Genomic DNA, 45,737 nt, shown 5'->3' on the forward strand with positions numbered 1-45,737 from the left:
AAGCGCTGCCAGACGCGCCGGGTCAACCGCCGTGGCGTCGGCAGCGTGATACGCCCGGCGCAGGGCAAGGTCGAGCCGCGCCGCATCGGGCAGATAGCCGAGATGTTTCAGCTGCTCCATCCCGGCGAGAAACGCGGGAAACTCAGCGCCATAGTGCATCATCAGCGGCGAGGAGGGCGGATGGGCGCGCAGATATATGCCCGCCAGCCCGTCGAGGTTCTGCTTGCCCAGCAGCTTGCCGATCAGGGGAAAGGCGCTGTGCATCGCCTCGGTCAGGGAGACCGCGATATTATTGCGATAGACGCTGAACCGCCGCCCGGCCGGCTGGCCGGTCGCATCCAGCAGCCCCTCAGGCACCGGCTGGCCCGCATCCATCATGGCATGGGCGAATTCTGTCTGGCTTACAGTCATGCCGGCACCCGCTCCAGCGCGGTTGCGGCACGGGCGGCCTCGGCCTCCAGCACCGGCCAGGCGGGCACATCGGTGTCCCACTCGACCAGCACAGGCTTGGGGCCGGATTTTGCCAGCGTATAATCCAGCAGCGCCCAGACCGGATCCACCACCTCGGCGCCGTGGCTGTCGATCAGCAGCGGTTTGCCGTGGTCGTCCTGATCCTCATCATGGCCGCCAAGGTGGATTTCACCAACCTGATCCAGCGCAAAGGCGTCGATATAGCCCTGCGGCGAGAAATCGAGATTGGTGGCGGAGACAAAGACGTTGTTCACATCCAAGAGCAGCCCGCAGCCGGTGCGGCGGGTGATCTCGGCCAGAAACTCCGGCTCGGACCAGCTGCTTTCGGCAAAGGCGAGGTAGCTGGATGGGTTTTCCAGCAGCATCCGCCGCCCGATGGCGTCCTGCACCTGATTGATATGATCGCAGACCCGCGCCAGCGTGGCATCCGTATAGGGCAGCGGCAGCAGGTCGTTATAGAAATGGCTGTCATGGGTGGACCAGGCCAGATGTTCGGAGAAGCTGGCAGGATTGAGCCAGCCCACCAGATGCGTCAGCCGTGCCAGATGATCGGCGTCCAGCGGCCCTTCGCCGCCGATAGAGAGGCCGACGCCATGCACCGACAGGGCAAATTGTTCAGCCAGATGACGCAGCTGCGCGATCGGGCGGCCACCGTCGCCCATGTAGTTCTCGGCGTGGATTTCCAGCCATTTTACCGGGCTCGGCCGCTCAGCGCCGACCGTTGCAAGAATATCGGCGAAATGCTGCGGCTTGTAGCCAACACCGGCTGCGGCGGGCAGGGAAGGGGCGGCATCCAGCATGACAGGTCCTCTGATCCGGTTACAAAAAGGGCGGGAGAAATCCCCCGCCCTGCTGGTCTGGCCTGTGCTTACGCAGGCAGGTCACGTTCCAGCGGCTCCAGCGAGCCCTTGCGGTCGCTGCCATCGGCCATAGCGGGCAGTTCCATACCTTCGCAGCTGCCGGCATCGACCAGGGTCCAGGCGTTGCCCTGATAGTCGACGGTCGAGGTGCCGGCGCAGGTGGTGCCGGGACCGGCGGCGCAGTCGTTCTGACCGGCGAGGGAGACGCCATAGCATTTCTCTTTGGACTGGGCGGCAGCCGGGGTGACCATGGCAGAGGTCAGTGCGGCAGCAACGGCACCAGCGACGGCGAGGGATTTTGCGGTGTTGGACATCGGTGTCTTCCTTCTTTGGAATTTGGTTGCGAGGCGGTTGTTACAGGTCAGACATTAGCTCAGCCTGAGAAGTGTTTGAATTCACGAGCCTGTGTCTCACGCGGGCGTCAGCAGCCGTGACCGCTTATTACAGCGAAGTGGCTGCTGAACCCTTAAAACCATGCGCAAAAAGAAACCGGCCCCGCAAGTGGGGGCCGGTAAAAAGGCAAAGATCAGCAAAAGACCGCAGGAATGTTACAGAAGATCCGGCGGAGTTGCCTCAACCGCCAGCGCTTTTGTTACAGCCTCCAGGGTTTCGACCTTGGTCTGTTTTTCGCCAAGACGGCGGACGGAAACGGTGCGCTCTTCGACCTCGCGGTGACCGACGGCGAGGATGACCGGCACCTTGCCCACCGAATGCTCGCGAACCTTGTAGTTGATCTTCTCGTTGCGGATGTCGGCCTCAGCGCGCACACCGGCGGCGCGCAGGGTCTCAACAACCTCGTTCACATAGTCATCGGCGTCGGAGGTGATCGAGGCGACAACCACCTGACGCGGCGCCAGCCAGAACGGCAGCTTGCCTGCGTGTTCCTCGATCAGGATACCGATGAAGCGCTCGAAGGAGCCCAGGGTGGCGCGGTGCAGCATGAAGGGGCGGTGCTTGTTGCCGTCCTGGCCGATGAAATTCGCATCCAGCCGTTCGGGCAGGTTGGGATCCACCTGCAGGGTGCCGCACTGCCAGTTCCGCCCGATGGCGTCGGTGAGGGTGAACTCCAGCTTCGGACCGTAAAAGGCACCTTCGCCCTCCAGCAGCTCGTAGTCATAGCCCGCCGCCTTGCAGGCATCGCCTAGCGCCTTTTCCACCAGATCCCAGCTCTCATCGCTGCCGATCCGTTTTTCCGGGCGGGTCGAGAGCTTGATGGTCCAGTCATGGAAGCCGAGATCGGCATAGACCTTGGACAGGAAGGCGATGAATTTTGCGGTTTCAGACTCGATCTGATCCTCGGCGCAGAAGATATGGCCGTCATCCTGGGTAAACCCGCGCACCCGCATGATGCCATGCAGCGCGCCCGAGGGCTCATAGCGCGCACAGGAGCCGAACTCAGCCATGCGCAGCGGCAGGTCGCGGTAGGATTTGAGGCCCTGATTGAACACCTGCACATGGCAGGGGCAGTTCATCGGCTTCAGTGCGTTGACCGCCTTTTCGCGGGCATGTTCCTCGTCCACTTCGACGATGAACATGTTCTCCTGGTATTTGTCCCAGTGGCCCGAGGCCTCCCACAGCTTGCGGTCCACCACCTGCGGGGTGTTCACCTCGACATAGCCGTCGCGGTCCTGCATGCGGCGCATGTAGTCCTGAAGGGTGGTGTAGATGCGCCAGCCGTTGGGGTGCCAGAAGATCTGGCCCGGCGCCTCTTCCTGCATGTGGAACAGGTTCATCTCGCGGCCCAGCTTGCGGTGGTCGCGTTTGGCGGCCTCTTCCAGCATGGTGAGATGCGCCTTCAGCTTTTCCTTGCCGGTGAAGGCAACGCCGTAGATCCGCTGTAGCATCTGGCGGGAGCTGTCGCCGCGCCAATAGGCGCCTGCGATGCTCATCAGTTTGAAAGCATCGCCCGGCAGCTGGCCGGTGTGCTGCAGGTGCGGGCCGCGGCAGAGGTCCTGCCAGTCGCCATGCCAGTACATGCGCAGCGGCTCGTCGCCGGGGATGCTCTCGATCAGCTCGACCTTATAGGGTTCGTTCAGGTCGGAGTAATGCTGGATCGCGCGGTCGCGGTCCCAGACCTCGGTGCGGACCTCATCACGTTTGTTGATGATCTCTTTCATCTTTTTCTCGATGGCGCCGAGATCTTCCGGGGTGAAGGGCTCTGCGCGGTCGAAGTCGTAATACCAGCCGTTTTCAATGACCGGGCCGATGGTGACCTTGGTGTCGGGCCAGATGTCCTGCACCGCGCGCGCCATCACATGCGCCAGATCGTGGCGGATCAGCTCGTTGGCCTGAACCTCATCCTTCATGGTGTGGATGGCAATGGCGGCGTCCGCGTCGATCGGCCACTGAAGATCCCAGTGCTGCCCGTTGACGGTGGCGGAGATGGCCTTTTTGGCCAGCGAGGTCGAGATGTCAGAGGCCACCTGCGCAGGTGTTACGCCTGCGTCATAGGATCGTGCATTGCCATCGGGGAAGGTGAGAGAGATTTGGGCCATATCGGCTCTCCTCGTCGGTTTGGCGCCCACAGAACGCCCGGTTGCGGGTTATGGTGTTCTGCCCGTTTGGCAGGGGGATGCGAGGCTGTCAAGCAGGCGAGGGGCCAGCCCCTCGCGCTCCCCGGGATATTTTTCGCCAGAAGATGCAGTAGCGGGATCAGGGGGGGGCTGGATCAGGGGGGGCTGGATCAGCGGGCGGGGGTCGGGACACCTTTGCGGATCAGGGCTGAGTAGTCTTGCGTGATGCCCCGGGCCTGCGCCCTGGCGGTGATGCTACCGCGTTCGCGCAGGTCTTCGGTGCTGTAGCCTGCGGCCAGAACGCCCTGTTCATGGGCATATTCCGGCAGGTAGCCATTGGCCAGCAGCCGCCAGTCCAGCGGCACATCCTGCAGGATGGTGCGGATCATCGTCATCACCACGGTGGTGCAATTCGAGGTGAGTGAATTATACCACTGCGGCTGTGCGGCCAGCCGGTTGGCGGCCTCGACATATTGCATCAGCAGCGCGCGGGCGGTGTCGGGGTCGGTATTGATGCGAAACAGCTGCACATCCTCGCCGCGGGCATTGGTGCGGGTGCCCACCACATCGCGTTCATCGGCGGCGATCAGCACCAGCGTATTGGTCTTGAACAGATCCGCGACGGGGGAGAAGCCGCCGCCGACCTGACGGCGCACCTCGACCGACCAGGCGATATGGGCGCCATCGGCAAAGCCGAAGCTGACCACCATATGGGCCATCTCCGGTCCGGCCCAATAGGACATGAAGAGATCGACGGTGGTCAGCTGGCTGAGATCATAGCTGCGGGTCTCCCAGCGCGGGGTGAAGTCGGTCGGTGTGGTCCAGTCGAAATTGCGCACATCTGTCAGCGTCAGTATATCGCCGTCGCGGGTGCCGGTGACCTGGCGGGCCACATCGGGGGACCAGTTCGCCTCGGCCGGCGGGGTCAGGCTTGCCCACCACCAGATCAGCGCGGCCAGCGCCAGGCAGAAGGTGGCCAGCCCGCGCAGCGCACGGCCGCGGATCACCGCCCAGAGCGTGGCCAGACCAAGGCCCGCAAAGCCGGATGCCGCAGCTGTACGCCAGAGGCCGTCCACGGGCAGCCGGTACCAGAGCGCCAGCGCGCCCCAGAGAGTGGCGAGCAGGATCAGCAGGCAGAGAAGCCCGAGGCAGAGAAGGCGGAGGGCACGGGTCAAGGGAGGCTCCTGATTTGCGGCGGTTCTGATGTCGCGCGGACCCTAGGCAGGGCTGCGGCTGGCTGCAAGGGCATCAGGCGGTCGGGGCGGCGGCATCCGGGCGCCCGCCATCTGCCGCCGGTGCCTCCTGCGGTGAAACCGGCCATTGCGGCGGCGCGGCTGCCGTGGCAGATCTGACATCAGCATAATGACCGGACTGCATCGCGGGGGAGACCATGGCAGCAACCCAATTTCTGGACTGTGACAGCGGCCGCCGTCTGGCCTATCACCTGAGCCCGGCCACCGGCGCGGCCAAGGATGCGCCGACGCTGGTGTTTCTGGGGGGGCTGAAATCCGATATGGAGGGCACCAAGGCGGTGCATCTGGAGGCCTGGGCCCGGGCGCGGGGCCTCGGGTTTCTGCGGTTTGACTATTCCGGCCACGGCGAAAGCTCCGGCACGTTTGAAGAGGGCTGCATCGGCGACTGGCATCAGGATACGCTGGCGGCGGTAAAGGCATTGACCACAGGGGCGATCCTGCCGGTTGGCTCCTCCATGGGGGGCTGGCAGGCGCTGCTCCTGGCGCGGGCGATGCCCGAGCGGGTGGCCGGGCTGGTCACCATCGCCGCCGCGCCGGATTTCACCGAGGATGGCTATTGGGCCAATTTCACCGATCCCCAGAAGGCGGAGCTGGAGGCGCGCGGGCAGGTTGAGCTGCCGAGCGACTACATGGAGCCTTATGTCATCACGAAACGGATGATCGAGGACGGGCGCAACCATCTGGTGCTGCGCGATCCGCTGGTGCTGGCGATGCCGGTGCGCTGCCTGCAGGGCACCGCCGACACCGCCGTCAGCACCGAGACCGCGCTGCGGCTGCTGGATCATGCCACCTGCGCCGATATGCGCCTGCATCTGGTGAAGGACGCCGACCATCGGTTCTCCGACCCGGCCTGTCTGGCGCTGATCGAAACCGCCGTGGCGGAGGTGCTGGGGCTATCTGGCGCGCCAGATATCGGCTAGGTTGAGTGGCGGGGCGGGGGCGCAGGTTCTGATGTAGTGACCTGCATCCACCACGCGACAGCTGACGCAGGCTATGGCAGAGTGTCGGGGATGATCTGCCACATAGCGCAGGGCGGCCCGAAAGGGGGCAACCCGACAGCAGCAGGACAGAGGCAGGAGAAGGGCAGGAGAGGATCCGATGGAGCAACGTATCAGCCTGATCACACTGGGCGTGCCGGATATGGAGCGGGCGGCGGCCTTTTATGAGGCGCTTGGCTGGCAGCGCGCAGACAGCCCCGACGGGGTCATTGCCTTTGATCTGATGTCGCAGACGCTGGGGCTTTATCCGCTGGCGTCGCTGGCCGAGGATATTGGCCTGCCGCTGGATGAGCTGGGCACCGGCGCGATGACGCTGAGCCATAACACCCGCACTGCGGCAGATGTCGCTGCGCTGATGGCCCGGGCGGAGGCGGCTGGCGCCACGGTGCTGCGCCCGGCGGGAGAGGTGTTCTGGGGCGGCACCATCGGCTATTTCCGCGCCCCGGACGGCCATATCTGGGAAATCGCGCATAACCCGTTCTCGCCGCTGTCCGATGACGGCGCGTTCCGCTGGAACGGCTATGGCGCCCAAACCGAGGGATAAGCACAGGTGACAGACCGGTCAGGCGACGCACCGCAGAACACGAGCCGCCCTTCGCAGGCCCCGGCAGAGCGCGCCGCTGGCGCCCCGCTGGTGATGCTGCCCGGTCTGATGGGCAATGCCGAGGTGTTCCTGCCGCAGCTGCGGGCACTGTCCGGGGTGGTGCCGACGATGATTGCGCCGCTGCTCGGTGGCGACCGGATCGAGCTGATCGCCGATCATCTGCTGGCCCGGCTGCCGGCGCGGTTTTCACTGGCCGGGCTGTCGATGGGCGGCATTGTTGCAATGGAAATCCTGCGCCGCGCGCCGCAGCGTGTCAGCCGACTCTGCCTGATCTCCACCAGCCCCTTGCCCGACACGCCTGCCCAGGCCGCCGAATGGGAGCCGCTGATCATCGCGGCCCGCAGCGGTCGTCTGGCGGATGTGCTGCGCAGCTGCCTGCCGGTGGAGTGCCTGGCCCCGTCGCCGCAGCGGCTGGATATTCTGAACTCGATCTATGAGCAGGCCCTTGCACTGGGGCCGGAGCTGTTCGTGGCGCAGGCGCGGGCGTTGCAGCGGCGCACCGATCAGCAGGCGGCACTGCGTCGTTTCAAAGGGCCCTCCCTGATCCTCTGTGGGGCGCAGGACCGGCTGACGCCGCTGAAACGCCATGAATTCATGGCCGCGCTGATGCCCAATGCGCGGCTTCATGTGGTGGAGGAGGCCGGACATCTGCCGACGCTGGAACAGCCGGATCAGGTGACCGGGGCGATTGCGGAATGGCTGGCGGAGGAGGACCGGCAGCTGGGCTGCCCGGCGGATCTGCCCGCAGACCGTCAGAGCGCTGCTGCCACAACCCAGCCGCAGCGGATATCGACGCCACCGGCGGAACCTGCGGCGGCATCGCCGTCAAAACCGTTGCCGCCCCTGACACTCACCAACCCACTAAAGCCATCAGATCCAATCGGTTAATCTGCAAAGCTTGTGCGGATCGCGGCCCGGTCGGCCGCAAAGAGCGCACGGCGCTACCTGCGCAGCAGTTCCGCGCGCGCCTCCTTGCTGATCACCTCCGGTTCGCTGATTGGCGCACCGCTGGCGATGTCGAAGAATGGCGTCTCTTTCCAGCGGCCCGAGAGGCGCGCCGATATCATCCGGCTGAGCAGCGAGATGACCATCCGTGCCGCGCCTTCGGTGCGGGGCTGTTTGCCTGCCTTCGGAACAAAGGCGCGGGCGCGCACCTTGCCAAGCGCGGATGGGTCGGCAAACCGGTCCGACCGCATCCCGGCAAAGGGCAGGGTGGGTTTGGCCAGCGTATTGGCCATCGGGGTGCCGCAGCAGCCCGCATACCAGCGCAGCAGCCCCTTCGGGCTGAGCCGCATCACCCGCAGCAGATCCTGCCCCTGATGAAAGGTCACCCCATCGGGATTGACCTGAAACAGATCAACCGGTCCGGGGGCGGGGTCCGGCTGATTGTGGTACAGCTCATTGGCGCGGCAATCGGCGCAGAAACAGACAACGCGGGTGCCGGCCTTGCGGGCCTCTGGCGACAGCGCGCCACGGATCTGGCCGCAGTCACAGGCGAAACTCAGGGGATCGGCCATTGCTGAAATGGTCCTTGGGCTGAAATGGGCTTTGGTCAGGGCTTGGCGCCCGTCTTATTTGGTCTGGCCTCAGCCTCGCCGGTCAGGCGGTCGCCTTGGTGCGTTTTGCTGCGGTTTTCTTCGGCGTGCGGGCATTCGCGTTCATGAATTCGATCACCAGCGGGCGGATATTATCGCGCCAGCTGCGGCCGGCAAAGATGCCATAATGTCCTGCACCCGGCTCCACATGGCTGGCCTTCTTTACCTCCGGCAGGCCGGTGCAGAGATCCAGCGCCGCGATACATTGTCCGGGGGCCGAGATATCATCATTGGCGCCTTCGACGGTCATGACCGCCACATCGGAGATCTTGCCCATATCGACCTTGTGACCGGCGACAACAAAGTTGTTGCCGGCAATCTCGCCGCCCTTGAACACGCGCTCCACCGTCGACAGGTAGAACTCCGCCGTCATGTCCATCACGGCAAGATATTCGTCATAGAACCGGTTGTGGGCATCATGATCCGAGGCTTCCCCCCGGCTGACCCGCTGGATCTGATCCATGAAAGCCTTGGAATGGCGCTCGCCGTTCATCGACATAAAGGAGCTGAGCTGCAACAGGCCCGGATAGACCTTGCGGCCGACGCCCTTGTATTTGAAGCCGACACGCTGGATCATCGTCTCTTCCAGCTGGCCCATGGTGACCCGGCGGCCAAAATCGGTCACATCCGTCGGGGTTGCATCGGGATCCACCGGCCCGCCAATCAGGGTGAGCGATGACGGCTGCGCGCCCGGATCCTGCTCTGCCAGATAGGCGGTGGCGGCCAGCGTCAGCGGGGCCGGCTGGCAGACCGCGATCACATGGGTATCGGGGCCCATTTCACGCATGAAATCAACCAGATATAGCGTGTAATCCTCAATGTCGAACTTGCCCGCTGAAACCGGAATATCGCGGGCATTATGCCAGTCGGTGACATAGACTTCGCAATTCTCGATCAGGCTTTTGACGGTGGAGCGCAGCAGGGTGGCGTAATGGCCCGACATCGGCGCGACCAGCAGAACCTTGCGCGGCTGCTCGGCGCGGCCTGCGACGCGGAAATGGATCAGATCGCCAAACGGGCGCTCTACCACCGTGTCGATTTCCACCACGTGATCGCGGCCATCGGCGCAGGTCTGGGTATAGATGCCCCAATCCGGTTTGGTCACCATGCGCTGAAAACTGCGCTCCGTCACCTCGCCCCAGGCGGCCATCCAGGCAATGGCAGGATTGGGGATTGCGGCCAGCGCCGGGTTCGATGCCATCGACAGGGCGGTGGCCCCCAACCACTGATTGGTGTTACGCATTGTTTCCATCAGATCGTACGACATCATGTAACGCATGTTATATCTCCATTGCGTTGGCCGCTTGGATCCGATCTGAATCCACGTGCGGTTGTGTCACAACCCATCGGACGTTTCATGGCTTTGTCGTATGATGGGCGGACAGTATTCTGCATAGCAGAAAGATTACGGGGGATTTGTTAAGATGACAACAAGCGACAGTACGGATCCGGCAGTCTCGCCGGAACATATTGAACGAATTAAAAAAAATATGGAGCAGGTTGAGCAACTTTCAAAACGCCTGATGGATGTTCTGGCTCAGAAAAAATCTCACCCCCCTTCTCTGGACGGTCCGAATCAAGAGCTTTTTGCACGCGCAGCAACCGCCTATTGGGCCGAAATGGCCAAAAACCCCGCCAAGCTGTTGGAAAAACAGGTGTCTTACTGGGGGCAGGCGGTAGTGAATTTCGCCGAAGCCCAGGCGCTTCTGGCCAAATCCATGGAGGGCGACAGCCCCGAGGACGCCGATGAGGGCGCGCCCGATGACCGCCGCTTTGCCAATCCGATGTGGCAGTCCAACCCCTATTTTCACTACATCAAGAAACAATATCTCACCAATGCCGAGGCAATTCGCAACGCCGTCGCCGAGGTCGATGATCTGGAAGATGTCGACAAACGCCGCCTTGGCTATTTCGCCGATCAGATCGTGCAGATGATGGCTCCCACCAATTTTCTGGCAACCAACCCCGATGCGCTGGAAAAAGCGGTGGAGACCGAAGGTCAGTCACTGATCAAGGGGCTGGAGAATCTGGTTGCCGATCTGGAGGCCAACGACGGCGAACTGGTGGTGCGGCTGGCGGATGAGACCGCCTTTGAGATCGGTCGCAATATTGCCACCACACCCGGTGAGGTTGTATTCCGCAACGAGATGATGGAGCTGATCCAGTACCGGCCGACCACCGAAACCGTGCATGAAACCCCCATCGTGCTGTTTCCGCCGTGGATCAACAAATTCTACATTCTCGACCTCAAGGCGCAGAACAGCCTGATCAAATGGGTGACCGAACAGGGCTATACGCTGTTTGTGGTGTCCTGGGTCAACCCCGGCGAGGATCAGGCGGACCTCGGTCTGGAGGATTATATCGAGAAGGGTTATCTGACCGCGATCGAAACCGCCAAGTCGATCTGCAAGGTGAAACAGATCAATGCCGTTGGCTACTGTATCGCGGGCACCACGCTGTGCCTGACGCTCTCGTTGCTGAAACAGCGCGGCGATACCTCGATCAAATCGGCGACCTTCTTTACCGCGCTGACGGATTTCTCCGATCAGGGGGAGTTCACGCCCTTCCTGCAAAATGATTTCATCGACGGCATCGAGGAGGAGATCACAAACAACGGCCTGCTGCGCTCGTATATCATGGCGCGGACCTTCTCCTTCCTGCGCTCCAACGATCTGGTCTACGGGCCTGCGATCCGCAGCTACATGATGGGGGAGACGCCGCCGGCCTTTGACCTTCTGTACTGGAATGGTGACGGCGCGAACCTGCCGGGGCGGATGGCGATGCAATATCTGCGTGGCCTGTGTCAGCGCAATGAGTTCGTGCGCGACGGGTTCGAGCTGATGGGCCATACCCTGCATGTGCGCGACGTCACCGTGCCGGTGATGGCAATCACCTGCGAGACCGACCATATTGCCCGCTGGAAAGACTGCTACCGCGGTGTTCAGCAGATGGGCTCGCGCTCCAAGAGCTTCGTTGTGGCGCAGTCGGGTCATATCGCGGGCATCGTCAACCCGCCGACCCGCAACAAATACGGCCATTACACCAATCCCGATATGAAAGGTGACGCCGAGACCTGGAAAGAGGCGGCGAGCTTTCACGAAGGCTCCTGGTGGCCACGCTGGGAAAGCTGGTTGAAGAAACGCTCCGGCAAGCAGGTCGAGGCCCGCGAACCGGGCGATTCGCAGCATCCCCCGCTGACACCGGCCCCCGGCGACTACGTGCGGGTAAAGGCAAAGCGGTCCGCAAAGCCCTGATTTTCCGGGCATTCGCAAATTATTCTGCATCGCAGCAAGAAAAACCTTGAAATGCTGCGATGCAGAAACAATATTGGGGTCATGCGAAGGCGGCAGAACGTTCTGGCCGCGTAACCAAGAGGAACCAGTACAATGGCTAAGACCCAAGATTTTACCGCGATGATGAAAGACATGATGGGTGCATTCCCGGTTGACACAACCGCGATGGAAGATGCGTTCAAATCGACCGCAGCCCTGAACGAAAAACTGTCCCAGGTTGCCCTGCAGGCTGCCGAGAAATCCGCCGAGATTTCCAACAGCTGGGCCAAGGAAACCCTGACCAAGCTGAGCGACGTCTCCAAGGCACAGGCCGAGCCTGCTGACTATGCCAAGGCAGCAACCGATTTCGCCTCCGCCTCCGCTGAAGTTGCCGCCGAGAACATGGCCGCCTTCGCCGAAGTTGCGAAAAAGGTTCAGATGGACACCGTTGAGCTGCTGATGTCGGCTGGCAAGGACATGTCCGAAGAAGCGTCCGCCGCCGTTAAGAAGGCCACCAACGACGTGACCTCCGCTGCGAAAAAAGCCGCAGCAAAGTAAGCGCTGAGCGCATCCGCAAAGGGGTTTTGCACTCCTCCCAATGAAATCTCTTTGCACCGAAGGGGGCAGGTCACCGGACCTGCCCCTTTTTCATTGGCGCCACAGACCGCCTGGGGCCGCCCGCGATGGCCAGCCCGCTGATATTGGATCCGACGATCATTTGTTGCGCGTTCCGGCGTAACGCTTCCCTTTTGTTCTGCGCTCGCATAGGCTTTGCTGCAATGCATCATGTCTGGGGAGAAATGACATGTCGGATCAGGATAAACCCTTGTTGATCAAACGATATGCCAGCCGACGGCTCTACAATACGGAGACCAGCGACTATGTCACGCTGGAGGATATCGCCGGTTTCATCCGCGAGGGGCGTGAGGTGCAGATCGTTGACCTCAAGACCGGGGACGACCTGACCCGCCAGTATCTCCTGCAGATCATCGCCGAACACGAAAGCCGGGGTGAGAACATTCTGCCGGTCAATGTGCTGAACGATCTGGTGCGCAGCTACATGGTGCCCGGTGGCGGGGTGATGCCGCAGTTCCTGCAAAGCTCCTTTGAGATGCTGCGTGAAAACCAGAGCAAGATGGTCGAGAATATGAACGCCATGAACCCGATTGCGCAGATGCCCGGGTTCGAGGCGATGAAGGCGCAGCAGCAGGCGTTTCTGAAGGCAATGACCGGCGGGTTCTCCGGCAACTGGCCCGGCGCTGCGAAATCATCCGGCGACAGTGACAGCGGCGAAGACGGCGACGGGCTGGACGATATCAAGCGGCAGCTGGCCGAGTTGCAGGACAAGCTCTCCAAGCTGAAGTAAGATCCGACAGCGGCACGGGTGTTGATCCTGCGACCAAAGTCGCAGGGCTGCGCGCGTGTTTTTGATCCCGCTTGCGGGGCGGCGGCGTTAGACTCGGCGCGTCCCGTCTGCGGCCGGAATGTCACCTGCCATGGACCACATACGGCAATCGCCGCAACCCCGAGGTTCCAGATGCCCATGTCCAGTATCGCGCCCAGCATCGCGTCCAGTATCGAGCGTTTTGATGCCATCCCCGAAACCGCCCTGGCGTGGTATCGCGCGGGCCGGGCAACCGGCGGCGGGGCGGCGCTGGCGACGGTGGTCGAAACCTGGGGATCCGCGCCGCGCCGCGCCGGCGCGCAGCTGGCGGTTGCCAGCGATGGCCGGATCGAAGGGTCCGTTTCGGGGGGCTGCGTCGAAGGCGCGGTGATCCTGGCCGCGCAGGAGGCGATCGCCTCGGGGCGGCATCAGCTTCTGGAATTCGGCGTCAGCGACGGTGATGCCTTTGCGGTCGGGCTGGCCTGTGGCGGCACCATCCGCATTCTGGTCGAACCGGTGGGCGGCTCCCTGTCAGAGGCGACGCTGGCCGATCTGGTCGCTGCCCGCGCGGCCCGCCGCGCCCTGGCCTATGTGGTTGATCTCGACAGCGGTGCCGGGCGGCTGGAGACCGACGCCCACGCCGAGCGAAAACGCATGGACCGCTCCGGCGTCGAAGAGGACGGCAAGACCTTTGTCGCCGTTCACAACCCGCCCCTGCGCCTGATCGCGGTGGGGGCGGTGCATATCACCCAGGCGCTGGTGCCGATGGCGCGGATTGCCGGCTACGATCCGGTCATCCTCGACCCGCGCGCGGCCTTTGCCTCGGCGGCCCGGTTCCCCAATGAACGGCTGATCGAGGACTGGCCCGACGAGGCGATCGCCGAGCTTGGTCTGGATGGGCGCAGCGCGGTGGTGCTGCTTACTCATGATCCGAAAATTGACGATCCCGCGCTGGAGGCCGCCCTGCGCTCGGACTGTTTCTACATCGGCGCGCTCGGTTCGACGCGCACCCATGCCAAACGGATTGCACGGATGCAGGAGGCTGGTTTTGACGAGGCGACGCTCGCCCGTATCCACGGTCCCATCGGGCTTGATATCGGTGCCGCAGGCCCGGCGGAAATCGCCGTGTCGATCATCGCCGAGATGACGGCGGTTCTGCGGGGGCGGCGCCCATGATCTTTGGCGAGGTGCCCCTCAATGAGGCGTCGGGATGCTATCTGGCCCATTCGCTGCAGGGGGCTGAGCACCGCATTGCCAAGGGCACCAGACTGGCAGCGCAGGATCTGGCTGACCTTGCCGCCGCCGGCCACCGCGCGCTGACCGTGGCGCAGCTGGAACCGGGGGATATCCACGAAGACCGCGCCGCAGAGCGGCTGGCCGAGGCGCTGTTGCCGGATCCTGCCGCATTGGGGCTGCGCATCTCCGGTGCCGGGGCAGGGCGGGTCAACCTTCATGCGCTTGGTCCCGGTCTGATCCGGGTCGATGCCGAACGGATCAACGCGCTGAATGCGGTCGATCCGATGATCACGCTGGCCACGGTGCCCGATTTCCACCGCGCCGATCCCGGCGGCATGGTCGCCACCGCCAAGATCATCTCCTACGCCGTGCCGGATGAGGCGCTGAAGGCCGCCACCCGCGATGTGGCCGGGGCGATCCGCCTGATCCCGCCACAGCTGCGCCGCGCCACCTTGATCGAGACGCGCACCAGCGCGCAGACGCCCCCGGACAAGGGGCGCGCCGCGATGATCGGACGGCTCGACCGGTTCGACATGGCGATGGCGCCCCGGCAGGTGGTGCCGCACCGCGAGGCGGAGCTGGCCGCCGCGCTTGCGAGCCTTGGCGATGACAGCGATCTGATCCTGATCCTCACCGCCTCGGCCACCTCGGATCCCCTGGATGTGGCGCCCTCGGCGCTGCGCCGGGCGGGCGGAGAGGTTCTGCGCTTTGGAATGCCGGTGGATCCCGGCAACCTGCTGTTTCTCGGCCAGCTGTCCGGGCGGCCGGTGCTGGGCCTGCCGGGCTGTGCGCGCTCGCCTGCGCTCAATGGGGCGGATTGGGTGCTGGAACGGCTGGTCTGCGGCATCGAGGTCAGCAGTGCCGATATCGCCGCCATGGGCGTCGGCGGCCTCTTGAAGGAAATCCCCACACGTCCCCGCCCAAGGCGCAGCGATCTCTGACCCCGACCTGCGGCTGCACCTGCGACTTTAGTCGTGGCGATGCGATTAGGGCTTCGCGCCGGCAAGCTCCCCGTGCTTAACTTCGGCCAGCGAGTTTTTGCGAGCCAAGGGAGGAGTTGATGGTGAAAGTCACAATGACCGTAAACGGTCGGACTGCCAGCGGAGAGGTCGAAGGGCGCACGCTGCTGTCCAGTTTCCTGCGAGAAGATCTGGGGCTGACCGGCACCCATGTCGGCTGCGACACCAGCCAATGCGGCGCCTGTGTCGTGCATGTGGATGGCAAGGCGGTGAAATCCTGTACCATGCTGGCGGCCGAAGCCGAGGGCGCAGATGTCGCCACCATCGAAGGGCAGGCCGCCCCCGATGGCACGCTCAACGTCATTCAACAGGCGTTTCAGGACCACCACGGGCTGCAATGCGGCTTCTGCACGCCGGGCATGGTGATGTCCGCAGCCGCGCTGTTGAAGGACAATCCAAAACCCAGCGAACAGGAAATCCGCGAATACCTTGAGGGCAACCTGTGCCGCTGCACCGGCTACCACAATATCGTGAAGGCGATCATGGCGGCCTCGGGTCAGGACATCTCTGCGCTGGCGGCTGAATAACGCCCGCCGCAGCTGCAAAAGGACCCACGACTGAACCACAGCATGACCAAGAGGTCTGCCTCTGCGCAGACCGTCCAGGGAGGAAATTTGGACAATGCCAAAGGATAGCGGCATCGGCGCCAGCCCGAAACGGCGCGAAGACATCAGGTTCCTGACCGGAACCGGCAATTACACGGACGACATTAATCTCAACGGCCAGGCTTATGTGCATTTCCTGCGCTCGGATGTGGCCCATGGTCGGCTGACCTCGGTCGACACCGCCGATGCAGCCGCCATGCCCGGCGTTGTGCGCATCTTCACCGGCGCGGACTTCGAAGGTGTCGGCGGGCTGCCCTGCGGCTGGCAGGTGACCGACCGCTTTGGCGAGGTGATGCAGGAACCGGCCCATCCGGTGCTGGCCCAGGGCAAGGTGCGCCATGTCGGCGATCCCATCGCCGCCGTTGTGGCCGAGACCCCGGAACAGGCGCGTGATGCCGCCGAGGCGATTGTGGTCGACATCGAAGAGCTGCCCGCCGTCATCAACATGAAAGAAGCGGTCAAGGATGGCGCCACAAAGGTGCATGATGATTTGACCTCAAACCTCTGTTATGACTGGGGATTTGTCGAGGATAACCGCGAGGCGGTGGATCAGGCGATCAAGGACGCCGCCCATGTCACCACGCTGGAGCTGGTCAACAACCGTCTGGTCGCGAACCCGATGGAGCCACGCGTGGCGGTCGGGGATTTCAACCGCGCCACCGGCGACAGCACGCTTTATACCACCTCGCAGAACCCGCATGTGATCCGTCTCCTGATGGGCGCCTTTGTGCTGGGCATCCCCGAGCATAAGCTGCGCGTGGTCGCCCCGGATGTGGGCGGGGGTTTTGGTTCCAAGATCTTCCACTACGCGGAAGAGGCCTTCTGCACCTTTGCTGCCAAGGCTCTGAACCGGGCGGTGAAATGGACCTCGTCCCGGTCCGAGGCGTTTATGTCCGATGCCCATGGCCGCGATCACGTGACCAAGATCGAACTGGCGCTGGACGCCGACAACAATTTCACCGCGCTGCGCACCGAGACCTACGCCAATATGGGCGCGTATCTGTCGACCTTTGCCCCCTCGGTCCCGACCTGGCTGCATGGCACGCTGATGGCTGGCAATTATAAGACGCCGCTGATCTATGTGAATGTGAAGGCGGTGTTCACCAATACCGTTGCCGTTGACGCCTATCGCGGGGCGGGTCGGCCGGAGGCGACCTATCAGCTGGAGCGCGTCATTGATAAGGCGGCGCGTGAGCTGGGGGTTGATCCGATCGCGCTGCGCCGCCAGAACTTCATCACCGAATTCCCCTATGCCACACCGGTTGCGGTGGAATATGACACCGGCGATTACCACGCCACGATGGACAAGCTGGAAGAGATCGCCGATCTCAGCGGCTTTGCCGTGCGCCGTGCCGCCAGCGAGGCCAAGGGCAAGCTGCGGGGCCTTGGGGTGAACTGCTATATCGAGGCCTGCGGCATCGCGCCCTCGAACCTTGTCGGGCAGCTTGGCGCCCGTGCAGGCCTCTATGAGAGCGCGACCGTGCGGGTCAATGCCACCGGGGGCATCGTTGTCATGACCGGTAGCCACAGCCACGGGCAGGGGCATGAGACGTCTTTCCCACAGGTGATCGCCGAGATGATCGGCATCCCCGAGGATATGGTCGAGATCGAACATGGCGATACCGACAAGGCACCGATGGGCATGGGCACCTATGGCTCGCGCTCGCTGGCGGTGGGGGGATCTGCGATGGTCCGTGCCACCGAGAAGATCATCGCCAAGGCGAAGAAGATCGCCGCGCATATCCTTGAGGCCTCGGACGCGGATATCGAACTGAAGGACGGCCAGTTCACCGTCGCAGGCACCGATAAGTCGCTGGCCTGGGGCGATGTGACCCTTGCGGCCTATGTGCCGCATAACTACCCGCTGGAGGATATCGAGCCGGGGCTGGAGGAAACCGCGTTCTATGATCCGGCGAATTTCACCTATCCCTCGGGCGCCTATGCCTGTGAGGTGGAGGTCGATCCCGACACCGGCAAGGTCACCATCGAAAGCTTTGCCGCGGCGGATGACTTTGGCAATATCGTCAATCCGATGATCGTCGATGGTCAGGTGCATGGCGGCATTGGTCAGGGCATCGGTCAGGCGCTGCTGGAGGCCTGTGTCTATGATGACGACGGGCAGCTGCTGTCCGCCTCCTTCATGGATTACGCCATGCCACGGGCCGATGATCTGCCGTTCTACAAGGTCGATCATTCCTGCCAGACGCCCTGTACCCACAATCCGCTGGGTGTGAAGGGCTGCGGCGAGGCCGGCGCCATCGGCACCCCGCCCTCGGTGGTCAATGCGGTGGTGGACGCGCTGCAATCCGCAGGCAAGGATGTCACCCATATCGACATGCCCCTGAGCCCTGCACGGGTCTGGGCGGCGATGAACGGCTAAGGGCTCATGGGGGCGCTGCCCCCATACCCCCGGGATATTTCTAGCCAGAAGAAGGGCCTCATGCGCTCTTTGGGAAGGAAGCGAAGATGTATGAATTTGAATTCGAGAAACCCGCAACCATCGCGGATGCGGTCAAGGCGCTGGGTGCGGAGGATGCCCAGGCTCTGGGCGGCGGGCAGACGCTGATTCCGACGCTGAAGCAGCGGCTGGCGATGCCCAGCACATTGGTGAGCCTGAGCGGGATTGCCGAGATGCGCGGTGTCTGCCCGGATGGCGATGCCATCGCCATCGGCGGCGCCACCACCCATGCCGAGGTCGAGGCGGCAACCGCCAAGAGCTATCCGGCGCTGTCGGCGCTGGCGGGCCATATCGGCGATCCGGCGGTGCGCAACCGTGGCACCATCGGTGGCTCGCTGGCCAATAACGACCCGTCCGCCTGTTATCCGGCGGCGGCGCTGGCCAGTGGGGCCACGATCGTGACCAACACCCGCGAGATTGCGGCGGATGATTATTTTCAGGGGCTGTTCACCACCGCGCTGGAGGAAGGTGAGATCATCACCAATATCCGCATGCCGGTGCCGCAGGCGGCGCATTACGAGAAATTCGTCCAGCCTGCCTCGCGCTTTGCCCTTGTGGGGGTGTTTGTGGCGCGGTTTTCTGACGGTGTGCGGGTGGCGGTCACCGGCGCCTCGGAGGAGGGCGTGTTCCGCTGGAGCGCGGCTGAGGCGGCGCTGTCGGCGAATTTCGCGCCCGCTGCGATAGAGGGGCTGAGCGTGGATGCAGAGGGCATGATCGGCGATCTGCACGGCAGCAAGGCCTATCGCGCGCATCTGGTCGGCGTGATCACCAAACGGGCGGTGGCGGCTGCGGCCTGAGCCATCAGCGCGAAACGGCAAGACGGCCCCGGCGATCTGCCGGGGCCGTTTGCTATCTGGTTGCTATCTGGGCCGGTATTGACTGCCGGCGGCGATGATTATCAGGCGCGCAGGTAGCCGGACATCGTGTCGAGCAGCGTCTGGGTGCGCCCAGAGAGGTTGCGGATTTCCGAAGCGATGACGGCAAAGCCCTTGCCCTGATCGCCGATGCGTGCGGCCTCGATCGAGGCGTTGAAGGCAATCAGCTGAATATGACGGCCGACGGTTTCGGCGTTTTCGATGGCTTCGCGCATCCCGTCATCCCGGGCGCTGTCGCGGGCTTTCTGCGCGTCGAACATGTCTTTGGTCATGTCGATCAGAAAGGCGGAGACCTCCGGTTCGACCTTGTACAGCGCCTGCGCCGTGAGGGAGGGCATGTCGCGTACCCGCTTCAGCACCTCGGCATCCGATTTCGTGTTCAGCACCTCGGCAAAAGGGGTCAGCGCGTCGATGGATTTCTTCCGTTGCAGGCAGAGATCCTCGGGCAGTTCGTATTCGCTTTCGGCCAGCAGCTTGTCCAGGCCCTTGGTCAGCATCTCATAGGCGGCTCTGATCCGGCTCACCGACTGGTCCAGCAGGTCTTTCATCGTGTCGGGCGCGTGCTGGGTGTCTTCATTGGCCAGCACCACCAGCGCGAGAGAGGCGGCGCGGCAGGGCGCGATGGCCATGAAGGCACTGTTTTGGACGTCGCTGAGAGGCTTCAAGGGAGGCTCCATATTTGGCGGTGATTTTATTGTCGGCGGCGACCGAACGTCCTCTATCAGGTAAGCTGCGGGCGTAAATAAAACGTGACCATAAAATACATCTAAGCCGTGTGGCGCGAAAAAATATCATCGGCGCCAATGGTGCAAGCCATTGCCGCGACGACGAAAAAACCCCGCTCCGATTGGGGCGGGGTTCGAACGGTCGCGCGTGTGATCGCGGTTATTTCTGCGGCAGGGGGCCGATCATCATGATCATCTGACGGCCTTCCATCTTGGGCATGTTTTCGACCTTGCCCAGTTCCTTGATGTCTTCTGCAACACGCAGCAGCAGGTCGCGGCCCAGGTTCTGGTGGGCCATCTCGCGGCCACGGAAGCGCAGGGTGATCTTTACCTTGTCGCCGTTTTCCAGGAACTTGTACACGTTGCGCATCTTCACTTCGTAGTCGTGGGTGTCCGTATTGGGACGGAACTTCACCTCTTTGACTTCGATGATCTTCTGCTTCTTGCGTGCTTCGCTTTCCCGCTTCTGCTGTTCATATTTGAACTTGCCGTAATCCATGATCTTGCACACGGGCGGGGTGGCATTGGGCGAAATCTCGACCAGATCGAGACCGGCCTCTTCTGCCATCTGCATCGCCTTGGCGGGGTGGACCACGCCAACGTTTTCCCCCTCAGCGCCGATCAGGCGAATCTCAGGAGCACGGATTTTTTCGTTGATGCGCGGGCCGGTGTCGCGTTGCGGCGGCGCATTATGGGGTCTGCGGGCTATGACGTCTATCCTTCTGTCACTTCGGAAAAGTGCCCGGAAAGTAACGGTCCCGGGCCTGCGATTCAAGTCAATTGCGGGTATGACTGCGCATACCGCTGTTTTCAAGGTTTGTTTGCACAGAACAGCGTCATCAAAGGGTTAATTCTGCCTTGCGCTGATGTCGGCAGGCCGGGGTGGGCCAGACTGGCGGTGTTTGGCCGATGGCGGCGCCTGCCATTTATTCCCCTTGTAGTTTCAGGCGCCTAGCCCCAAGTGCTAAGCCATAAGCCTTGCCATGCTGCGGGGCATATGGAGAGATAAGGAGATCCATCATGAAACCGATCGTCATTGGCCTGGGTGTGGGAGCCGTCGCATTGGGCGGATATTTCTACGTCTCCTCCATGGGGACCGATCCCGAAACCGGCGCGCCTGCGACTGAAACCGTTGTGGTGACACCGGAGGCAGAACCTGCCGGTGAGACTGCCGCAGAGGTCGCTGCCGAAATCGAGAATGATGTGGCCACCGCCGCCGAAGAGGTCGAAGGCGCTGTCGACAGCTCCGTCGATGCGGCGGCAAAGGCCGTGAGCGATGCGGCCGCAGCGGTTGCCGAGGCGACCGAGGAAACCGTGAACGAGATTGCCGAAGGTGTCACCGACACTGCCAATCAGTTGCAGGACAGCACTGCGGCTGCTGTGGATGCGGCGGGTGACGAGGCAGCGGCGGCAGGTGATGCAGTTGCCGATACGGCAGCTGCGGCAGGCCAGGCGGCAGAGGATGTTGCCAATGACGCCGCCGAAACCGCCGAGGCGGCAGGCGACAGCGTGGCGGATGGCGCCTCCGATGCAACGGCCGCGGCTGAAGAGAACGGCGAAGCCGCCAGAGACGCGCTGCTGACGCCTGCGGGCTTTGACTATGACAAGGTGATCGCGATGATCGAGGACTCCTCGATGGAGGCGACACAGAAGGCGCTGCTGGTCACCACCCTGGGTCAGGCGCGTGACAATCCGGCCCTGCTGGAAGCGACGCTGAAACGCATCAAGGACGCGCTGCCGCAGTAACGCGGGCAGATGTGCCAGACGACAAAGGCCCCCGCCAAACTCTGGCGGGGGCCTTTTTACATCAGTGCCGTCGCTGCGGATCAGTCGAGGAAGGCTTTTTCCACCACGAAATGCGCAGGCTTGGAATTGGCACCTTCTTCCAGACCATAGGTGTTTTCAAACAGGTCCTTCAATTCGAGGTTGAACGCCAGGTTGCCACAGATCATCGCGCGGTCGCTTTCGGGGTTCAGCGGCGGCACGCCAAGATCGGCAAAGGCCTCGCCCGAGCGCATCAGATCGGTGATCCGGCCCATCTTGGGGCTCTCCTCGCGGGTGGTGGTCGGGTAATATTTGATCTTCTTCCAGAAGCCTTCGCCAATCACCTCATTGAGCAGCTCATCGGTCTTCAGGCTTTCGATCAGCTCGGCGCCATAGGTCAGCTCCCCGACTTCGCGGCAGGTGTGGGTGATGATCACCTCATCGAATTTCTCATAGGTTTCCGGCTCCCGCAGCAGGCTGGCAAAGGGCGCAAAACCGGTGCCGGTGGCAAAGAACCAGATGCGTTTGCCGGGGACCAGCGCGTCATGCACCAGCGTGCCGACGGGTTTGGGGCGCAGGATAATCTCATCGCCCACCTTGATGTGCTGCAAACGCGAGGTCAGCGGGCCGTCCTGCACCTTGATCGAGTAGAATTCCATTTCCTCGTCCCAGCTGGGCGAGGCGATGGAATAGGCGCGCAGCAGCGGTTTCACCTTACCGGTCTTGGGGTCGGGATCGTTCATCAGACCGATCATCACAAACTCGCCCGAGCGGAACCGCAGGGAGGCAGGCCGGGTCACGCGGAAGGAAAACAGCCGATCCGTCCAGTGCTTGACCTCGGTCACGGTCTGGGCGTCGGGCAGGGCCGGTACGGCTTTGGCCGGTTTCGGATCGTTGGCAATGTCGGTCACAGCTTCAGTCACGGGGGTCATCTCGTTCATCGGTTGCTCTGCCGGAGGAGTAGCCGGCACCTCTGATTAGTCTTTGATACAGGTCAGGAAAACCCCCTGTTTTGCGAAACCGGCTCCGCGCAGGGCGCAAGGGAGCCGGGCCGACAGCGGGTCGTCCCATGAAGCGGAAGGGGGCTGGCTCAGCGCGCGGCGGTGCCGCGCAGGCGGGCCTGATAGTCATGCGCCTGCCAGTTGGCACGGTCGAGCCACTGGTCCTCGGGCTGGCGGGTGGCCAGATCGTCGCTGATCTCCACCTCGTCAAACCCGGAGCGCCGCGCCATCGCATATTGATCGGCCAGCACATGGCCATAGGCGCGCAGACGGCCGGTGTAGCCGGCCAGCCGCAGGCGCCGGGCAAGGGTAAAGCCCCGGCCATCGGCAAAGCTGGGGAAATGAATACGGATCATCTCCAGCCCCGGCAGCTGGTTGGACAGCGCCGAAGGGTCGGCATCAGGCTGCATCTCAATGGCGGTGTCGCTGTCAAAGCCCACTGTCCAGCTGTCGGGGCCAAAGCCCGTATCGGTCACAATCACGCTCATCTATCAGGCTCCTGTGCGAATGAATTTGCCATCCACCACGTGGATGCCGCATTCTTCCTTGTCTTGGTTGCGCCAGCGCCCGGCCCGCGGATCTTCGCCTTCCTTGACGGGCGAGGTGCAGGGGGCGCAGCCGATTGAGGGGTAGCCCTTGGCCACCAGCGGGTGACGGGGCAATCTGTTTTCATCCATATAGGCGCGCACATCCTGCGGCGCCCAATGGGCGAGGGGGTTGATCTTCAGCCGACCGGTGGGGCCGGTGGCGGCCTCTTCCACCTCGAAGAACTCCAGCGCCGCACGGGTGCCTGCCTGGAACCGCTTGCGCCCGGTGATCCAGCCGTCAAACCCCGCCAGCGCCTTTTGCAGCGGTGCCGTCTTGCGCAGGGCGCAGCAGGCGTCGGTATCCGAGAACCGCAGCGCGCCATAGGGGTCTTTTTCGGGGATATCAGCGGCGCGGATCACCTGCACATTGCGCAGGCCCAGCCGCTCGCTCACCTCCTGCTGGTAGACCAGCGTTTCGGTGAACAACAATTCGGTATCGACAAAGACCACCGGCGTCATCGGGTCGATCACCGCCGCCATATGCAGCAGCACGACCGATTCCGCGCCAAAGCTGGAGACCAGCGCGATATGGCCCGCATCCTTCAGCGCGCCTTCCATCACCGCGGTGGCAGAATGGTGGCGAAAGCGCGCATTGAGCGCATCCACCTTTGTTGCCAGTGCCAGTTGATGCGCACTGCTGGGGCCTTGGTGTGTGTCAGTCGGTAGTGCCGCTGCATTGACCATGGTGCTAAGCAACCTTTTTCTGGGCCTCGGGGTAAAGCGCGGCCTTGAACGGATCCATGCCGACGCGACGATAGGTCTGGAGGAAGGTTTCCTCGGCGCTGTCGCGCAGAGAGAGATAGGCGGTGATCAGCCGTTCCACCGCAGGCACGATTTCATCATAGGCAAAACCGGGGCCTGTGCGGGTGCCGATGGCGGCGGTTTCTGTCGCGTCGCCACCAAGGGTGATCTGGTAGTTCTCCACCCCGGCGCGGTCGAGGCCAAGAATGCCGATGTGGCCGACATGGTGGTGACCACAGGCGTTGATGCAGCCCGAAATCTTGATCTGGAGATGACCCACCTCATGTTCCAGCTTCAGTTCTTCAAACCGGGTGGCAATCTCCTGCGCCACCGGGATCGAGCGGGCAGTGGCCAGCGCGCAGTAATCCATGCCGGGGCAGGCGATGATATCGGAGATCAGCCCGACATTGGCGGTGGCCAGCCCGTGGTCCTTCAGCGCGGCGTGCAGGGCCGGCAGGTCCGATTTATGCACATGCGGCAGGATCACGTTCTGCTCATGGCTGATGCGCAGCTCGTTATAGCCGAACCGCTCTGCCAGATCCGCCATTGCCCGCATCTGCGCGGCGGTGGCGTCACCGGGGGTCTGGCCATGCGCCTTGATCGAGATGGTGACGATGGCGTGGTTGTCATCGCGGTGCTCGGCCAGATTGGTATCCGCCCAGGAGCGGAACACCGGATCGGCATCATAGGCGGCCAGATAGGTCTCCAGATTGCCGCCGCGCAGTTTGGGCGGGGTGAAATGCGCCTTGATCTCCTCCAGCAGCACTTGATCGGTGCCGTCAAAGGTCTTGCGACGCTCTTCAAACCGCTCCTCCACCATCTCGCGGATGGTGTCGATGCCGTTTTCCAGTACGGTGATCTTGATGCGGGCTTTGTATTTGTTATCGCGCCGACCCAGCAGGTTGTAGACCGCCAGCACGGATTCCAGATAGGGCAGCAGATCGGCCTGCGGCAGGTAATCGCGGATCACCTTGCCAATCAGCGGCGTACGGCCAAGGCCGCCGCCCACGATCACCTCAAACCCGGCAACGCCGTCGCGTTCGACCATGCGCAGACCGATGTCATGCGCGCGGGTCACGGCGCGGTCGTTGGAGCTGCCGGTGATGGCGATCTTGAACTTGCGGCCCAGGAACTGGAATTCCGGGTGATCGGTGGACCACTGGCGGATCAGCTCGGCATAGGGGCGCGGGTCGGTCAGCTCATCCTTGGCAGCAGCGGCGAAATGATCCGAGGTCACATTGCGGATGGTATTGCCGGAGGTCTGGATCGCGTGCAGGCCAACCTCGGCCAGCGCGTCCAGCATATCGGGCACATCGCGCAGCTTGGGCCAGTTGTACTGGATGTTCTGACGGGTGGTGAAATGGCCATAGCCCTTGTCCCACTTCTCCGCCAGCAGCGCGAGGGTGCGCATCTGGTCAGAGTTCAGCGTGCCATAGGGGATCGCCACCCGCAGCATATAGGCGTGCAATTGCAGATAGAGACCATTCATCAGGCGCAGCGGCTTGAACTCATCCTCGGTGAGAGAGCCGTCAATGCGGCGCTCCACCTGGGCGCGGAACTGGGCGTTGCGTTCGGCGAGGAACGCGGTGTCGAAATCGTTGTACTTATACATTTGCTGCGGCCTCCTGCTTGCCGTGGCGATAGTTGGATGGGCCGGTGCGGCGGAAATCTTCACGGAAATGGGTGGGTTCGGGGCCGTCAGCCCCCGCTTTTGCATCGGTCAGGTAGATGCCCACCACATGCTGCGCGTCTTTCTCCGCTTCGAGCAGGCGCAGCTGGGCTTCGGCCTCATCTTCGATCAGCTCGGCCTCTTTCAGCTCGCGGCTCCAGCCGTTGGTGTCGGTGAAATAGATCACGTCGCCCTCAAGCAGGTCGTTGGCGGTGATGATTTTCGGGGTAAAGGGGCGGGGCATCAGGCAAGCTCCATTTTTAAATCTGTCAGGGCCTGGGCGCTGGCGCGCGGGGCAAGGCCGAGGAATGTCAGCGCCGGGCCGGTCAGTTCGGCGGCGGCAAGATCGGTGGGCAGGCGGTCCAGCGTGGTTTCGATCACCCGCTGATTGGCGCGCGAGGCATTTTCGACAATGGTCATCGGCGTGGCGCGGTCGGCACCGTGCATGATCAGGCGGCCCTGCACGAAACGCGCGGATTTCTTGCCCATGTAGATGGCGGCAACCTCACCCGGACGGGCGAGAGCGGCCCAGTCGTGATCGGCAAAGCCCTTCATGTCGTGGCCGGTCAGAAACCGCACCGAGGCATTGCGCCCGCGCTGCGTCAGGCTCTGGCCGATGGAGGCCACGGCCGCGGAGGCGGCGGTAATACCCGGCAGGATCTGATAGGCGACACCGGCAGCTTCGCAGGCGGTGAGTTCCTCATCGAGACGACCATAGACGGTGGGATCGCCGGATTTCAGGCGCAGCACCTTCTTGCCCGCGCGGGCATGGGCCACCATGCGGGCGCAGATCTCCTCCTGGCTTACCTGCGGGCCGAACCCCTCCTTGCCGACGTCTTCCAGCTGGGCCTGCGGACCTGCAAGGGCCATGATCTCGGCGCTGACCAGACGGTCAAAGAGGATCACATCCGCCTGCAACAGCGCGCGCGCCACCTTCAGCGTCAGGAGGTCAGGATCGCCGGGGCCGGAGCCGGCAAAGGCGACCTCGCCTGCCACCAGCGACGTCGCGGCGACGGAGCCACAGGCCTGCGCGGGCATCGGCAGCGGCGCAGGGGGCGTTCTGGTGTCTGGACCGGTCATCTGGGGCCTCGTCTGGTTTGTTTGACTTACCCCTGAATATAGGAAATATTCCCCCTTATCCGCTATATGGCGCGGCAAATAAGGAAGATTGTTCCAGCTGGCGGCAGATGCAGGCGGGTTGATCCCCAAACAAGGAGAAAACAGGAATGACAGTGCGGATCGACGGCACGGACCGGAAAATTCTGGCGGAGCTGCAACGCGATGCGGGCCAGTCGCTGGATGAAATCGCCCGCCGTGTGGGCAGTTCCAAGACCCCGGTGTGGAATCGCATTCGCAAGCTGCGCGAGGCGGGCGTCATCGGGCGGCAGACCATGGTGCTGGATGCCGAGGCGCTGGGGTTTGAGGCCTGTTTCTTTGTGCTGATCCGCACCTCGGCCCATGAGGCGGAGTGGCAGGCGAAGTTCCTGAAGGCGCTGCAGGATCGCCCGGAGGTGCAGGAGGCGCACCGGCTGGCGGGGGATATCGACTATATCCTGAAGGTGCGGGTGAAGAACGCCCGTGCCTATGACAACTTCTATCAGGCGCTGATTTCCGAGGTACGGGTGCATAATGTCACGGCCCTGCTGTCGATGGAGGAGATCAAATCCACCACCCTGCTGCCGCTCGAAGCCATCGCAGAAGAATAAGCGCGGTCGTCAGATGGTGGCAAAGGAAAGGGGGCGCTGCCCCCTTTTTTGTGACCCACGCCTGCGGCGCAGGTCACATCCCCCGGAGTATTTCTGGAAAGATGACGGGGCGGCGGGGCAGCCAGTCTGGACGCTGGGCTTGCGCAGCGGGGGCGCTCCGGCAATGGTGAGGCATTTGCAGTTGAGTTGACTTGATCATGGCCATTTCCCCATCCTCCGCGGCACCTGTGGGTGCGGTGACGGCACGCCTGCTGTTTCTGCTGCTGTTGTTCTGCGGCACGATCTGCACCGCCATGATTGTGCCCTTCATGAGCTATTTTCTGGTCAGGGGCTTGGGGTATGAGCCCTGGATCATCAGCGTTTATGCCGGGATGGCGATCAGCCTCACCTTGGTGGCCAACCGGCAGTTTGCCCGCCGCATCGATGCCGGTGCGCGGGTGTTTCCCTTGATCGGACTGGCCGCGGCGGGGTTTGTGTTTGCGGCCGGAGCGCTGGCGCTGCTGCCCGCGCTCTGGGTGGTGCTGACGGCGGGTGTTATAGGGTTCGGGATCAGTTCCAGCGCGGTGTCGACCATGTTCAGCCTGGGCGGCAGTCTGGCCGAGCGTCACAAGGTGGAGCGGGTGCGGTTCAATGCGCATATGCGGGCCACGACTTCAACGGCCTGGATGATCGGCCCGGCTGTCACGTTTCTGATTGCGGATGGGATTGGTCTTCGGGCGGTGTTTGTGATGGCTGTTGCGGTGTCGATGGTCTGGATCTCTTTATGGTGGTTTACGCTGCCCCGTGACATCACCGCGATGCCGGGCCGTGCGCCCGCGCAGGACAGCGCTGGCCAGACCGCAGTGGCGCCGCAGGGTTTGTGGCTGGCGGCCGGGTTTGTGTTCTGCCTGTCGAGTGCGCATTCGCTGACGTTTTCCGCCTTGCCGATCTTTTACGTCGAAGAGGTGGGGCTGCCAGGCTATGCGCCGGGGTTTGCCTTTAGCATCAAGACCTTTGTCGAGGTGATTGCGATCTTTTCCACCCCTTGGGTGATTGCGCGCATCGGCATGTGGCGGGCGCTGCTGGCGGTCACCGGGCTGGCGGTTGTGACGATCCAGCTGCTGGCGGCGGTGCAGAGCTTTCCGCAGATGCTGGCGGGGGCGGCGTTGGAGGGGCTGTATTACGGGTTCTATGCCAGCCTTGGCATCAGCTATGTACAATCCTTTGCGCCTGACACACCTGCCCGCGCGACGGCGATTTACTGGAATACACTGATGGTGAGCGGGGTGATGGCGGGCCCGGCGGTCGGGCTGATTGCGCAGGCCTATGATTTTCAGACCGTGATCCGCTGCGCGTCGGCTGTGGCTGTTGTCGCTGCTGCGGTGCTGATCTTTGGACGGCCGCGAAGCCCAGCCTGAGGGGGGCGGTGGTGTTGTGGCAGGCCGCGCCGGCCCGCCACGTTGGGGGATCAGACCTGAACCATCAGGCCTGTCAGCCCGTGGAAATGGTAGGTGTTGTTATACTCCGGCGCGGCGGCCAGTTTCAGGTCGGGGCAACGCTCGAACAGGATCGGCAGGGCGATCTGCATCTCCATCCGCGCCAGCGGCGCGCCGACGCAGAAATGCAGCCCTGCGCCAAAGGAGGTGTTCACCTTCGCCGGGCGCGTGGGATCGAAGCGCTCGGGATCCTCCAGCATTTCGGGGTCGCGGTTGGCCGCCGCCAGCAGCAGCGCCACCTCATCGCCGCGCTGGAAGGTGTGGCCGAACATCTCGACCTCTTCATAGGCGTAGCGGGTGAACATATGCAGCGGCGGGTCATAGCGCAGGATTTCCTCAACCAGACCTTCTATGCCGTCGGGAGCAAGCCAGCTTGTGTCCCAGCCCTGTTGCAGTATGGTTTTCACGCCATTGCCCAGTGAATGCACCGTGGCCTCGTGCCCGGCATTGAGCAGCAGGATACAGGTGCCGATCAGCTCATCGGTGGAGAGGCTTTCGCCGTCCTCCTCGGCCTGGATGAGGCGGGTGATCAGATCCTCGCCCGGGGTCTTGCGGCGTTCGTCCACATAGGCGGTGAGGAAGTCGATGAATTCCTGGCTGGCCTTCGCGGCGGCATGTTCGGTCTCGACCGTCTTGGAGGCCTGATACATGGCGACCATCTTGTGCGACCAGTCCAGGAGCTGCGGCGCCATATCCTCGGGCACGCCCAGCAGGCGGCAGATCGCGATCACCGGGACCTGAGTGCAATAGGTGGACAGGAGGTCAAAGGGCGCGTCCTGAGGGAAGGCGTCGATCAGCTCGTGGCAGAGGGTTTCGAGACCGGGCGCCAGCGCCTTGATCTCGCGGCTGGTGAAGGCGCGCAAGACAAGGCGACGCAGGCGGGTGTGGCGGGGTGGCTCTGCATCCAGGAGCGAATGCGCCTCGACCTGCAGGAAGGGGGCGAGATGGGCGGGGCTTTCGCGCGCCATCTCCGGCGGGATCTCGCGGCCAAAGCGGCGGTCGCGCAGCAGGGTATGAACAGCCGGGTGCGAGAAGGCCGCAACCATTTTGTAGTCCTGCCAGTAATGCAGATGTCCGTTCGCGCGGGCCTCGGCGTAAAAACCGTAGGGGGATTGGACAAAATCGGGGTCGGTGGGGGATTGGGTCAATGTCTTCATCTGCGCAGCTTTTGCCAAGGCGGCTGGTCAATGCAAGGGGGGCTTTGCTACTGTGCGGCCAATGACGCAGTTTCACGCACATCGCTGGATCATTCTGGCGCTTCTTCTGGGGGCGGTGGCGGCTGTGGCAACGGGTGTCTACCGGCTGGGCTATCGCCAAGCGCTTGATTCGCTTGCCGAACGCAGTGCAGCGGATCTGGCGCTGGCCTCGGACCGGGTGACCACGCAATTGCAGGTCTATCAGGAGCTTGCCGTGCTGATGGCTGATCACCCGACGCTGAAGCGGCTGGACCGCCCCGAGGCACGGGCGGCGGCGCAGGGGCTGCTGCGCGAGGTGGCGGACAAGACGGCGGCGCTGGATGTGTTCTTTGTCGACCGGGCAGGGCGGGTGGTTGTGGCCGCCGAAGGGGTGATGGGGCGCGATGTGACCCAGAGCCGCTACTTCCACCGTGCGATGCAGGGGGCGCTGGGCACCGGATATGATGTGCTGCAACCGGATGGGCGGCGGGCCTATGTCTATGCGGCCCCTGATTTCGACGGCGATGGCCGGGTGCGCGGTGCCTTGGTGGTGGTGGCTGATGTCGAGGATGTTGAGCAGACCTGGCGCGGCTCGCTGCCGGCGGTGTTTTTCACCAACCGGGGCGGTGAGGTGTTCATTGCCAACCGGCGGGAGCTGTTGTTCTGGCAGCGCAGCACCGACGGGCCGGGGTTGTCGCCGCCCGATGGGCGACAGGTGGCGCTTCGGTCCTGGCTCGAAGGGCCGCATGAGATCTGGGATCTGCGCTGGTCACCCTATCTGCCGGAGCGGGCGCTGCATCAGGCGGTGAACCTGCCGCAGATCGGCATGGTGGGGGAGATCCTGGTGGATGTGGCCCCGGCGCAGCGTCTGGCAGGATTGCAGGCGGCGGCGATGGCGGCGATCGTGCTGGCGCTGGGCACGATGCTGGCGCTGGCGCTGGAACGGCGGCGCACACTGGCGGAGGCCAATGCGGCGCTGGAAAGCCGGGTCGAGGCGCGCACGCGGGCGCTGTCGGCCACCAATATGCGGCTGACCCGCGAGGTGCAGGAACGTCAGGAGGCGGAGGCGGCGCTGAAACGCGCGCAGGAGGAGCTGGTGCAGGCGGGCAAGCTGTCGGCGCTGGGGCAGATGTCGGCGGGGATCAGCCATGAGCTGAACCAGCCGCTGATGGCGATCCAGCAATATGCCGAGAACGGCGAGGCTTTTGTGGCGCGCGGCAAGCCGGAACGGGCGGGCGAGAACCTGGGCAGGATTGCGCAGATGGCCGGTCGGATGGCGCGGATCATCAAGAACCTGCGTGCCTTTGCCCGCAACGAAAACGAACCGATGGGCCGGGTCGATCTGGTGCAGGTGATCAATACCGCCGCCGAGCTGACGGAGCAGCGGCTGCGGCAGGACGGGGTGGCGCTGGTCTGGCAGCCGCCTGCGGAGCCGGTCTTTGCCTGGGGCGGCGAGGTGCGGTTGTCGCAGGTGTTTGTGAACCTGATCAACAATGCCGCCGATGCGATGCTGGATCAGGAGCGCCGCGAGATCAGGATGGCGATTGAGACCCGCGGCGGGGATGCTGCCGCGCGGCTGGCGGTGACGGTGCGCGATATCGGTCCGGGGCTGAAGGAACCCGAGAAGATCTTTGAGCCATTTTATTCCACCAAGGCGGTTGGCAGCGCCGATGGCATGGGGCTGGGTCTGTCGATCTCTTACGGGCTGGTGCAGAGCTTTGGCGGCGATATCCGGGGCGTCAACACCGGCGATGGCGCCGAATTCACGGTGGAGCTGGACCGCTGGCGGGCGCAGGCAGGTGCCGAGCCGCAACAACAGGATGAGGTGGCATGACCAATCGTGTCTTGGTGGTGGACGATGATGCGGCGGTGCGGGCGGCGCTTGGCCAGACGCTGGAGCTGGCGGAGTGTGACGCGATCACGGTGGGATCCTTTGTGGCGGCCAAGGATCTGATCACGCCCGATTTTGACGGGGTGATCCTGTCGGATATGCGGATGCCGGGACGCGACGGGTTTCACCTGTTGCGCTATGTGCGAGAGGTGGACAGTGATCTGCCGGTGATCCTGCTGACCGGCGAAGGTGACATCCCGATGGCGGTGCAGGCGATGGCGGAGGGGGCGTTTGATTTCCTCGAAAAACCCTGCGCCACTGCGGATCTGATGACGGTGGTGCGCCGGGCGCTGAAGACGCGGGCATTGGTGCGGGAGAACCGCGCACTGAAGTCGCGGCTGGAAAGCGGCGATGCGGCGGCGCGGATGATCTTTGGCACCTCGGCGCAGGTGGCGGAGCTGCGCGCCCGTGCCCGCGCGGTGGCGGCCACCGGGGCCGAGGTGCTGGTGACCGGTGCACCGGGTGGCGGGATCTCCAAGGTGGCGGAGGTCATTCACCTGATGTCGCCGCGTGGTCAGGGCGCCTTTGTGAAACGCCCGGCGGCGGGGCTGACCCCTGATGGGTTTGCGGATCTGTGCCGGGAGGCGGCGGGCGGATCGCTTTACCTGGATGAAATCGCCGCCCTGCCGAAAGAGACGCAATATGCCATGCTGGAGGCGCTGGAACAGCGAGTGGAGGCGCGGGTTCTGGTTGGAACCGTCGCGGATCTGGCCGAGGAAGTGACGCGTGGCGGATTTCTGGCGGATCTGTTCTACCGGCTGGACGTGATGCGGGTGCGCATTCCGGCGCTGTCGGAGCGGCCCGAGGATATCCCGGTGCTGTTCAGCCATTACGTGGCGCAGGCGGCAGAGCAGGCGGGCATTGCCGTACCGGATATTCCACCGGACCATCTGGCGGCGCTGATGGCGCAGGATTGGCCGGGCAATGCGCGATCGCTGATGTCGGCGGCCATGCGTTTTGTCCTCGGCATGCCGGAGGAGGCGGCGCAATCGGCGGAACTGGGGCTGGCCGAGCAGCTGGCGCAGGTCGAGCGGTCCTTGCTCATAGCGGCGCTGGGGCGGCAGAACGGCCATGCCTCTGCCGCGGCCAAAGCCCTGAAGCTGCCGCGCAAGACGTTTTATGACAAGCTGGCGCGTTATGGCATCCGGCCTGAGGACTATCGCCGCTGAGCGCGGTCTGCTGTGTCTTTCGCTGTTTCTCGCCACGCCTGATCGGGCGGCGAGGGCAGTGAATGGCGGCGCCGCCGGATGGCCCCTTAGGGCGCATGGGCGGAGGGGGATGGGCGCGGGTGTCAGCCGGGGCCCATGTCCGTCAACCATGGCTGTCTGGACGCCTGCACCCTGCATGCTGCGGGGCGCGGGCCGGTCTCCTGCCGGGGCATGTGCCAGATGCCCCGGATCGGTGGACCGTGTGTCAGACGGCCCGGATGTCGCGACCGGCCCAATGTGACAGCTGCGGGTTAATCAAACGCGGGCAGGGCGCGCGGCGCCTGTGCAACGCCCCGGCGCCGCTGGCTCTGCCCGGTGCGGGCGTCGGATTTGAGTATTTATGGAAAGATGACGGGCGCTGATTCCCAAGACCGCATCCCGGGCCGCGTCTCGCGCACGCGCAGAATGTGCGGAAATCCGCACAGCAGGGCCACCTCTCTGTGCGGGAATTCGCACAACCATGGTGGTGTCGCTGAGAGGTGACCTGAGGTTGGTTCGGTAAGCGTTTGTTATAATTTCATAAATTTCCAGTCTCGTGACGCTGTAACAAAGGCTTGAGCGGAGAGGCCAGCGCCGTGATGCTGCCGTCGGGGTCTTTGCTGTTGCAAAGGCCAAGGAGATATTCTGGGAGGAAAGACATGAAATTTGTAACTGCTGCTGCCACCGCCGTGGCGCTGACCATGAGTGCCGGTGCCGCCATGGCGGCCTGTGAGGAAGGTGAAATCGTCGTCAAGTTCAGCCATGTGACCAATACCGACAAGCACCCCAAGGGGATTGCCGCCTCGCTGCTGGAAAAGCGCATCAACGAAGAGATGAACGGCACCATGTGTCTGGAGGTCTATCCGAACTCCACGCTTTACAATGACAACAAGGTGCTGGAAGCGATGCTGCAGGGCGACGTGCAGCTGGCCGCGCCAAGCCTGTCGAAATTCGAGAAATTCACCAAGCAGTTCCGCCTGTTCGACCTGCCGTTCATGTTCAAGAACATCGACGCGGTTGATGCTTTCCAGGCCTCTGACAATGGTCAGGCGATGCTGGATTCGATGCAGCGCCGCGGTCTGCAGGGGCTGGCCTATTGGCACAATGGCATGAAGCAGATGTCGGCCAACAAGCCGCTGATCGCGCCGTCGGATGCCAATGGGCTGAAATTCCGCGTGCAGTCTTCGGACGTGCTGGTGGCGCAGATGGAAGCGATCGGTGGCAGCCCGCAGAAAATGGCCTTCTCCGAAGTTTACGGCGCGCTGCAGCAGGGTGTTGTGGACGGGCAGGAGAACACCTGGTCCAACATCTACGGCAAGAAGTTCTTTGAGGTGCAGGACGGTGTGACCGAGACCAACCACGGCGCGCTGGACTATCTGGTGGTGACTTCTGTTGACTGGCTCGACAGCCTGGAGCCTGCTGTCCGTGAGCAGTTCCTGACCATCCTTGGCGAGGTCACGGCAACGCGGAACTCGGAATCCACCAAGGTGAACGCCGAAGCGCGTCAGGCGATCATTGATGCCGGTGGCGTGGTGCGTGAGCTGACGCCCGAGCAGCGCGCGGCCTGGGTCGAGGCGATGAAGCCGGTCTGGGAGAAATTCGCAGGCGACGTTGGTCAGGACATGATCGACGCGGCACAGTCGATCAACGCAGGCATGTAAAGGCCACAGGCTGAAGATCCGGGGCTGGCGCGACTGACGCGCCGCCCCAATTTGCACGGTGCGCCATCCGCGCCGGTATCCCATTATCCAAACATCGAGGGAGAGCGATATGGCGGGGGCAAAACCTGGCCCGACCGGGCTTATCAATACACTCGAAGAGACGCTGATTGCGCTGCTGCTGGGGCTGATGACCCTGATCACATTTGCCAATGTGGTGGCGCGATTTGTGTTCAATTCCAATATTCTCTGGGCGCTGGAGCTGACGGTGTTCCTGTTTGCCTGGCTGGTGCTCTTGGGCGCATCCTATGCGGTGAAGGTCCATGCCCATCTGGGGGTTGATGCGATCCTCAACATGGTGTCGGCGCCGGCGCGCCGGGTGATCGGGCTGATCTCGGTCGGCTGCTGCCTGGTGTTTTCGCTGCTGCTGCTGAAGGGGGCCTATGACTACTGGGCGGTGTTTGCCGATCTGCCGCCCACCTCCGGGCGCTGGTTTCCCACCGGTTTTGACATGTCAGCGCGCAGCCAGAGCTTCTACGAGGTGCAGGATGTGCCGATGGTGGCGGTGTTCGGATTTCTCGAAGAGCTGATCAACTACGGCGACTCTTACGAGAAACTGCCCAAAGTGGTGCCCTATGTGGTGCTGCCGCTGTCGATGCTGCTGATGTTGCTGCGCTTTGGTCAGGCGGCGGTGCAGATCCTGCGCGGCGATGTCGATCGTCTGGTGGCCAGCCATGAGGTCGAAGATGAAATTGCCGAGGTTCAGGCGCAGCGGGGGGAGCACGACTGATGGATGTCGTCCTATTGTTTTCCATGGTCATCGGCCTGTTGCTGATCGGGGTTCCGATCGCGGTGGCGCTTGGCCTCAGCTCGACGCTGTTCCTGCTGATCTATTCCGACAGCTCGTTGGCGTCGGTTGCGGGCACGCTTTTTGAAGCCTTCGAGGGGCATTTCACGCTGCTGGCGATCCCCTTCTTCATCCTCGCGTCAAGCTTCATGACCACCGGCGGCGTGGCGCGGCGGATCATCCGGTTCTCGATCGCCTGTGTCGGTCATCTGCCGGGTGGTCTGGCGATTGCCGGCGTCTTTGCCTGTATGCTGTTTGCAGCCCTGTCCGGGTCGTCACCGGCCACCGTGGTGGCCATCGGATCCATCGTGATCGCCGGGATGCGTCAGGTCGGCTACAGCAAGGAGTTCGCGGCCGGTGTGATCTGTAACGCGGGCACGCTGGGCATCCTGATCCCGCCGTCGATTGTGATGGTGGTCTATGCGGCGGCGGTTGAGGTCTCGGTGGGGCGGATGTTCCTGGCGGGCGTCATTCCGGGCCTGATGGCCGGGTTCATGCTGATGGTGACCATCTATGTGATGGCCAAGGTGAAGAACCTGCCCAAGGGCGAATGGCTGGGCTGGGGGGAAGTTGCAGCCTCGGCGGCCAATGCCTCGGTTGGTCTGCTGCTGATCGGGATCATTCTGGGCGGCATCTATGGCGGGATTTTCACCCCGACAGAGGCAGCGGCTGTGGCGTCGGTCTATGCCTTCTTTGTCGCGACCTTTGTCTACCGCGACATGGGGCCGCTGAAATCGGCGCCAAAACCGAAGGATCTGGGGCAGTTTGTGACCATGCTGCCCAAGATGCTGGGGCAGACCGTGGTCTATTTCATCCCGTCCTTCTTTCACGCCGATACGCGCCATGCCCTGTTTGAGGCAGGCAAGCTGACGGTGACGCTGTTGTTTGTGATTGCCAATGCGCTGATCCTCAAACATGTGCTGACCGATGAGCAGGTGCCGCAGCAGATTGCCACCGCGATGCTGTCGGCCGGCTTTGGTCCGGTGATGTTCCTGATCGTGGTCAATGTGATCCTGCTGATCGGTGGTCAGTTCATGGAGCCGTCGGGGCTGTTGGTGATTGTGGCGCCGCTGGTGTTCCCGATTGCGATTGAACTGGGGATCGACCCCATTCATCTGGGCATCATCATGGTGGTCAACATGGAGATCGGCATGATCACCCCGCCGGTTGGTCTGAACCTCTTTGTGACCTCCGGGGTTGCGGGGATGCCGATGATGGCGGTGGTGCGGGCGGCATTGCCGTTCCTGGCGGTGCTCTTCGTGTTCCTGATCATGATCACCTATATCCCGTGGATATCGACGGTGCTGCCCAATGCGGTGATGGGGCCGGAGATCATAACGAAGTAGCGCTGCGGCGCATCCCCCCGCATATGAAAAGGCCCGGGAGCAGTTCCCGGGCCTTTTTCTGTCTGGCGTTATGTCAGGGGCTTTGCCCCTCTGCGCTGGCGCGCATTCACCCCAGAGTATTTTGCGAAAGGTGAAAAACGGGCACGGGGCGATGTCATCTTTCCCCAAATACTCCCGCCGGAGGCCGCGCCGTCAGGCGCGTTCAGTCGCTGGCGTCGAGAGCCGCGACAATGGGGGCGAAATCCGCAGCCTTCAGGCTGGCGCCGCCGACCAGCGCGCCGTCGACATGGGCCACCGCGAAGATCTCCTTGGCATTGCTGGATTTTACCGAGCCGCCGTAGAGCAGGCGGATGGCATTGGCGGTTTCACCGCCGAAGCGTTTGACGAGGCTTGCGCGCAGGTCGTTGTGCACCTCTGCGATCTGTTCGACCGTGGGCACTTTGCCGGTGCCAATAGCCCATACCGGTTCATAGGCGACCACCACATTCGTGCCGCTGGTGTCGTCCGGCAGCGAGCCTGCCAGCTGGGCGCGAACCACCTCCAGCGTCTTGCCGGCCTCGCGCTGGTCCTGCGTTTCGCCGACGCAGATGATGGCGGTGAGTCCCGCTGCAATGGCGGTTCTGGCCTTGGCGCGGACCATGTCATCGGTCTCGCCGTGATTGGCGCGCCGTTCGGAATGGCCGAGAATCACCGCGCTCGCCCCGGCGTCATGCAGCATTTCGGCGCTGAGGTCGCCGGTATGGGCACCGTAGGTCGCGCTATGGCAATCCTGGGCGCCGATGTCGACCTTGCTGTCGACGCAGACATTGGCTGCCCGATAGAGCAGCGTTGCCGGGGGGCAAATCACCACTTCGGCCTTGGCCGACTTGCAGCTATAGGCCAGATTGCCCAGCTCGGTCAGCGCACTTGCGGTGCCGTTCATTTTCCAGTTGCCTGCGACCATCTTGCGACGCATCTGCGTATCTCCCTCAAAATCGGTGCTGCCTTCATGCCCCTGATGGGGGACAGCTTGCTGCTTGGCCTGTCCTAGCATTGTTCGGATTGGGGAACAATTCGCCTGTTCGCATGGAGCCTGTGGCCTGCACATGTTGAACAATACCGAAGTTGCGCGCCAAGGCTGCGAAAAACGGCAATGGGTCGTCTATTTTTTCAGGCTGCACGTCTGGGTTGTGATCTGCATCTGCCCCAGTCCATCGGGGCTGGCAGGTCAGCCTGCGGGCATATCCTTGAAGCTGATTGATTCCCCGCAGCCGCAGGCCTCGGAGACATTGGGGTTGTTGAACTTGAACCCGGCCTCCAGCAGCGAGACCTCATAGTCGATTTCGGTGCCGAACAGGAACATCTGCGCCATCGGTGCAATCAGCACACGGGCGCCATCCTGTTCGACCACCTCATCGTTGGGATCGGGGGTGTCGACATATTCCATCGTATATTCCATGCCGGCGCAGCCGCCCTTTTTCACGCCGATGCGCAGGCCGGAATGGCCGCCCTTGTCCATCAGCTTGGCGATCTGGGCCGCTGCCTTGTCGGTGATGGTCACCGCTTGTTTGCCGGGAATGCCGAACATCTCTGTCTCCACTATCGCGCGTTACCTCCAATTTAGGGGGGCGATGGCGCAGGCTCAAGGGGGGAGGGGTCAAAGCCCCATGCAATTGGCATAATAGGTGACTGTTGCGGGCCAGTCGGAGAATACGCCGACAACCCCCACATCCTGGGCCAGCACATCAAGGACCTGGTAGACGGCCGCATCCGAGGTCACCGCATCCGAGATCGACTGGAAATACCATCCGCCGCCGCTGGTCAGCGGACCGGAGCGTTCCAGCGTCCAGGTGATGATGTTCAGATCGGCCTCCTGCGCGGCCCGTGCATAGGCGGAGGGCACGATCCGGTCGCCATCAAGCGTCAGCAGCATCCAGATCGGTGGGGCGATGTAATTGAGGCCCATCTGCTTCAGCTCCTGCATCGAGGGGCGGAAGGTTGCGGGATCCATCGGATCAATCTGCCCCTCATCGGCGTCATGGCGGGCAAAGCGGTCGTCGAGATAGACCGCTTGACGGCCGAACTCCGGCGCATGGGTGAGCCAGTATTTGATATCGCTGAGGTCAAAGCTCTGCACCCAGACATCCGCCGCAGGGATGCCGGCGGCGACATAGGCGTCGATCAGTTTCTGCGCATAGGCGTCCTGTGTCATCCCGTTGAAGGGCATGGCGACGGCGGGCGCCTTTAGTTCGGGCGTGAAACGGGCGCCCAGATCGCGGAACAGGGCGATACTGTCGGCATGGCTGAGCAGCGTTGCCTCGCGCTGATGCAGATTGCTGCGCCAGGGGGCCAGACCGCCCTGAAAGGCCTTGGCGCTGGTGGCGGTGGCGTCGCTGCTGTCCATCTTTGGCTGCAGGGTCATCAGCTCTTCCAGCGTCAGATCGCTGGTGCGGCATTCGGCGGTGGCGGGGGTGTCGGCACTGGCCGGGGTAAAGGGCTGGGTGCAGCGCTCGGCGAGGGGGCTGGTGAGGATATCGGTGGTGGTGTGCAGATCGTTCTGCGAATGGCGGCAGACCAGTTCCAGGTCTTTGGTAAAGGTCACGTCGCATTCCAGGATCCCGGCGCCCATGGAGGCGGCGGCGCGGTTGCCCTCAACCGTGTGTTCGGGAAACATCAGTGGCGCGCCGCGGTGCGCGATGGAGAACTCGGTGGCTTGCGGGGGCTGTGCGGCGCAGGATTGCAGCTTCGTTTTCAGCGGGCCTTCGGGCAGGGCTGCGACCAGATACGCGGGGCGCGGCCCGTAGCTGAGGCTCATCGCCTCGGGCGCGGTGTCGGCGAGGGCGGGGCCGGTCAGGGCAGGGCCGGTCAGGAGCGGTGTGGCAAGGGCAAGTGCGATCAGCGACGTCGGGCAGGCGAAGATGCGGGGCAAAATATGGAACTCCAAATTGGGTGCGCGCGCCCGCGGGTGGTGTTGCGCGCTGCCGGGGCAGCTGTCGCGGAGGATCGGGCGGCTGCGGCTGAGGTGCCGCCAATAATAAGGCCGATATTACGGGGGGATGCGCCCTCGGGGCAAGGGGGCGGGCAGGGGGAGGCGCATTTATCCTGCGTTATGATCGCGCCACGGGACGGCCACGGGGCGTCGGGTCGGGCGTCGGCTCGGGCGTCTGGGCGGTCGGCAATGGCGGCAGGGAGTGCAGCCTCGCGGCGGATATGACAAACGCGGCAGGCCAGAAGCGCTGCCGCGTTGCGGATGGTCGGTGCGGACGCAACGATGGGCGACCGCAGGATCAGGCCAGATCCTTCCTGCGTGGGCTCACATGAAGCCCAGTTCGAGGCGGGCCTCATCGGACATCATGTCCATGCCCCAGGGCGGCTCCCAGGTGAGTTCGACATCGACGCTCTTGACGCCGGGCACCGGCGAGACGGCATCCACGATCCAGCCCGGCATCTCGCCAGCCACGGGACAGCCGGGGGCGGTCAGGGTCATGATGATCTTCACGTCATTCTCGGCAGAGATGTCGATCGTGTAGATCAGGCCCAGCTCGTAGATATTGACCGGGATCTCGGGGTCATAGACGGACCGGCAAGCGTCCACCACAGGCTCGTACAGCTCGTGGCTGACAGAGGAGGGGGCGATCAGCGGTGTGCCTTCCAGCGGTTCGGATGCGTTGGTCATTCGGGCCTCGGTTCGTTTCCTGACTGTTTATATAGGGAAGCCGGGGCCGGGGGTCCAGTGGCGGATCGGTGGCAGCTACGAGATGGTCGAGATTGGGGGCTTGGTGAAACTGAGGGATGAGCGGGCCGGGGCGGGTTCCGGCCCGATGCAGGCAGGGACAGGGGAGCCTGGCTGACCAGGCTGCACATGCGCCACGATTGGGGTTGTTTTTTGCAAATAAGGCAGCCGTTCATTGTGGGGCAAAACGCTGATCGAGGGTGAGAGTTGTCCTTCAACTTCTAAAAAGGTCACTTGCTGAAGAAAAATGCGGCACTCCGTAACAATGGAATTGCTCTCTGCATCAAATAAGATTTTCAATAGAAATTGGTCCAAAAACAGATGACTGAAAGGGGGATAATGAGTGGAAACTGCTTCGATCCGCCTCGCCATAATTGATGATCATGCGATTTTCCTGCAGGGGCTCTCTTACGTGTTCGAGAGCAGCGCTTTGGACCTGGACGTGACGAGTTTCACGACGGCCACCGATTTTTTGGCAGAGATAGACAGCGGTCGAACCTGGGATGTGGTCATCACTGATCTGGCGATGAAGCCGTTCAACGGGATCGCGCTGATCGGCGCGTTGCGCGCGCGCAATATTGGCGTTCAGGTGATCGTTCTGTCGGCGTCGGAAGATGCGAAAACACGGACCAATGCCCAGATGGTCGGAGCGTTTCGCTTTGTCCACAAATCGTGTGAAGAGCAGGTTTTGCTGGACGCCATCCTTGCTGCCGTCGATGAGGGGCCGCTACCGGCCAAATCTATTGAGAATGGCGCCCGTCGTACGATGTTCCAATCTGATGGAATGGACACGATCGTCCGCCCGAAACTCGGGCCGCAACAGCAGCGCATATTGTCGATGATGGCGGAAGGCTACACCAACAAGAGCATCGCCCGCGCCCTTTCAATCAGCGAGAACACTGTCAAAACTCATGCCAAAACAATCTTCAGGGAACTCTCTGTGGGCAACCGCGCCGCAGCGGTTCAAAGGGCGCGCGAATTGGCGCTGTTCTGAAGGCGGCTTTCCAGCGCCCGCCGCAGGTTGACTTCCCGGTCCGGCAATTCGATCCCGTTCCTGTCTTGACCCTGCCCATCGCCGACAGGGGCACGCAGGAGATAGGTCGTCGGCGCGAATTGCTGTAGGTCACTGATTTCGCTTTCGGAAAACGATTGTCCGGCGACGGGATCCAATACAATCAGATCGGGGACTTGTCCCAGCAGCGTGATCGCGTCTGCCGCTCCTTGGCAGGTGTCCGCATGGGCAAATTTCCAGTACCAGGACGAGACCAGATCCGCCCATGCGCCCATGTTCGGAAGGGTATCCTGTCCAATAACCAGGACAAAGGCCTGATCGCGCGCGACCTCGACAGGCCGGTGTGACAGTCGCAGCGACACCTGCGTGCCTGTGGTTGTGCTGGACTTGATCTCAAATGTGCCGCCCAGCTCTTGGGCAAGTTCCCGTACGATGCCCAGGCCCAACCCCTGGCCATTGCGGGTTGCGGGCAGGTTTTCGCGTTGGCGCACCGCCTGAATCTGGTCCTGTGTCATGCCTCTGCCCCGATCCGTGACCTGCCACCAGCTCTCGTCGCCGGTCACGAAAACCGACAGCTGCACATACCCGCCGGAGGCCCCGTATTTTACTGCGTTGCTCAGGAAATTTCGCAGGATACGCTCCAGCTTGGGGCGGTCACTCTCGATGATCCCCAGATCATTTTTTACTACGAAATCACAGCCTATTGCGGCAAATTGCGGGCGATACTCCTCGTCCAGCCGAGACAGCAGATCTGCCACGTCGATTTCGGTATGCGTCGGTCTTGATGCGGGTTGCTCCACATTCGAAAGCTCCTCGACCAGCGCCTCCTGACTGATCAATGCAAAGCGGATTTGGCGCACCAAGACCGCCTGTTCCGGCGAAGTGGCCTGGCGATCCATCTCGGCCAGGAAGTTGCGCAGGGCCAATAGAGGCTGGGTCATGTCGTGCTGAATTGCCTTCAGGGAACGTTTGGCCGCGTGTTGGTGCCTGGCGGCTTCGGCAAATTGCTCCAAAGCCTTTTCAGCCTGCCGACTGACCAATTGGGCTGCGAGCGCATCCCTTGTCTTTTGACTGGCCGTTAAATTGGTGGCGAAACAGAAGCTGAAATAGAACAGGATGAACCCGCCATAGATACGGATCACGCCATCTGTTGTGATCAAGAGAAACAGACCGAACGGCAGGAGTGAGCATATGGCAATGGCGAGGTAGCCAGGCCGGTACACGGTTCCTGCCATGACCCCACCGGCGGTGATTGATGTCAGAAACAGCCCCGCCATAAAAGTCTGGAGTTCAGATGTCGGACTGGCCAGCTGGATCGCGCAAATGCCCCAAACCAGGCCGGTAAAGGCTGAGATCGCGATGTGGCCCATCAGGTACCGATCAACCTGTTCCGGGGTCTCCTCTGCCTGAGGCCAGGCGCGCGCGTAGAGAACCGTGATCACCACCATGATCGAAGCAAGGCCCGCCCATAGGACCGCCTCGCGGTAGAGACGCACGGAGGCGAGGCTGACGGCGATCAAGGCAATCAGAGTAAAGGCGAAGCGGGCGGAACCTCTGGCCCGCTCTCGCAACATACGGGCTTCTTCTGCCCGTATTTCGACCGCGGTCGGTGGAGCAAGGGCCTGGCTCATGCTGGGGTGGTTGTGACCGTCACATCACCTACCCGGCGCCAGAGATATCCTGCAACCGCCAGTCGCAGCACAGCGGGAAGCCCGGCAAAGAAGAATAGCAGGATGCCAAAGGTCTCCGGGCCATTTACGCCGGATTTGTCGAAACCGGCCAAACCCAGGATGGGAAAAGCGATCCCCATTGGCGCAACAAAGGCCATCTTGGAAGCCGCGTTTTTCAGGGCCAAATAGCTGGCAGCTCTTGGGTGGCCGCTGTCGGCTTCATCCCGAGCGACGATATCTGCAAGCATCGACGTTGGCATCACCGCGTCACAGGTCATGCAGGCCCCCAGGCCGATACAGATCACCTGCATCAATAGGATGTCGCCGGCGCCAACCATGTAGCAGCCCGACAAGACACCGGCGCAGATCGTGATCGCGACTGTCCAAGTTCGGCGCTTGCCGATCATGCTGGAAAGCCAGATCCACAGCGGCACAAAGACTGCCGTGCCCACCAGCAGCAGCAAGAACATCTGACCCACCACCGCAGGTGCATTCAGAACATGGCTGACAAACAGCACCAATAGGCCGACCGTCATCGCGTTGGCTGCCTGCACGGCAAAGAACGCAATCATCAGCCTGCGAAACGCGCGCTCCTGCAAGCAGTTACGCCACGCAGTCCACAGGCTTAAACGGGTCCGGGCCTCCCGGCTTTGCTGTCGCGGCGCCCAGATCAGAAAAAACGCCATCGCGACGGGCATCGTTATGAGAAAGGCCAGCGCCAATGTGCGCAGCGACAGACCCATCTGCGCCCCAATGATCACGGGCGCCAGTGACGCGGCCAGGGCGCCCAGGATTTGAAACACAGCCTTGGTGCCAGCCAGCACCGAGCGCTCGTGCACATTGGGAGAAATCTCCAAACCAATGCTGGAGTAAGGCACATCAAAAGCGGTTACAAAAAGCAAATAGCCGGAGATCACACAGAACAGATACACCGGACCAACCCCGTCCGGAGGCGAGAGCAGTAACCAGGCAAACAGCAAAACCCCGGGGAAAGAAAACAGCATCCACGGTACTCGGGGGCCGCGTGCGCCGAAGGTCCGATCGCTCAGCGCACCAATCAGCGGGTCCGTGAACACGTCAAACAAGCGACCAAACATAAACACGGCCCCTACAACCGCCAGCCCCACCCCCATGTCTATTGCGTAAAAGGTTGGCGCAAAGCTCACGATTGCGAAGCTGACCATGGCCAATGGTGCGCTGAGAACGCTGAAACAGAAAAGCTGCCAGCCGCTCATAACCCGATTGGTGGTTCTCATTATCTCCCCCAACTCATTTGGGTTATTTTGAACGCATTACTGTTTCCAATGGAATAACTTTCTGTTTCGCCCATAAAAATCACCCGTTCGGGTGATTGTCGCTCCCATCCTTAACTTATTAAAAATTAGCTTGTTTTTGCGTGTTTCTGGTCTCGGATCAGAGGTCGCAGGAAGGCTAGGGGATGGGGCCCGAAAGCTGTCCAATGACAATAACGGAGTATCACCATGGGATATCGCGGTCGTGGTTATCTGAGAAATACTGATATGGAAGTAGATGCGTCGGACGCATCCCGTGGACAATTCATCTGGACGCGCCGGGGAAACGATGAGGTCACCGGCTCCGAGTACCGTGACCGTATCTATACCGGACGAGGTGACGACACCGTAGAGGGCGGCGGCGGCAACGATGTCATGTTTGGTGGCAAGGGACGGGACACTGCGGTTTTTTCCGGTTCTGTGCTGGACTATCAGGTTTCAGGTTTTGGCCGTGGACCCTGGACCTATGTCCAGGGCGAGGACGGCTGCGATTTTCTGCACAGTTTTGAAGTGCTGCAATTCGACGATTTCACATTTGATCTGGCGGGCGACAACGCGCCTCTGGTGATCCTGCGCGATGATGGTTTGAGCACGTCAGAGGGTGACGCGCTGCAGTTCCAGGTGGACTACTACGATCTGGATGGGACATCGGTGGAACTGGTATCGGCAAGTGTTACCGGCGGCGGGACATTGACGGCGCAGGACAGTGGAGCCAGCCAGACCAGCCAAATCGGGGTCGGCGGCGGTGCAAGCCTGTCCTTCGATCCCGGGACCGCCTACGACAGTCTCGGCGCGGGCGAGAGCACAACCGAAACCGTGACGCTGGTGATATCGGATGACGAAGGCAATATCACAACTGTCACCTATGATATCGTGATCGAAGGACAAAACGACGGCCCTGTAGCCATGGCCGTGTCTGCGACCGTTGACGAAGACGGCCCGGCCGTCACCGTTTCGGCTGATTACTCGGACGTGGATGCCACCGACACCCACACATTCAGCATCGACACGAGTGCTACGCTGGGAACGGTCACCGACAACGGCGATGGCACGTTTGGCTATGACCCCAGCGGCGCGTTTGACAGCCTCGCGGTTGGAGAGACAGCAACCGACAGCTTTACCTACACTGTGGATGA

Annotated in this window: 43 protein-coding genes (1 of these 43 only partly in view); 21 read left to right on the forward strand and 22 right to left on the reverse strand. The window is 62.6% G+C overall.

Annotated features, from left to right (window positions below):
- The 5 genes from VWZ85_RS02560 to VWZ85_RS02580 form a co-directional block, all read right to left on the reverse strand.
- Positions 1-411, reverse strand: partial view of a putative DNA-binding domain-containing protein gene (locus tag VWZ85_RS02560; RefSeq protein ID WP_416539006.1) — the 5' portion only. The gene continues 345 nt to the left of window position 1, outside the view; 411 of the gene's 756 nt are visible here — the first part of the coding sequence; its start codon is at positions 409-411; its stop codon lies off the left edge, out of view.
- Positions 408-1,271 carry a DUF692 domain-containing protein gene (locus VWZ85_RS02565; protein WP_416535194.1) on the reverse strand — a complete coding sequence of 288 codons (864 nt, stop codon included), beginning with the start codon at positions 1,269-1,271 and terminating at the stop codon, positions 408-410. The genes VWZ85_RS02560 and VWZ85_RS02565 overlap by 4 nt, the downstream gene beginning before the upstream one ends.
- Positions 1,272-1,339: 68 nt before the next feature.
- Complete coding sequence (locus tag VWZ85_RS02570; protein ID WP_340545985.1) at positions 1,340-1,645, reverse strand: DUF2282 domain-containing protein; 306 nt, start codon at positions 1,643-1,645, stop codon at positions 1,340-1,342.
- Positions 1,646-1,879: 234 nt separating this feature from the next.
- A complete protein-coding gene (thrS, locus tag VWZ85_RS02575; protein WP_416586991.1) occupies positions 1,880-3,826 on the reverse strand; it encodes a threonine--tRNA ligase in 1,947 nt (648 codons plus the stop codon).
- A gap of 188 nt (positions 3,827-4,014) precedes the next feature.
- Positions 4,015-5,019 carry a DUF4105 domain-containing protein gene (locus VWZ85_RS02580; protein WP_416535192.1) on the reverse strand — a complete coding sequence of 335 codons (1,005 nt, stop codon included), beginning with the start codon at positions 5,017-5,019 and terminating at the stop codon, positions 4,015-4,017.
- A gap of 215 nt (positions 5,020-5,234) precedes the next feature.
- Here VWZ85_RS02580 and VWZ85_RS02585 point away from each other — a divergent pair, with 215 nt between their 5' ends.
- From VWZ85_RS02585 to VWZ85_RS02595, 3 genes are all read left to right on the forward strand, one after another.
- Positions 5,235-6,017 (forward strand): alpha/beta fold hydrolase, encoded by a 783-nt coding sequence (locus VWZ85_RS02585; protein ID WP_416586995.1) that lies wholly within the window; start codon positions 5,235-5,237, stop codon positions 6,015-6,017.
- Positions 6,018-6,195: 178 nt separating this feature from the next.
- A complete protein-coding gene (locus tag VWZ85_RS02590) occupies positions 6,196-6,639 on the forward strand; it encodes a VOC family protein (protein WP_340545981.1) in 444 nt (147 codons plus the stop codon).
- Between the two features lie 93 nt (positions 6,640-6,732).
- A complete protein-coding gene (locus VWZ85_RS02595) occupies positions 6,733-7,587 on the forward strand; it encodes an alpha/beta fold hydrolase (RefSeq protein ID WP_416587029.1) in 855 nt (284 codons plus the stop codon).
- 53 nt (positions 7,588-7,640) lie between these two features.
- Here the strand turns inward: VWZ85_RS02595 and VWZ85_RS02600 are convergent, their stop codons facing one another.
- Both VWZ85_RS02600 and phaZ read right to left on the reverse strand, forming a co-directional pair.
- A complete protein-coding gene (locus VWZ85_RS02600) occupies positions 7,641-8,216 on the reverse strand; it encodes a DUF6151 family protein (protein WP_416535190.1) in 576 nt (191 codons plus the stop codon).
- Between the two features lie 82 nt (positions 8,217-8,298).
- Complete coding sequence (phaZ, locus tag VWZ85_RS02605) at positions 8,299-9,573, reverse strand: polyhydroxyalkanoate depolymerase (RefSeq protein ID WP_416542102.1); 1,275 nt, start codon at positions 9,571-9,573, stop codon at positions 8,299-8,301.
- 145 nt (positions 9,574-9,718) lie between these two features.
- Here phaZ and phaC point away from each other — a divergent pair, with 145 nt between their 5' ends.
- From phaC to VWZ85_RS02645, 8 genes are all read left to right on the forward strand, one after another.
- Positions 9,719-11,548: a class I poly(R)-hydroxyalkanoic acid synthase gene (phaC, locus tag VWZ85_RS02610; RefSeq protein WP_416535188.1), complete on the forward strand. Its 1,830-nt coding sequence runs from the start codon at positions 9,719-9,721 to the stop codon at positions 11,546-11,548.
- Between the two features lie 132 nt (positions 11,549-11,680).
- The gene (locus tag VWZ85_RS02615; protein ID WP_340545976.1) at positions 11,681-12,124 is read left to right on the forward strand and encodes a phasin, PhaP; all 444 of its coding nucleotides are present in this window, start codon (positions 11,681-11,683) and stop codon (positions 12,122-12,124) included.
- A 247-nt stretch (positions 12,125-12,371) separates the two neighbouring features.
- Complete coding sequence (gene phaR, locus VWZ85_RS02620) at positions 12,372-12,932, forward strand: polyhydroxyalkanoate synthesis repressor PhaR (RefSeq protein ID WP_340545975.1); 561 nt, start codon at positions 12,372-12,374, stop codon at positions 12,930-12,932.
- A 177-nt stretch (positions 12,933-13,109) separates the two neighbouring features.
- The gene (locus VWZ85_RS02625) at positions 13,110-14,126 is read left to right on the forward strand and encodes an XdhC family protein (protein ID WP_416546264.1); all 1,017 of its coding nucleotides are present in this window, start codon (positions 13,110-13,112) and stop codon (positions 14,124-14,126) included.
- Positions 14,123-15,127 (forward strand): molybdopterin-binding protein, encoded by a 1,005-nt coding sequence (locus tag VWZ85_RS02630; RefSeq protein WP_416586998.1) that lies wholly within the window; start codon positions 14,123-14,125, stop codon positions 15,125-15,127. Before VWZ85_RS02625 ends, VWZ85_RS02630 begins: the two co-directional genes overlap by 4 nt.
- Positions 15,128-15,246: 119 nt before the next feature.
- Complete coding sequence (locus VWZ85_RS02635) at positions 15,247-15,732, forward strand: (2Fe-2S)-binding protein (protein WP_340545972.1); 486 nt, start codon at positions 15,247-15,249, stop codon at positions 15,730-15,732.
- Positions 15,733-15,826: 94 nt separating this feature from the next.
- Positions 15,827-18,190, forward strand: coding sequence for a xanthine dehydrogenase family protein molybdopterin-binding subunit (locus VWZ85_RS02640; RefSeq protein WP_416587001.1), 2,364 nt, complete (start codon positions 15,827-15,829; stop codon positions 18,188-18,190).
- 86 nt (positions 18,191-18,276) lie between these two features.
- The gene (locus VWZ85_RS02645) at positions 18,277-19,065 is read left to right on the forward strand and encodes an FAD binding domain-containing protein (RefSeq protein ID WP_416538998.1); all 789 of its coding nucleotides are present in this window, start codon (positions 18,277-18,279) and stop codon (positions 19,063-19,065) included.
- Positions 19,066-19,166: 101 nt separating this feature from the next.
- On the opposite strand, the gene VWZ85_RS02650 is transcribed toward VWZ85_RS02645, so the two are convergent.
- A complete protein-coding gene (locus VWZ85_RS02650; RefSeq protein WP_416587004.1) occupies positions 19,167-19,808 on the reverse strand; it encodes a methyl-accepting chemotaxis protein in 642 nt (213 codons plus the stop codon).
- A gap of 220 nt (positions 19,809-20,028) precedes the next feature.
- Positions 20,029-20,577 (reverse strand): translation initiation factor IF-3, encoded by a 549-nt coding sequence (gene infC, locus VWZ85_RS02655; protein ID WP_374015615.1) that lies wholly within the window; start codon positions 20,575-20,577, stop codon positions 20,029-20,031.
- Between the two features lie 311 nt (positions 20,578-20,888).
- Between infC and VWZ85_RS02660 the strand changes: the two genes are divergently transcribed.
- Entirely contained in the window at positions 20,889-21,614 is a 726-nt protein-coding gene (locus VWZ85_RS02660; RefSeq protein ID WP_416546260.1) for a hypothetical protein, read from the forward strand.
- 80 nt (positions 21,615-21,694) lie between these two features.
- On the opposite strand, the gene VWZ85_RS02665 is transcribed toward VWZ85_RS02660, so the two are convergent.
- From VWZ85_RS02665 to cobA, 6 genes are all read right to left on the reverse strand, one after another.
- The gene (locus tag VWZ85_RS02665; RefSeq protein WP_340545966.1) at positions 21,695-22,573 is read right to left on the reverse strand and encodes a ferredoxin--NADP reductase; all 879 of its coding nucleotides are present in this window, start codon (positions 22,571-22,573) and stop codon (positions 21,695-21,697) included.
- A 149-nt stretch (positions 22,574-22,722) separates the two neighbouring features.
- Entirely contained in the window at positions 22,723-23,121 is a 399-nt protein-coding gene (locus VWZ85_RS02670; protein WP_416587007.1) for a DUF934 domain-containing protein, read from the reverse strand.
- Between the two features lie 3 nt (positions 23,122-23,124).
- Positions 23,125-23,904, reverse strand: a complete 780-nt coding sequence (locus tag VWZ85_RS02675) for a phosphoadenylyl-sulfate reductase (RefSeq protein WP_416587008.1) — start codon at positions 23,902-23,904, stop codon at positions 23,125-23,127.
- 4 nt (positions 23,905-23,908) lie between these two features.
- Positions 23,909-25,573, reverse strand: coding sequence for a nitrite/sulfite reductase (locus tag VWZ85_RS02680; protein ID WP_340545963.1), 1,665 nt, complete (start codon positions 25,571-25,573; stop codon positions 23,909-23,911).
- A complete protein-coding gene (locus tag VWZ85_RS02685) occupies positions 25,566-25,874 on the reverse strand; it encodes a DUF2849 domain-containing protein (RefSeq protein WP_260081637.1) in 309 nt (102 codons plus the stop codon). Before VWZ85_RS02685 ends, VWZ85_RS02680 begins: the two co-directional genes overlap by 8 nt.
- Positions 25,874-26,710, reverse strand: coding sequence for a uroporphyrinogen-III C-methyltransferase (gene cobA / locus VWZ85_RS02690; protein WP_416542107.1), 837 nt, complete (start codon positions 26,708-26,710; stop codon positions 25,874-25,876). Before cobA ends, VWZ85_RS02685 begins: the two co-directional genes overlap by 1 nt.
- A 146-nt stretch (positions 26,711-26,856) precedes the next feature.
- Between cobA and VWZ85_RS02695 the strand changes: the two genes are divergently transcribed.
- Together VWZ85_RS02695 and VWZ85_RS02700 are read left to right on the forward strand one after the other, a co-directional pair.
- On the forward strand, positions 26,857-27,336 hold the full coding sequence (locus VWZ85_RS02695; RefSeq protein WP_340545961.1) for an Lrp/AsnC family transcriptional regulator: 480 nt from the start codon (positions 26,857-26,859) through the stop codon (positions 27,334-27,336).
- 197 nt (positions 27,337-27,533) lie between these two features.
- The gene (locus VWZ85_RS02700; RefSeq protein WP_416587009.1) at positions 27,534-28,733 is read left to right on the forward strand and encodes an MFS transporter; all 1,200 of its coding nucleotides are present in this window, start codon (positions 27,534-27,536) and stop codon (positions 28,731-28,733) included.
- 50 nt (positions 28,734-28,783) lie between these two features.
- Here the strand turns inward: VWZ85_RS02700 and VWZ85_RS02705 are convergent, their stop codons facing one another.
- The gene (locus VWZ85_RS02705) at positions 28,784-29,968 is read right to left on the reverse strand and encodes a cytochrome P450 (protein WP_416587011.1); all 1,185 of its coding nucleotides are present in this window, start codon (positions 29,966-29,968) and stop codon (positions 28,784-28,786) included.
- A 61-nt stretch (positions 29,969-30,029) separates the two neighbouring features.
- Here VWZ85_RS02705 and VWZ85_RS02710 point away from each other — a divergent pair, with 61 nt between their 5' ends.
- The 5 genes from VWZ85_RS02710 (at position 30,030) to VWZ85_RS02730 (ending at position 36,915) form a co-directional block, all read left to right on the forward strand.
- Positions 30,030-31,820: a sensor histidine kinase gene (locus VWZ85_RS02710; protein WP_416587013.1), complete on the forward strand. Its 1,791-nt coding sequence runs from the start codon at positions 30,030-30,032 to the stop codon at positions 31,818-31,820.
- Complete coding sequence (locus VWZ85_RS02715) at positions 31,817-33,046, forward strand: sigma-54-dependent transcriptional regulator (protein WP_340545957.1); 1,230 nt, start codon at positions 31,817-31,819, stop codon at positions 33,044-33,046. The genes VWZ85_RS02710 and VWZ85_RS02715 overlap by 4 nt, the downstream gene beginning before the upstream one ends.
- A 677-nt stretch (positions 33,047-33,723) precedes the next feature.
- The gene (locus tag VWZ85_RS02720) at positions 33,724-34,725 is read left to right on the forward strand and encodes a DctP family TRAP transporter solute-binding subunit (RefSeq protein ID WP_340545956.1); all 1,002 of its coding nucleotides are present in this window, start codon (positions 33,724-33,726) and stop codon (positions 34,723-34,725) included.
- A 109-nt stretch (positions 34,726-34,834) separates the two neighbouring features.
- Complete coding sequence (locus tag VWZ85_RS02725; RefSeq protein ID WP_340545955.1) at positions 34,835-35,512, forward strand: TRAP transporter small permease; 678 nt, start codon at positions 34,835-34,837, stop codon at positions 35,510-35,512.
- Positions 35,512-36,915 (forward strand): TRAP transporter large permease, encoded by a 1,404-nt coding sequence (locus VWZ85_RS02730; RefSeq protein WP_416538994.1) that lies wholly within the window; start codon positions 35,512-35,514, stop codon positions 36,913-36,915. Before VWZ85_RS02725 ends, VWZ85_RS02730 begins: the two co-directional genes overlap by 1 nt.
- Before the next feature lie 202 nt (positions 36,916-37,117).
- Here the strand turns inward: VWZ85_RS02730 and tpiA are convergent, their stop codons facing one another.
- The 4 genes from tpiA to VWZ85_RS02750 form a co-directional block, all read right to left on the reverse strand.
- Positions 37,118-37,870 (reverse strand): triose-phosphate isomerase, encoded by a 753-nt coding sequence (gene tpiA, locus VWZ85_RS02735; protein ID WP_416538993.1) that lies wholly within the window; start codon positions 37,868-37,870, stop codon positions 37,118-37,120.
- 252 nt (positions 37,871-38,122) lie between these two features.
- Positions 38,123-38,482, reverse strand: a complete 360-nt coding sequence (locus VWZ85_RS02740) for a HesB/IscA family protein (RefSeq protein ID WP_340545952.1) — start codon at positions 38,480-38,482, stop codon at positions 38,123-38,125.
- 69 nt (positions 38,483-38,551) lie between these two features.
- Positions 38,552-39,823 carry a glycerophosphodiester phosphodiesterase family protein gene (locus tag VWZ85_RS02745; protein ID WP_416595419.1) on the reverse strand — a complete coding sequence of 424 codons (1,272 nt, stop codon included), beginning with the start codon at positions 39,821-39,823 and terminating at the stop codon, positions 38,552-38,554.
- Positions 39,824-40,207: 384 nt separating this feature from the next.
- The gene (locus VWZ85_RS02750; protein ID WP_340545951.1) at positions 40,208-40,570 is read right to left on the reverse strand and encodes an SUF system Fe-S cluster assembly protein; all 363 of its coding nucleotides are present in this window, start codon (positions 40,568-40,570) and stop codon (positions 40,208-40,210) included.
- A 400-nt stretch (positions 40,571-40,970) separates the two neighbouring features.
- Between VWZ85_RS02750 and VWZ85_RS02755 the strand changes: the two genes are divergently transcribed.
- Positions 40,971-41,621 carry a response regulator transcription factor gene (locus VWZ85_RS02755; protein WP_340545950.1) on the forward strand — a complete coding sequence of 217 codons (651 nt, stop codon included), beginning with the start codon at positions 40,971-40,973 and terminating at the stop codon, positions 41,619-41,621.
- On the opposite strand, the gene VWZ85_RS02760 is transcribed toward VWZ85_RS02755, so the two are convergent.
- Both VWZ85_RS02760 and VWZ85_RS02765 read right to left on the reverse strand, forming a co-directional pair.
- On the reverse strand, positions 41,591-43,270 hold the full coding sequence (locus VWZ85_RS02760) for a sensor histidine kinase (RefSeq protein ID WP_416587017.1): 1,680 nt from the start codon (positions 43,268-43,270) through the stop codon (positions 41,591-41,593). The genes VWZ85_RS02755 and VWZ85_RS02760 overlap by 31 nt on opposite strands.
- Entirely contained in the window at positions 43,267-44,565 is a 1,299-nt protein-coding gene (locus VWZ85_RS02765; RefSeq protein ID WP_416587019.1) for an MFS transporter, read from the reverse strand. Before VWZ85_RS02765 ends, VWZ85_RS02760 begins: the two co-directional genes overlap by 4 nt.
- A 264-nt stretch (positions 44,566-44,829) precedes the next feature.
- Between VWZ85_RS02765 and VWZ85_RS02770 the strand changes: the two genes are divergently transcribed.
- On the forward strand, positions 44,830-45,737 hold a 908-nt coding region (locus tag VWZ85_RS02770; RefSeq protein ID WP_416587021.1), incomplete at its 3' end, for an Ig-like domain-containing protein.

It is taken from the genome of Phaeobacter sp. JH20_29 (genome assembly GCF_048056175.1).
In the GTDB taxonomy this organism is placed as follows: domain Bacteria; phylum Pseudomonadota; class Alphaproteobacteria; order Rhodobacterales; family Rhodobacteraceae; genus Phaeobacter; species Phaeobacter bryozoorum.

What these genes read in the sequence shown, in the direction of transcription:
- VWZ85_RS02565 (WP_416535194.1), bottom strand. Translation starts at nt 1,271, where the DNA reads ATGCTGGATGCCGCCCCTTCCCTGCCCGCCGCAGCCGGTGTTGGCTAC.
- VWZ85_RS02570 (WP_340545985.1), bottom strand. Translation starts at nt 1,645, where the DNA reads ATGTCCAACACCGCAAAATCCCTCGCCGTCGCTGGTGCCGTTGCTGCC.
- thrS (WP_416586991.1), bottom strand. Translation starts at nt 3,826, where the DNA reads ATGGCCCAAATCTCTCTCACCTTCCCCGATGGCAATGCACGATCCTAT.
- VWZ85_RS02585 (WP_416586995.1), top strand. Translation starts at nt 5,235, where the DNA reads ATGGCAGCAACCCAATTTCTGGACTGTGACAGCGGCCGCCGTCTGGCC.
- VWZ85_RS02590 (WP_340545981.1), top strand. Translation starts at nt 6,196, where the DNA reads ATGGAGCAACGTATCAGCCTGATCACACTGGGCGTGCCGGATATGGAG.
- VWZ85_RS02595 (WP_416587029.1), top strand. Translation starts at nt 6,733, where the DNA reads ATGCTGCCCGGTCTGATGGGCAATGCCGAGGTGTTCCTGCCGCAGCTG.
- VWZ85_RS02600 (WP_416535190.1), bottom strand. Translation starts at nt 8,216, where the DNA reads ATGGCCGATCCCCTGAGTTTCGCCTGTGACTGCGGCCAGATCCGTGGC.
- phaZ (WP_416542102.1), bottom strand. Translation starts at nt 9,573, where the DNA reads ATGCGTTACATGATGTCGTACGATCTGATGGAAACAATGCGTAACACC.
- phaC (WP_416535188.1), top strand. Translation starts at nt 9,719, where the DNA reads ATGACAACAAGCGACAGTACGGATCCGGCAGTCTCGCCGGAACATATT.
- VWZ85_RS02615 (WP_340545976.1), top strand. Translation starts at nt 11,681, where the DNA reads ATGGCTAAGACCCAAGATTTTACCGCGATGATGAAAGACATGATGGGT.
- phaR (WP_340545975.1), top strand. Translation starts at nt 12,372, where the DNA reads ATGTCGGATCAGGATAAACCCTTGTTGATCAAACGATATGCCAGCCGA.
- VWZ85_RS02625 (WP_416546264.1), top strand. Translation starts at nt 13,110, where the DNA reads ATGTCCAGTATCGCGCCCAGCATCGCGTCCAGTATCGAGCGTTTTGAT.
- VWZ85_RS02630 (WP_416586998.1), top strand. Translation starts at nt 14,123, where the DNA reads ATGATCTTTGGCGAGGTGCCCCTCAATGAGGCGTCGGGATGCTATCTG.
- VWZ85_RS02635 (WP_340545972.1), top strand. Translation starts at nt 15,247, where the DNA reads ATGGTGAAAGTCACAATGACCGTAAACGGTCGGACTGCCAGCGGAGAG.
- VWZ85_RS02640 (WP_416587001.1), top strand. Translation starts at nt 15,827, where the DNA reads ATGCCAAAGGATAGCGGCATCGGCGCCAGCCCGAAACGGCGCGAAGAC.
- VWZ85_RS02645 (WP_416538998.1), top strand. Translation starts at nt 18,277, where the DNA reads ATGTATGAATTTGAATTCGAGAAACCCGCAACCATCGCGGATGCGGTC.
- VWZ85_RS02660 (WP_416546260.1), top strand. Translation starts at nt 20,889, where the DNA reads ATGAAACCGATCGTCATTGGCCTGGGTGTGGGAGCCGTCGCATTGGGC.
- VWZ85_RS02665 (WP_340545966.1), bottom strand. Translation starts at nt 22,573, where the DNA reads ATGAACGAGATGACCCCCGTGACTGAAGCTGTGACCGACATTGCCAAC.
- VWZ85_RS02670 (WP_416587007.1), bottom strand. Translation starts at nt 23,121, where the DNA reads ATGAGCGTGATTGTGACCGATACGGGCTTTGGCCCCGACAGCTGGACA.
- VWZ85_RS02675 (WP_416587008.1), bottom strand. Translation starts at nt 23,904, where the DNA reads ATGGTCAATGCAGCGGCACTACCGACTGACACACACCAAGGCCCCAGC.
- VWZ85_RS02680 (WP_340545963.1), bottom strand. Translation starts at nt 25,573, where the DNA reads ATGTATAAGTACAACGATTTCGACACCGCGTTCCTCGCCGAACGCAAC.
- VWZ85_RS02685 (WP_260081637.1), bottom strand. Translation starts at nt 25,874, where the DNA reads ATGCCCCGCCCCTTTACCCCGAAAATCATCACCGCCAACGACCTGCTT.
- cobA (WP_416542107.1), bottom strand. Translation starts at nt 26,710, where the DNA reads ATGACCGGTCCAGACACCAGAACGCCCCCTGCGCCGCTGCCGATGCCC.
- VWZ85_RS02695 (WP_340545961.1), top strand. Translation starts at nt 26,857, where the DNA reads ATGACAGTGCGGATCGACGGCACGGACCGGAAAATTCTGGCGGAGCTG.
- VWZ85_RS02700 (WP_416587009.1), top strand. Translation starts at nt 27,534, where the DNA reads ATGGCCATTTCCCCATCCTCCGCGGCACCTGTGGGTGCGGTGACGGCA.
- VWZ85_RS02705 (WP_416587011.1), bottom strand. Translation starts at nt 29,968, where the DNA reads ATGAAGACATTGACCCAATCCCCCACCGACCCCGATTTTGTCCAATCC.
- VWZ85_RS02710 (WP_416587013.1), top strand. Translation starts at nt 30,030, where the DNA reads ATGACGCAGTTTCACGCACATCGCTGGATCATTCTGGCGCTTCTTCTG.
- VWZ85_RS02715 (WP_340545957.1), top strand. Translation starts at nt 31,817, where the DNA reads ATGACCAATCGTGTCTTGGTGGTGGACGATGATGCGGCGGTGCGGGCG.
- VWZ85_RS02720 (WP_340545956.1), top strand. Translation starts at nt 33,724, where the DNA reads ATGAAATTTGTAACTGCTGCTGCCACCGCCGTGGCGCTGACCATGAGT.
- VWZ85_RS02725 (WP_340545955.1), top strand. Translation starts at nt 34,835, where the DNA reads ATGGCGGGGGCAAAACCTGGCCCGACCGGGCTTATCAATACACTCGAA.
- VWZ85_RS02730 (WP_416538994.1), top strand. Translation starts at nt 35,512, where the DNA reads ATGGATGTCGTCCTATTGTTTTCCATGGTCATCGGCCTGTTGCTGATC.
- tpiA (WP_416538993.1), bottom strand. Translation starts at nt 37,870, where the DNA reads ATGCGTCGCAAGATGGTCGCAGGCAACTGGAAAATGAACGGCACCGCA.
- VWZ85_RS02740 (WP_340545952.1), bottom strand. Translation starts at nt 38,482, where the DNA reads ATGTTCGGCATTCCCGGCAAACAAGCGGTGACCATCACCGACAAGGCA.
- VWZ85_RS02750 (WP_340545951.1), bottom strand. Translation starts at nt 40,570, where the DNA reads ATGACCAACGCATCCGAACCGCTGGAAGGCACACCGCTGATCGCCCCC.
- VWZ85_RS02760 (WP_416587017.1), bottom strand. Translation starts at nt 43,270, where the DNA reads ATGAGCCAGGCCCTTGCTCCACCGACCGCGGTCGAAATACGGGCAGAA.
- VWZ85_RS02765 (WP_416587019.1), bottom strand. Translation starts at nt 44,565, where the DNA reads ATGAGAACCACCAATCGGGTTATGAGCGGCTGGCAGCTTTTCTGTTTC.